The sequence below is a fragment of the Lacticaseibacillus daqingensis genome (assembly GCF_003946115.1).
Lineage (GTDB): Bacteria > Bacillota > Bacilli > Lactobacillales > Lactobacillaceae > Lacticaseibacillus > Lacticaseibacillus daqingensis.
The window spans coordinates 288357-346027 of sequence record NZ_RHOH01000001.1; the positions used below are offsets into that span (position 1 = coordinate 288357).

Below are 57671 nucleotides of genomic sequence, written 5' to 3' on the forward strand. Positions count from 1 at the left end.
TTGCATGGCCTCATTATACCATGCAGATTAGATTGTGCCAAACTCGTTTCTTACCTAATGTGCCCTACACCAGTGGCTGGGCCACCAGCTCGACCAGCCCCTTATGTAAGGCGAGGTTCACGCCCTGAATCGGTTGGTCGAGGATTTTTTGGTACTCTTCTAAAACATCGTATGGCAGCGGCGTCAGGAGGTGCAGGTCGTCGATGATGTCGTGCACCGTGGCGGCCTGGCTCAGGTCGGCGAAGATGTCGATTTTGCTCAGACAGTCCGCCAGCAGGTCGGTCAGCTGGGCATCGGGCTTGCCGGCACCATCGGTGATGACGACCTGCTGATGGTTGAGGGGTTGGTGCTCAAGCTGGATCAGTTTTAGCGCGCGGAAAACATTCACTTGGCTCACCTCAGTCTTTTTCTCGATTGTATGCCTTTGGGGGGCTAAAAGACAATGGTAAGCCGGCCACCTTGCGTTCTGCACGCGCTTCCATGATAATGAGGAAAAGAATCCAGCGGTGAAGTGCCGGATCGAAGGGCGGGGTATGATGGCAAAACGCGCACGCCGAACGCAGGCGAAGAAGGCAGACACGGGGAAGAAGTCAACGGCCGGGGTGGTCATTGTGGCGCTGGTGGCGATCGTCAAGCCGCTGTTCGAAATGTTTCGCTTTGCGGCCAATGCTGTGTTCGGTGATATGACCCACTTCAATCGGTATGCCGTGGGGAATCCACAGCTCATCGGGCTGGCCAGCGGCGTAGTCATCGCGTTGGTCGGCTGGCTGGTGATTCGCAAGATCCGACCCGGCAGTCGGTACACGCAGACCAATTACGCCCCCAAGGAAAGCGGCTATTCAACTGCGGCTCCGCGCGTCATGCGGGTGGAACGCCAGCCGATGCGGCACGTGCTGGTGCGGCCGGTGCTGTTCATGCTGGCGGGGTTGGCCGTGCTGTTACTGGTAGGCTTAGCGATTCTGACCATCATGATCTAAGCGGTGGCAGTCGCCCGGCCGTGAGCAGGCGGGACTGAAGATGAAACAAGTGTGCAGGCGGCAAGTCAGCGATGGCTTACCGCCTTTTTTGCTGTGCCAAAACGCGGCGAGCGACTGGTCCAAATAGGATGGAAAATGAATTTTAATGCGTTTGGGTGAATAGCGCGATGCGTCAATTAATATGAGAACTAAAACGAGATAATCCCAAAAAATCTAATAATGTTCTAATTTTTTGCGCTTTAAAGCTGGTCATTTGGCGCGTATACTTCAAACATCATTTCTAATTATTGTTTAATTTATATCTCATTTACGGAGGGGCGATTCAACCGGCAGGGGCCTGGGCAGATCCCAGCTGACGGTCATAGCGCAATGCGCGCAGAGACGATTAAGTGGAGGGCAAGAGATGCAAAAACCAGAGAGTAAAGAACACTATCGGATGTTCAAATCAGGCAAGCAGTGGTGCTTTGCCTTAGTTTATACCGCGGTCATGGGCATCGGGCTGGCACAAACCGGCGCGCTGCAAACGGTTCAGGCTGCAGAAGCCACCACCAGCGAGGTTCAACCTGCGGCGGCGACCACCGAAGAGACCCCAACAGCGGCCACCGATGAGGACCCAGTCACTGACCCACAAACCGGGGATGACACCGGGGATGACGCAGACACCGGTGATGAGACCGGTGACGACACTGGCGATGAGACCGGTGATGAGACCGGCGACGATACGGGAGATGACACCGGCGATGAAACGGGGACCGGTGACGGCACCGAAACCCCTGGCTCGGGTGATACAGAACATCACCAACGCGGCGGTGGCTATGACACGGGTGACCCGGACGCACAAACCGATGAGCAAAAGGCGAGTCTGTATAGAGATACGGAGTCTAGCGCACTGAACATGCTGATCAATGATGAGCTGTTCTTACCGTTGTACCAAAACCTTGATGATGACAGCTTTGTCTCAGGAATTCAAGGCGCGCGGGATGTCTTCGCGGGCTTTCGAATGGGCATTGATGACCTGATGGCGGGCAAGGCGCCGGAACTTAAGATTGAATGGGTTGAGCACCTCGGCATTCAGCCGGGCTACCTGCAGGCCTTTACTGATACAGAACGAATTAAGGCCGAAGTTCAGGAGGGGATTCAAGACGCGATTGCTAGCCTGAATGGCGACAAGAAGCCAGTGTCGGCGACGGAAGAGGAAGCCAAGCCGGCTTACCAGTTTGTTTACGATGACTTCCTGGCGGGTGCAACCGCAGCAAAGAACGGTGAAAGTGCGCCAGCTGATGCCAGCTACGGGTTCAAGCAAGGCTTCGATTATGTGACGCGAATTAACGCGGATACGGACACGCGCGATGCCGCAACGGCAGACTTACTGGCACGGGTCGGGCAGGCTAACAAGCCGCTGGAAAGCGATGCGTTTGCCACCCAGTTGGACGAGTACCTGACGAAGACCTTGAATGAGTCACATGGCACCGCGGAACAAGACGTGACTTACCGGATGCAGGCCAATCAGTTGATCAGCGTGGCCAATCAAGCGAAGGCCGATGCGATTGCCGGGAAGACGCCCACAACGGGGTTAACGGCGGCTGGGAGTCAGCAGATCTATGACTTGGCGTACGCGGCATATAATAAGAATTATGTGGCCGGTCAGGCGCAGGCACAGGCGGATGAGCTCAGCCACACCTTTGCCAACCTGCGTGTGCGGCCTGAAGGTTATACGCAAGGCTACACGGATTACCAAGCTGGCTTTGAAGCAGGGATTAAAGACGCGCACGATAATGCGCGGCCGGCCGATCAGACGACGCAGCCGAGCGGCTACCTTGAAGGGTATAAAGCGGGCCGAAGCACCGGCGAAAGCGATCCGGAGCTGGCAGGGGCCATTCAGGCACAGGCTGACTTTGACGATAAGATGCAGATGGATGCGAATATGGAAGAATTTAATCCTGAGCGCTTCATCATGCTTGTGACCGCGTTTGAAAAGGAGGTAGCACAGCAGGGCGATGACGACTACGGTAAGGGCTATAAAGAACGTGCCGCAGCTATCGTCGGCGAGGTGACGCCAAGTATCGACGCGATGAACGCGATCAACGATGCCAATAATGACGCAGCACTGGGACTCGATGTTACGGCTAAGGACCTGACAGGCAAGTCAGAAGCCTATAAGACGGTGTATACCAACGAAATGACGCTGGCTAAGCAGCTGTACGATTATGGCTACGATGCCGGATTCGAAGACGGCGGCAAGGAAAACGCCATGGTCGATGACGGCTTCCTGCAGCTGAATGATACCATCTCCAATGCGGGCTACGCCGCGGGGTATAAGGTGTCTCACGATCAGCTCGTTGCGGGCTATGCTGACGCAACGGCGGCAGCGGCGCCTTTGCTGCCAGATTTCGCGACCGCATCAGAGGATACGCTCAAGGCTGCCGCGGCAGCTGTGCAACAGTTGATCGATGATGCGACCGTGCCGACCACAGACCTTGAAGAGGCGTACGCGGTTGGGTACAACGGTTATCTGAAGAACGAACTTGAGACGATTCAGAAGAAAATTGAGGTCGCGGAAGGACAACTTGCTGGGGCTGCTGACAAACGCAATGGGCTCGACGAAGCGGTGACCGATGCCTTCTCTTCTGCTTACCGAATTGGTTACAAGGAAGGCTACGCGGCGGGCCATTACGTTGACACCACGGCGCTGAAGATCGCCATCATGACCGCCGATGTGGCTGAGCAAACGAATGTAACGCCGGCAAGTTTGGCGACATTCAAGGCCGCATACGATGCTGCCGTTGCCGGTTTGAACGGGGCCGACACCACTGATGATGCGAACGCGCTGGCAGCAACGCTTCAAGGCGCGATCAAGCAACTGACAGCCGCCTCTGCGGCAAATAAGAGTGCTTTGGCGATCGAGCTGGTCGCGGCGGAACCATACACCACCGATACCAGCCTGTACAGCGCAGAAGCATTTGCAGCGTTTGAAGCTAATTATGAAGCCGCTCAAGATGCATTTGGGGACAACAGCACCACAACTGAGGCGGCCAACGCTGCGGCACGGACCCTTGAAGCGGCAATCAACGCGCTTGAAGCAGGCAAGGTGCCAACCGCGCCAGCGGCCACGGATGAGGCGGAAACCCCAGACACTGAGGCGGCCGCAACAACACCAGCAACAACGATGACCGGTGATGATGCGCTCAAGAGCACGACAACGGCACCGGCAACGACCACAACGCCGGTGGCCACGACTGATCAGACGAGCGAACAGGTCACTTTCATTGTTCAACTGACAGGTGCGCCATTGCTCAATACGGGCGCTGCGGATGCGTACAGCGCTGACTACGACGAGGCGGCGGAAGCGGCGGCCCTTGCAACCATCCGGGCGCAACAAAGTGCCGTGGAAGGTCAGCTGCGGACTACCATTGACCGCGGTGCAACGATCTTGTACTCGTATACCTCCGTTTTCAACGGGTTTGCAGTCACGACCGCGGCCTCAAACCGCGCAGCCATCGCCGCGCTGGAAGGCGTTCAAGGCGTCTACCAGGGCGAAACTTACAGCGCGCCAGCTGAAGCTGAAACGACTGAAGATGGCAGCACCCTCAGCCCTGACTTGGATATGCTCAACACCGAAGCGGCGCGTGAAGCGGGTCTGACTGGGAAGGGCATCGTTGTTGCGGTTCTGGATACAGGGGTGGACTTAGATCACCCGGCCTTCCAAGCGGATCCTGCAGATCCAACGCTGACAGCGGCTGATATTGAGGCGAAACTCGCCAACCTGAGTGCTTCAGCACGGGTTTCCGGGTTGATCGCCAATGATAACCAACTGATCGGTAACAACGTTTACGCCGACGAGAAGATTCCGTTCCAGTTTGACTACGGGATGAGTGACACGGATGTTACGCCTGGGTCGCAGGACACCGCGGCGAACATTGATCACGGCACGCACGTCTCTGGGACCGTTGCGGGCTATCAAGTAGCTCAAGACGGCACGGTCATCTTCCAGGGGGTTGCACCAGATGCCCAACTGCTGGAAATGAAAGTGTTCGATGACACTGGGATCGGTGCAGCGGACTACGATATCCTGGCAGGGCTGGATGATGCCGCCAAGCTTGGCGCGAATGTCATCAACCTGTCACTGGGGTCCCCGGCCGGTTTCAGCAACACCGCGCTGAACATGTCGGAGATTTACGCCCTTCTGCGTGAAGAAGGCGTTAGCGTCATCATCGCGGCAGGGAACTCGACGGATGGGGCGGTTAACAACCTGACCGGCCAGAACCTGCCATATACCAGCAACCCAGATGATGGGATCGTTTCCTCACCAAGTACGTACGAAACCGTGACCTCAATTGCGAGTGCCGACAACACGGCCATTCAGCGGCCAATTTTCACTGCTAACGGCCAGGACTACAACTACATTGGGGGGCTTAAGACGCTCAGTGCCTTGGCCAACCCAACGCCGTACGAAATCGTTGCGGTGCCAGGGCTTGGCACGGCGGCAGATTACGACACGCTGGCCGCCAATGGCGAGAGTGTCAGCGGTAAGATCGCGCTGATCAGTCGTGGGGACATCACCTTCATCGAAAAGATCGCCAACGCGATGGCGAATGGCGCTATCGGGGTCATCTTGTATGACAACGTGGATGAAGCGATTTCCGCGTTCCAAACCGACGTGCCTTCCAAGACGGTTCCGGCTGGGATGATCAGTCTGAAGGACGGCGAACAGCTGCTGGAGAACCTGAAAAACGGGATCAACACCGTCACCATCGGCAACGAGACGGTGACGACGACCATTGATACGGCGTACCAGATCTCTGTCTTTAGCAGTATCGGCACTACGCCTGATCTGAAGCTCAAGCCAGAAATCACGGCGCCAGGGGGCAACATCTGGTCGACCCTGCCGACCCAACTGCTCGGTACCGAGAACCCATACGGTGAAATGAGTGGGACCTCCATGGCCTCCCCACACGTAGCCGGGGTGGCGGCGCTGATGCTGGAATACATCAACGAACACCCAGAGAAGTTTGGGAATGACCTGACGGCAGTGCAGAAGTCTGATTTGATCAATGACCTGCTGATGAGTACGGCAAAGCTGCTGAAAGACGGCGATGGCAACACCTCCGCGCCACGCGCGCAAGGGGCTGGGTTTGTTGACCTTCAAGCTGCTATCGACACCTTGGCTTACCTGACCGTTGACGGCGGCAAGCCGACCGCCAACATTGGCGATGATGCGGACAAGACCGGGACGTACACGGTTGAGTTCGATGTCAATAATATTGGGGCAGACATGCTGACCTACACGCTTGGTGGGGAAGTAATGGTGCCGGTTGCCACGACAATCGATGGCAAGGACTACATGACCCTGAAGGATCGGGCGCTGACGCCGACCGCCGAGCAGTGGACGGTTGATGGGGCGGTCATTGATGGCGCCGCCGGCACAGTGGTGGTTGCAGGCGGCAAGTCCGCTCATGTGACCTACACCTTCACGCTGAGTGACGCGGACAAGGCTGACCTGGATGCGGCTTACGCGAACGGGACCTTCGTTGAAGGCTTCGTGAAACTCGGTCAAGTGGGTGGCCAAGCCACCGACCTGAGCCTGCCATTCCTTGCCTTCTACGGTGATTGGACCGCGGCCCCAACGCTTGATGCGGGCATGTGGTTCGATGATGATGATGGCGATTCTCAGAACTACACCACTGAGGCCTTCACCGATTTCGTTGGCGGGTACATCGACCTTGGCGCGAATACCTTCGATGTTGATGAGGACGGGAACGCAACGCAAACTGAACTGACTGAGGCCGATCTGGTCATTTCACCAAACGGTGACGTCACGGCGGACGGTATCGATCATGTTTCCGTAGGTCTGCTGCGCAACACGCACAAGTTGAGCTACGCGGTGCTGAATCAAGCGGGCGATGTGGTTTGGGAGTCAGCGGATAACCCGGACGTCTTCAAGAACTATTTTGAAAGCGACCAGTGGGTCACCGCTTCGATGCCAGATGCGTTCAATGGTCTGGATTCCGAAGGGAATGCTCTGCCGGATGGCGAGTACACCTTCCGGATCACGGCATTGCCGATCACGGATGAAAACGAGTCTGGTGAGGCAAATGAGGGTGACGTTCAGTCCTTCACGTTCCGTATCGACACCCAGAAACCGGTACTGGTCAACGGGAACCTGCAACTGATCGAAAAGGACGGTAAGAAGTACCTGCGCGTTCACGTTACCGATGAATACACGCTGATGGCGGTCGGACTGATGGCCAACAGTGAGTTTACAGCGACGAAAGCGGATGGGACGACTTACACGACCAAGGTTGTGGCGCAAAAAACCTATGACAACATCGATGGCGACGAGTATGTCGACCTTGACTTGACCAGCTGGCTGAGCTCAACGGATGCCAAGCGCGATGGCTTCACGCTGGCGATCGTTGACCGCGGCTACAACGAAACCGATATCAGCATCGGAAACCTTGACGATGCCGCGGTTAACGGGACCGGAGAGCAGTTGACGCTCACTTCGGCGGTTGACCCTGATCAGGCATTTGGGTTTACGGAAGACTTTGTCACCGCAACGCCGGGCGATGTGCTGGAACCGGCTCTGTTTACCGCCGATCAAGGTGGCCTGACTTGGGCGAGTTCCGATGAGTCCGTGGCCACGGTCACGGCTGATGGGGTGGTGACGGTGCTCACAAACGGCACGGTCTTCATCACGGCCACCAACGCCGAGGGGCAGGTCGCATCACTTGGGGTTCATGCCTCAACGGTTGAGCTGACCCCAGAAGTGACAGGGATCGCGCTCGACTTTGATGAAATCACCATTGAGCAGGATGATAGCCTGGGGGTAACCGCTTCCGGCAACATGAATCCGAAGACGATGCTGTTCCCTGGTGTCGTTGATCAGGATGGGAACCACATTCTGCACGGGATTTCCTGGAGTCTGGTGTCAGGGGACGCCATTGAGTTGATCGATGACAACAATGACCCTCGCAACGGCTGTTACATGTTGGTCAAAGCGGGCGATGCGGTGATGGAAGCGAGCTACGATGGGTACACCACGCAGCTACTTGTCCACGTGGTGGATCAGGCGCAGGATATCTACCTGGCAGATAACCAGATCGATAACTTCATTCAGCTGATCAACCACCCGATCTCCCTGAACCCAAGCTTGATTGATGGTGAAACCGGCAACATCGATTGGCATGTCTTCAATGCGGACACCGGAGAAGAACTGAATTTCCTTGATGTCTTCGATGTCTTCAACACGGATGCCGATTACTCTGAAATGGATCCTACCACTGAGCTAACTGCGCCAGAAGGCACCCCTCGGCGGATCGTCCCGAAGCAAATGGGTCACTTCACCATTGAATTCCGGTCAGTGCAGTACCCTGGCCAGAAGTTCGATATCGATCTGCGCGTGACGCCAGAGGCTGCGGCGAACTTCCACTTTACGGATGGGACAATTGCCCTGAAGGAAGGTGAGTCAGTGGCTTCCGGGATCACCTTGGATAACCCGGATACGGCTTACGCGGACCGGATCGTTTACACCTCACTGACGCCGTGGATCGCCACGGTGGATGCAGATGGTAACGTCACCGGGGTGGCTGAAGGGCAAGGGCTGATCCAAGCCGTCATCCCAAGCTTCGATGATCATGGCGATAATCCGATCAACGTTGAGGCGCTGATGTACGTGAACGTCACCAGCAACCCAGCCGATGACGCCGACAAGGCCGCGCTGAGCGACGCCGTAGCCGCGGCAGCGGCCACGATCGCGGCCGCAACACCGTACACGGACGCGAGTGTGGCGCTGGTTCAGGACGCCATCACCGCGGCCCAGGACGGTTTGGCTAAGTCAGACCTGTCCAAGGACAGCGCCAAGAAGCTGGGTGCGGCTCTGACCGATGCCCTGACGTTCCTGATCACCAAGCCAAGTGCTCCGAAGGCGGACCTTTCCGCCCTTGAGGCGGCGCTGGACGCGGCATTACCGGAAACCGTTAAGGCGTACCAGTACACCGCCCAGAGCTTTGGCCTGTTCACTCAGGCCGTGAAGACGGCCGCGACGCAGTTCACCACCGGGGCTTTGACCACGGCTCAGGCGGATGACCTGGCCGCCGCGCTGACGATTCAGCAAAACGACCTGGAAGTCGTTCAGCCGCAGTTTGAAGCGACGAGTGCCCCAGCTGCTTCTGTGACCGCGGATGCTTACTACGACAACACAGTGCCGCAGGATTCGAGTGCGGAAGCCGTTTCGGTTACCGCCGCGGATTACTACGACAACACGGCGCCACAGCCAACCGTTGTCGCAGTCGCAGACCCGGCCACGGACGGGGATGCGGACACTACCGGCGCAACGCCAGCCGCTGATCCGGCGGCGAGTGACCTGCCGCAAACCGGCGAACAGGCTTCGGCCTGGGTCGGGCTGGTCGGCCTCGCGCTGAGCCTGCTGTCACTGGTCGGCCTCGGCGGTGCGGTGACGCGCAAGCAACGTCACTAAGCCTTAACCGACTGAGTCAGTTGCATCACTAAAATAGGACCTCGCGTCCCTCGATCCATTGCAATGGGTTGGGGGCCGAGGCCCTATTTTTGTTGGGGTGCGTTGGTATGCAAGTATCGTTAGTTGCGAAAATGCGTTTCGGGGTCAAAAGACGACGACCGGTCCACCTTGCGTTAGGCGCATGCTTCCACGATAATGAAGGCAGCAGGCGACGTGCGGTCGTCGGCACCACGGAGGGGTTTAGGATGGCAAAGCGCACACGGGTTCAGACCAAGCGAAAAAAAGATCAGGCAGACAAGGGCAAAAAGTCGGCCTCTGGCGTCATCATTGTGGCCTTGGTTGCCATCATCAAGCCCCTGTTCGAGGCGTTTCAACTTGGCACCAAGGTGATTTTTGGCGACATGGCCCACTTCGACCGGTTTGCGGTGGGGAACCCGCAGCTGATCGGGCTGGCCGTGGGCACCGTGATCGCGCTGGTCGGCTGGCTGGTGGTGCGCAAGGTGCGCCCCAACGACCGGTACAGCCAGACCAGCTTCGCGGCCAAAGAAGAAGGCTATTCCACTGCCGCCCCACGCCTGACGCGCGCGGTGCGTCAACCGATCCAAGGCGTGCTCGTTCGGCCGGTGTTGGTGCTGTTGCTGGTGCTCGCCGTGCTGGTGTTTGCCGGCCTGGCCATCATCACATTTCTCGCGTAGGGTAATGGACTTGGGGACGTGGTGGGCGCTGATCGCCGTGGCGCTGTTGCTGGCGGGGCTGGGTCTGACCCGTGCGGCGTTGCGCAGTCGCAGCGGGGTGGCACCGGTGGTGGGCCTGGCGCTGGTCGGGCTGCTGGTGGCCGGAATTGGCGCCGCGCTGCTCGTGTTTTTGTATGCGTTAGACAGGTGAACCAAAATCGATCAAGCCGCGGCGTCCGCGGCTTTTTTGCGTCACTTAGACTTTTATCCGCGGTTGCGCGGCCCCTGTGGCAGCGCGCCACTGGCCAATTTTCAAGGAAAAAGGTACCCGCACCATGCAAAAATTGGCGCGCCGCGGCTGCTACAGGGCCGGCTCGCCTGATCAAATGGCCGTCTACTGAATTTGTGCCTGCGTCCTATGCCAAATTTGGCGTGTGTCGTTTCACGTGAAACTCGGTCGGTCGTGCGCCCGCGCGAGCGCCCAGAATGCTGGCGCAATAAAGCCGGCCCAGATAAGTGTCCGCGCCATTGAAAAAATCGCCCGCCATTGGCGGGCGATTCAAGTCAGCGCAGGTGTGGGATCACTTGGCTGGTGGTGCGCGCCACCCCAGGCTCGTCTGCCGTTGCCTCGTTGGCAAGCGTGAGGCCGAGCAAAACCGCGGCGAGGATCAGCAGCGCCACCCCGAGGCGCCACCGCCACAAGCAGGCCCAAGGCGCCGAGCGTGAGCGCTAAATTGATGCTAAACAGCGCCAACCAAACGAGGAGCACGCCGCCGAGCCCCATCGTCCACGCTCCGGGCTGCCAGTTGCGATGGTGCACCACGGCCACGAGCAATAGGACGAGGCCGACAAGCGGTATCACGACCGCGGCGATGTTGATGAAGACGAACAGCCAGAACAGTAGGACCATGGGGTGCTCCTTTCGGGTGAGTGGGTGCGGCGGCTTTTGGTGGGCGTTGGTGAGGACGGCACAGCGACTTGGCGTACGATTATTGAACTGTCACGCTGTGCGCTGGGTGATCCGCCACCAAACCTCTTTAACCCCCGACAGCACAAACGTCGGGATGGCGGGCAGGAAGATCACGGCGAGGTACAGCGGGGCGGTCAGCGGGGCGGTGCCCATGACGGTGTTGAAGAACGGGAACAGGGTGACGAGCAGCGAGGCGATGGCGGCGAAGGCCACGGCCGCCAGGAGCTTGCCGTTTTCGAACGGGTTGCGGCGGAACAGGGTGCGGGTGCTGCGGGCGTCAAACACGTGCCACAGCTGGCCGAACACGAGGGTCAAAAAGCCCAAGGTCTGGGCCTCGGCCGCGGTCATGCCGGCGTGGGCGCCCCAGAGGAAGGCCACGTAGACGAGGCCCCCCATCACGATGCCACGGACGAAAATGCGGACGAGCATGCCGTCGAGGATGGAGGCGCGCACGTTGCGCGGTGGCTGCTTCATCAGGTCGGCTTCCGGCACGTCGTAGCCCAGCGCGAAGCTCGGCAGGGCGTCGGACACCATGTTCACCCACAGCACCATCAGCGCGGTCAGAGTCGGCACGGTGGCGGCGACCTGACCGACCTGGTGGGTCATCAGGAGGACGCCGAACAGGAGCGCGAGCACCTCGGCAACGTTGGTGGTCAGCTCGTGGCGCATGAAGTTCTTGATGTTGCCAAAAATGGTGCGGCCCGCCTTGACGGAGTTTTCGATCGTAGTGAACTTGTCGTCCAGCAGGATCAGATCCGCGGCGTCCTTGGTCACCTCGGTGCCGTTGATACCCATGGCGATGCCGATGTCGGCGGCGCGCAGGGCCGGGGCGTCGTTGATGCCGTCACCGGTCATGGCGACGATTTCCTCATGCTGCTGCAAGGCGTGCACGATGCGCTGCTTGTGCTCCGGCGACACACGCGCGTACACGCGGATGTCCGGCACCACGGCGAACAGCTCCTCGTCGCTCATGGCCTCGATCTGGCGGCCTTCGACTACCGGGGCGGTGTCGTCGGCAACGATGCCCAGCTTGATGGCGATCGCGCGGGCGGTGACGGCGTGGTCGCCGGTGATCATCACGACCTGAACGCCGGCTTCGTGCAGGGTGCGCACGGACTGGCGCACTTCCGGCCGCGGCGGGTCGATGATGCCGGCCACACCGAGCAGGGTTAGGTGGTGCTCCAAGTCTGCGGTGGTGCCGTGCAGCGCCAGGTCGCGGTCGATGTCGCGCACGGCCACGGCGATGGTGCGCAGGGCCTGGCTGGCAAAATCGAGCACCTGAGCCTCGACAGCACCCCGCGCATCTTCAATCGAATCCAGCTGGTTGTGGTTTTCCACCCAGTCGGTGTGGGTCAGGATCACGTCCGGGGCGCCCTTGGTCAGCACCTGGTACTGGTCGCGGTCCTTGATCACCACGCTCATCATCTTGCGGGTGGAGTCGAACGGCAGGACGCGGACGATCTCGATGTCCAACGCGTTGTTTTTGTCGAGCAGGGTGTCGCGTTCCATGTCGACCTTGTGGCCCATCACCACCAGCGCCACGTCGGTCGGGTTGCCGAACGGTGCGCTGTGGCCGTTGTCGTCCTCAACGATCGCGGCCTCGTTGTTCAGCACACTGGCGAGCATGAAGCGGTTGAACCCTGGGGTGTCGTTGTCGTCGTCCGGCAGGATCTCCCCGATCGGCTCGTAGCCGTTGCCTTCGACGGTGTAGGTGGCGCCGTTGGCATAAAAGCAGGTGACAGTCATCTGATTTTTGGTCAGCGTGCCGGTTTTATCCGACGCAATGAAGCTGGTGGACCCCAGCGTTTCCACGGAGTTCAGCGACTTGATCAGGCCGTTGTTCTTGGCCAGCATGGTCGCGCCGATGGTCAAAACGATCGACAGCACGGCCGGCAAAGCGTCCGGAATGGCGGCCACGGCCAGCGCGATCGCAGTGGACAGGGACTCAGCCACGGCGTCAAAGGACAGCGCGCCGGTGGTTTGGTAAGCCTTGAATAGTTCCAGCCCAAGCGTCAGGAACACGATGGCGATCGCGACCACCATCAGTTTCTTGGTCAGGTTGGCGATGGTGCGCTCGATCGGGGTTTTCTTGTCGGCAACCTGGTTGAGCAGCGTGGCGATTTTGCCCAGCTCGGTGTTCATGCCGGTGCCGACCACGACACCCAGCCCGTTGCCGTGCGTCACCATTGAGCCGGAGTAGCCCATGTTGGTGCGGTCGCCCAGCTCGACGTCACCGCTGAGTGCGTGGGTCTGCTTGGCCACGGGTTCCGCCTCGCCGGTCAGGTGCGCCTCGTTGACCTGCAGCTCGGCGCGGTGCAACCAGCGCACGTCGGCCTCGATGAAGTCACCGGTTTTGACCGAGATGATGTCGCCGGGCACCAGCGTCTCCGCCGGCACGGTCACCCACTCGCCGTCCCGCAACGCGTTGGCGTGGTGGTCGGCCATGGACTTCAAGGCGTCCAGCGACTTCTGCGCGTTTTGCGCCTGCCAGAAGCCCAGCCCCGAGTTGACGAAGATCAGCAGCAAAATCGCGATGCTTTCGTAGATCGCGGCCATGCCGTGGGCCTCGTTGCCGGTGACCAAGAAGTCGTAGGCCGCGCTGCCCCAGGCCAGAAAAACGGCGATGAACAGGATGATGACCAGCGGTTCCTTCAGCGTGTCGGCGAACTGGCGCCAGGCGCTCGGGCGCGGCGGGGTCGGCAGGGCGTTGGGGCCGTCTTGCGTGAGCCGCTGGGCCGCCGCGGCCGCGGTCAGGCCGTGGGTGCGGTCGGTGTTGAGGGCGGCCAGGACGTCGGCCTTGTGTTGACTATATGGGGGTTGTTGCATGAGGTGCCTCCTTTGAACTGACTCGGTGCAAATGAATGCAAAAAGGGCGCAAGTTTCAAGAACCTTCCTCCCCAGGAAAGTGATTCTTGAAGCTTGCGCCCAACCGATGTCTGTATTGATTTGTTATTAATAGCTTAACGTGATGCGAATAATCCTGTCAAGTTATTTGAACGGGTGAACGACTAGTCGCCTGCGGCCTGCGCCCAAATGGCGGTGGTCAGCTTGGCATCGTACCGGTACCCTTCGGCCTCGCTCGGTCCGATGGCATAGTCATACCACTCCCCTTCGCCGGTGGCCGCGTTGTAGCGCACCTGGGCGCCGTCCCCCAGCACGATCTGCAGCGCGATCGTGTCGCCGGTCACGGTGGCAGGCTGCGGGAATTCAAGCTGCGCCACTGCCAGGCCTTGCGCGGCAAAATCGGCGGTGATGGCCTGCTTGAACTGCGCCTCGGTCAGCTTGGGCGCCACGATTTTGGCCGGGTCACGGGTGAGCTTGGCCGTGTCGGCCGCGGTGAAGTCCTGCATCAGGTCACCGGTGGCAAGGGGTTGCCCACTGCGGGTGAGCGTGTAGGCCCCGGTCACGGTGGCGGTCAGCGTGATGGTGAAGTCGGCGGCCAGCGCGTCACCGGCGAGGTTCAGTGTCCCGATCTCGGCAGTGTAGGCCGTATCTGTGAGTTCTTCGCGGTTGACGAAGAACGCGCGCACCTGATCGAGGCGCGCCGGCGCGATGCTGGTGGCCTTGGCGTAGGCGAGCAGGACGCGCTTTTGCCGGTCGCTGGCACTGAGGGCCTTGAGGCTGTTGAGCGCGGCGGCGCGCTGCGCCACCGTGGTCAGCAGTGCTTCATACGGGGCCTTGAGCCCGGCGTACTTGAGCTGGGCCACGTGCGCCTGAAAGGTGGTGAGCTGCGGCAGCGTGACATCGGGCCGCAGCGTCCCCTCCGGCGCGATCAGGGCCACCTGTTCGACGAGCGCCGCCCGCTCAGCCAGCTGCGCCTTGGCCAGCGTGGTGGCCTGAAGCAGTGTTGCGGCCAGGGTCGTGTTGACGGTGGGGGTCTGCTTGGCCGCGGCCGCGACTTTGGCGGCCGTCAGCTTTTCCCGCACGAGGACTGCCGGGTGCGGGGTCGCATCGGTCAAAAACGGCGCCTGAAACAGTGCGTTGACGGCCGCCGTGGCGACTTGCGCGCGCTTCAGCCGCTGGAGCTGCTCGCCCAGCATGCGCTGCGCCTGCGTGAAGGTGTTGACTTTGCTCGCAGTCGCCGGATCGCGCACGGTCGCATACGGCTTGGCGGTGGCCGTCAGCTTGGTGGCGCGGGTTTGCAGCGCGGTGATGGCGGCGGGGGTCACCGTCGCCCGAACGTAGTGGTGCTGGTCATCGGTCCAGCCCTGCGCAACGGCTTGTGTGAGCGTTGCCTGGTCGGCCTTGAGCTGCTTGAAGACCCGGGTCGCTGCGGCGACGCGCTGCGCCGTTTGGTTGTGGCGCACGAGCAGGAACCCGCCGAGGGCGAGCAGCAGCAAGGCGCCCACGCCGACACAGGCGAAGACGATGCGGTGGCGCAAACTTAATCTTTTCATGTTTTCTCCTCAATAAATCGTCAACATCATATCATATCTGGCCGGAGTTGCGGCAAGGTGTCTGTTACCGCTGTCAAAAATGACCCCTTAAATGCGGCGGCCGTGGTAATGTAGTAGAAAAGGAGGCACATGCCATGCCCATTCAACTGATTGCCTTAGATATCGATGACACCCTGCTGACGTCCCAAAAGCAGCTGCTACCCACGACCATTGCGGCCGTGCAAGCCGCCTTGGCTCGTGGGATCAAGGTGGTGCTGTGCACCGGTCGGCCACTGGCGGGGGTCGCCCATTACCTGAAGGCGCTGGGGATCAGTGGCCCTGAGCAGTACGTGGTGACCGGCAACGGTGCTGTGAGTGAAACCGTCACCGGCACCGTGGTCGCCAAGCACCTGATCGACCGCGCCGGCTACGAGGCCATGACGGCCTACGCAATAGCGCACCACCTGCCGTTCAACGTGCTGGATGAAGCCGGCGTGATCTACACCGCCGACCACGACGTTGACGCGATGATCGTTGTGCAGGCGGCCGAAAACTTTGCGGGCCTCAAGATCCGCCAGCCGGCCGAGTTGCCAGCCGATTTTGCCATCGTGAAAGGCTTGTTCGTCGGCCCTGAGGCGCTGCTTGACGCCGCCGAAGCCGGGGTGCGCGCCCAGTTCGGGCAGACCCACTCCGTCTTGCGCGCCGGCCGCAACTTCCTGGAGGTGATGCACGAAGGCGTCACCAAGGGGCAAGCGCTGCGCGATCTGGGGGCGGTGCTGGGCATTCCCGCGGCCAACATGATGGCGGTGGGCGATGAAGGCAACGACATCGCCATGTTTGAGGCGGTCGGCTGTGCAGTGGCCATGGGTAACGGCACCGAAGCGGCCAAGGCAGCCGCCGACTTTGTCACGGCCACCAACGATGAGGACGGGTTGGCACTGGCGATCAAACGGTACGCGCTGCAGGACTAGGCAGCGGCTGAATCAATAGTCAACGGGCGACGATGAGACACCGGCTTGGGCCGGCGGCGATCGTCGCCTTTTTGGTGTGGCGCAGAATGCCTTCGCCCAAACCACGCCCGGTGATATTTCAAATCCGAGTGAAAAAACTTGCCTTATTTGATAATCCATCAGATACTGTCGGCGAACAGGAAGTGAATAATCAAAAACTATAACCTATAGTTATAATTTAAAGTCTGAATACATAATATTCGGGGTGGTGATCATATGTGTGAGCAGTGATTGAATCGTGTTGCTTTTATAAATCATTTAATCACAGGGGGAACATGATGAAAAAACAATTACGTCGCCGTCATGACGCAACGATGACGGCTAAATTACGACTCAAACTCTACAAAGCCGGCAAACGCTGGGTAGTTGCGGGCATGACCACGGTCGCATTCGCGGCGGGCCTATCACTGACCAGTGGCCGCTTCGTTCAGGCCGATGAAGGTACCGCCCCAGTCGCGGCTGAAACCGGCGGCACTGACCAGGATGCGGGCGCCGCAACGCTTGCCACCCCAGCCGCGGGGGATCCGACTGCGGCGTCTAGTGACACGGTGAGCAGCGCCGCCTCGGCAGCGGCGACCGAACCCCCGGCAAGCGATGGGCCGACGGTGCCGCAGCCGGCGGCGGACACCGAAACGCCGGTTGCGGCGGCTGTGACACTGACCAGTCGAATGGCAACGCCAACGGTGAACGTGGGCGCTACGGATGTTTTTGCCCTGAACTTCAATGTCACGGGGATCAAGACGAGTTACACGAACGCAACGCTCGTGATCCAGCTGTCATCGGGCGTTCGCTTGCAGGATGACCCCGGCACATTGACCCTGCGCGGCGTGACGCCGGTGTACGATGAAGCCGCGGGCACGCTGACGTACGATTTTGGTGCGCTCAGCAGTGGGCTGGCCACCCAGCTCGCGTTGCACCTGACGCCGGATAAGGCGCTGGTAGCTAACGGGGAAACGATCACCGCCAGCGCCCAGTTTAGCGCAGATGGGCTGAGCCCGCAGACCACGCAGGCGACCGCGACTGCGGTGGCGGCGGCCCGAGCGGCGGTGACAAACGCGATTCTGAACATTGCCGCGGCGGATCCGGCCGTGACGCACGACAACCCGGCGCAGGGCGACACCGTGACGCTGGGGGCCGGCTACACGGTCAGCACCGCTGACGCCGGGGCGGGGCTGGTGGCGGAGGGCACCCCCATCACCATGACCTACACGCTGGCCAAAGGGTTGACCTATGGCGGCATGGCCACGGTTGACGGGTACCTCACGGATGCGCCGGTGGTGACCACGAACGCGGCCGGTGCGACCGTGCTGACCTGGACGCAGCCCGCAGGCGCTCGCGCGGCGCAACTGGCGGCGTCCGCCACTTACAAGTACGCCTTCCTCGCCACGGTGGACGCGGATGTGGCGCTTTTTACCAGACTGGTGAACCCCGCGCAGCTGACGGCGCAGATGGCAGACGGGACCACGTTCACGGCCAACGCGGTGAACGCGACCGTGATGATTTCGCCGGCCAATCCGACGGCCCCGGTGACGGCGGTTGGGGGGACTTGGCCGCTCAGCAGCTACGGTCCGGCGAACGGTGAGATGACCCTTAACACAGGAACGGGGAATGCGGACCCAACGGTGTACGCTGAAAGAGCGCCATTGCTGGCGACGACGAGCGTCATTTCGACCAGTTACTTTGGCATCGGGGTGTCGGATGCGGCCTATATGGCGCAAACGCAGGGCATGATCGACTACGTGGCCATGCATCAGCGGCTCAGTGCCGGGGAGACCCTGCAGCGGCTGGTCATTGGCCAGGCATACTATAATCCATCTGTTTCTGAAGCGAATCCGTTGTTCAACGAGGCTTCGTTTGGGCGGCTGACCCCTACCGGATACGCGCCGTTAACGACCTATCCGTACCTGACGCTGGCGGTCAAGTACGCGGGCGAGACGACCTACACCGTGCTTGAGACCAGGCTGAGAACCGATCAGACGTACACACTGACGCGCCAGGCGTTACTGGCGATGGGGCTTGACCCCGCGAAGACGGTTGTCGATGTGTACGCGTATTACCATTTAGACGCCGATGGGCAGGCGCTCCCTGATAACCCGGATGCCGTGATCCAAAGCACGACGCCAGGACCCGGGCAGGCTCCGGTCAGCAACTTTGATGTGACGCAGGTGCCGGTCGACTCCGGTGCCCCTAATGGCCTGATGCAGACGTTCTCCTTTATCACATCGGTCGATCCCGGATTTGTGGGCACGATCACGCACCAATTCCTACCGCAGTTGGCGTCGCGTTACGGCATTATCGGCACGCCGAGCGAGACGGTGATGGATCAGGTGAACGCCAACAACCCGACGAAGTTGCTGGGCAGGACCGATGCCACTAGGCTGTATTTGGCGGAAAAAACGGTGGAGGTCGTGCAAGCTGCCACCGATGTCACCCGCACCGTGGCGAGCATGCTCACGTTGGCGGATGGCGCAGGGGTCATGACCGTAGGCGCGCACCAGTTAGCCATTCAGCTCACGCTGGCCGACACATCGCAAGCTAACCTCGGGTTGCCTGATGCTGGGGCGACGACGTATGTGTTTTTGCCGGCGGGCGTGCAGTACGACCCGGCGACCACGCGCGCCGCTGACGGAGCCGCGGTCACCGTTGTCGCAACAGACTACCAAGGTAGCGGCCAGCAGCTCCTCCGCATCGACTGGGGCAAATCCGCGCAGCCGAGCAACTTTTTGCGTCCGGGTGAGGGAAAAGGGCTCACTCTCGGGATTCAGGTGGCGGCCAATGCGGCCAGCGACCTGGTCTTTCAGTCGTACACGGACCTTGGCCCGGCCCCCTATACCGCGCCGGAGTCCGCCGACCCCGATGCCGCACAGGCCAATCGGCTCGTCGCAGACGCCGATGACCTGAACGGCAACGGGCAGACCACGGATTCGCTCCTTTACGCAACGGCGCGCATGCCGCTGCTCAAAACCAGCAAGCTCGACACCGTGGGCACGCCGTCCGAGACCCAAGTGGCGCCGGGCGCCACCGTGGTAATGGCGGTGGGCACGCGGGCCGAGACGGACGCGCAGCTCACGCAACTGGAGCTGATCGCCGCGCTGCCCAAGCCCGGCGACCTGGGGCTGACCACCAGTGACCCACGAGGCTCGGACTTCAGCCCAACACTGACAGGTCCCGTGGTGTTACCCGTCGATTGGCAGGGCAAGGTCACCGTGGCGTATACCACCAGCACGGTAGCTGATCTCAGTGCGGCGACCTGGCTTGATGAAGCCGCGGCAGCCGCTGATTGGGGCGCGGTGACCGCTTTCCGGATCAGCTACGCGAATGCGGCTGAGCCGATCGCCGGTGGAGCCCAAACCGTCCAGTACACGCTACAGGTCCCAATGCTTTACGCCGATGAAGCCGATGGCGGGGCGGCGCGATCGATGACCAGCACGTTCAGCGTCACGTCCAACGGGTTGGCCACCACCGAACCGCAGGCGGTGCCGGTCGTGCTCGACCGGGTGCTGCAGGGAACCGTCTCCGTGACCCGAACCATCACGTATACCGGTGCTGATGCGCAGACCCCGGCGGCCATCGAGCAGGTGGTGACGTACGATTTTGTCACCAACGAAACGACCGGCACCACGGTGTACACCCCAACGGGCGCGTACGCTGAAGTACAATCGCCCGTCATCCTGGGCTACACGGTGGACCGCGCCAGTATTGCGGCACTGACGCCGACTGCGGTCACTTTTGACCAAGCCGACGATCCAAGCGTGCTACTCAGCGGGATCCAGGAGCTTGTGACCTACACGCGCCAGCCGAACACGATCTTCACGCCGACCAAGCCAGGGGAAGACACCGGCACAACGGTGACTGATCTGACCCATGTGGTGACGATCACGGTGACCTATGGTGAGCCGGTTGGCGGCGACCCTGCGGTAAGCACTGTGACGTTCTACCGGACCGTTACGGTTGACCCGACGATTGCCGTCGGCACGGCGGGGCATCTGACCTACAGCGCTTGGACCACTGATCCGGAGGGGGATGCCGCCAATGGCACTGCCACCGTGGCAGTGCCTGCGCTGGCTGACCTGAAAACGCCACTGGGCTACACCGCCAGCGTGACTACCACGCTGGATGGCGCGGCCGCAGGTGCCAACGATGCGCTCACGGTCGACGCCAGCAACACCGCGGTCGTGCGGCAGGTCACGTATGAACGCCAACCGGACACCATTTATACGCCAACCAAGCCCGGCGAGGAAACCGGCACCACGCGGGATGACCTAGTGAAGGGGGTGGCGGTGACCGTCAACTACGGGGATCCCGTCAACCAAAGCGAGGACCAGTCGGTGACGTTCTACCGGACGGCCACGGTTGACCCAACCATTGCCGTCGGCGCGGCGGGGCATCTGACCTACGGTACCTGGACCACCGATCCGGCAGGCGATGCCACGAAGGGGACGGCCACGGCAACCGTGGCGGCGCTGGCTGACCTGAAAACGCCGCTGGGCTACACCGCCAGCGTGACTACCACGCTGGATGGCGCGGCCGCAGGTGCCAACGATGCGCTCACGGTGACGGCGGCCAATGATACGGTGATTCGAACCGTGAGCTACGCGAAGCAGGCGACCGAAACCTTCACGCCAGATCAGCCCGGTGAGGAAACCGGCACGCAAGTCACCGATCTGACACATGTGGTCACGGTCACCGTGACCTATGGCGAGCTGGTCGGCGGCGACCCTGCGGTAAGCACCGTCACCTTCTATCGGACCGTGACGGTTGACCCCGCGATCCCGGTGGGTGAGGCGGGTCACCTGACGTACAGTCCATGGACAACCGGGGCTAACGGTGATGCCGCGGCAGGCACCGCGACGGCGACGATCGAGGCACTGGCAGACCTGAGGACCCCACTGGGCTATGTCGAACGCGTGACCTCGGCCGTGGACGGGCAAGCGACGGATGATAACCTTGCGATCGTGGTGACGGCCGCCAACGCGACGGTGACGCGTGCAGTGAACTACACGCGGCAGCCGAACACGGTTTACACGCCGACCAAGCCGGGCGAGGAAGCGGGCACGACCGTGGCAGAGCTGACGCATGTGGTGACCATCACGGTCAACTACGGCGCGCCGGTGGGGAAAACCACAACGGCAACGCAGACGTTCTACCGGACGGCGACGATCGACACAACCATTCCGAGCGGTGAGGTGGGCCACCTGGTCTACGGTGCTTGGACCACCGATCCGGAGGGGGATGCGACGCGTGGGCCAGCGACGGCAACCGTTGACGCGCTGACCGACCTGAGAACGCCAGTGGGCTACACCGCCGTCGTTGCGTCAATGCTGGACGGCCAAGCCGCGGCGGCGAACGCGGCCATTACGGTTTCGGCCGCCAACAGTACGGTGGCGCGCACGGTCACCTACGCGCAGACACCGGCGCCGGCGCCAACTGAGCCGAGCCCGGCACCAAGCAAGCACGGGCAGGGCGACCAGTCGCCAACCGGCAAGCCAGCGTTGCCGCAAACGGGCAACCAAGCCAATGGCGCCCTTGCGCTGCTGGGGCTGGCGCTCACGTCGCTCCTTGGCGGACTGACCGTGCTTAAGCGGCGCCGCAAGGCCTAAGCACACACTTTTGACACAGACGGGTTTCTCTTCGGAGGGACCTGTTTTTTAGTGCGTCGTGGCGCCCATTAGCCGCAAATTTGACTGGTTTGCCTAAAATGTTTGTAAATGCTGTCAAAATTCCTTAAAATTAAGTCGTGATGCTTATCACGCATTAGACGGCAAATTGCCACAACTATATGGAGGAATACAAGTATGCGTAAGACGAAGATCGTCTCCACCTTGGGCCCTGCGTCCAACGATCTGGAAACGATTAAGGCGCTGATCGGCGCCGGTGCGAACATTTTCCGGTTCAACTTCTCTCATGGTGACCACGAAGAACAGCTTGGCCGCATGAACCTGGTGAAGCAGGCCATGAAAGAAACCGGCGTCAAGGTTGGTCTGATGCTCGACACGAAGGGTGCCGAGATCCGGACGACCGAAGTTGAAAACGACGGCAAGGTGGAATATGACAAGGGCGACATGATCACCCTGACCATGAACACCGGTGCCAAGACCTACAAGGGTCACGTGGACATCACTTACGGTGGCCTTTACGATGACGTGAGCGTGGGTCACCACGTGCTGTTCGATGATGGTCTTTTGGACACGGTCATTGTGGCGAAGGACGAAGAAGCCCACGCCCTTAAGCTCGAAGTCCAAAACCCAGCGATCCTGGGCTCCAAGAAGGGGGTCAACTCCCCAGGCGTTTCCCTTCAGCTGAAGGGGATCACCGAAAAGGATAAAGACGACATCCGCTTCGGGGTCAAGCAGGGCATCAACTTCATCGCAGCGTCCTTCGTGCGTAAGACCAGCGACGTGCAAGAAATTCGCGACGTGCTGTCCGAAGTCGGTGGCGAAGACGTGCTTGTGATCCCAAAGATCGAATCACAAGAAGGGATCGACAACACCGATGCCATCCTTGAGATGGCTGACGGGATCATGATTGCCCGTGGCGACATGGGGATCGAAATTCCTTACGAGGAAGTGCCTGCGGTTGAACAGATGCTCATCCACAAGTGCAACCTGGTCGGCAAGCCGGTCATCACCGCAACGCAGATGCTCGACTCCATGCAGGAAAACCCACGCCCAACGCGTGCTGAAGTGACCGACGTGGCCTTTGCCGTGCTGCAGGGGACCGACGCCACCATGCTGTCCGGTGAATCCGCGAACGGGGACTACCCGATCGAATCCGTCCACACCATGGCCGTGATCGACGAACGCGCCGACAAGATGCTGCCAAAGCACTCCCCAGTGCTGGAAGAGCTCAAGACGTCCGGTTCCATCACCACCACCACCGCGATCGCGGCGGTGACGGCGGCGGAACGCGTGAACGCCAAGGCCATCATTGCGCTGACTGCTAGCGGCTACACCGCCCGTCAGATTTCCCGCCTGAAGCCGGAAGCCCCGATCCTCGCCGTGACCTACGACGAACGCACTGCTTCTAGCCTGCTGCTTTCCTGGAACGTGACCCCAATGGTTCTGCCAAAGGGCGCCGACTACGAAAAGCTGGTTGCGGAAGCCGAAGCCAAGCTCGTTGAAGATGGCGCGCTGGCCAAGGGTGACGTAGTGGTCATCGTGGCCGGTCTGCCACTGTACGAACCAGGTTCCACCAACAACGTGACCGTGCGGCGCGTGGCGGAATAACCTAACTGAATGAATCTGAAGAGGCCAGTTCGGGTCCGCGATAAGCGGGCCGGGCTGGCCTTTTTGTACGCTAAAATTAAGATCACGTGAGAATTGATGGGGGCGACGTCACTTTTGCGTTGTTATCCTAATTATTCGCAAAAATTATCTGGTGATGACCAAAATGAGAGGGACTTCCTCACTTGATCGAATTTGAAACCGTGCAAACATGCGCGGACAAATAGAATATTTATATCGAAGTCTTGCGATGGCACGTGATAAGTCGCGCATTCGTGATAAAAAAGAATCACGCCAAGACACGCATGAGTCGTGATGTATCCGCTTTCTTGCTTCGATGCTATACTCCATGGTACCGTTTGACATTGTCATTTTAAACGGCTGTTAGACGCAGACCCCGTTGGGGAGGAGGAAACTTGTCGTGTTAGAAAAAATCAGTGAGCGGCACGACCGGATGCTGCGCGCCACAGCGGAGCGGCGTGTCCATTTTAAATTGTACAAGCGCGGCCGCAACTGGGTGGTGGCCGGTTTGATGACCGCCGTCTTCGGGCTGGGCATCGCGACCAGCCCGCGCACGGTTCGCGCAGATGAAAGCGGTGAGCCCCAGGTGGCGGCGGTGCAGGTAGCCGCCACGCCAAGCGAGGCGCCAGATGAACCGGGACAGGACCTGCCGCCCGCGGATGTGACCGCACCCGCGCCGAGTCCAGAAGGGGCTGAGGCCAGTGCGGCCACCGTGCCGGATACCGGGACGCCGGCCAGCGCGTCCCTTGAAGTGGCAAGCCCTCAGACCGCCAGCACCCCGCTGGCTACCACCTCGGCAGCTCCGGCACCAGCGCCGACCGCTGTCATGGGCGATTCGGCGTCTGAGGTGGCGGTGCCATCAGCACCGATCACAGACGAGACCCCGATCAGTGCCATTGCGCCACTGGCGGCGGCCCCTCAACTGCTGGCCGCTGCGGTGACCCCACCGGCTGGGGTCGTGATGACAGCCCCACAATTGCTCAACAACAGCGCGGCGGTGCGTGATCAGGGTAGGCTGGCAGCGTTGACCTTAACGACCACGATTGAAGGGGCGAGCAATTACGCGACCAGCACGAGCAACGCGTACCGGGTCATCACGCGCTGGATCGGCAACAGTAGCAACTTGACGCCGGACCAGATCAGCCTGTCCAACGCCGATTACCGCGCGCATCCGATCGTGCCGGGCTATCGGCTGGTTGTCACGAACGCCCGTAATGTGGGCGGTGTGTGGCAATTGACGCAAGCTTCCACCATTACGGTCACGATCTCGGCCGGAACAGTCGTCAATAACACGGCGCTACACAATTTTTCGTTCAATGTGGTGGGTTACCCGAGCCTGAATGTGGCGCCGATCGGGGCCGGTTTTACGGCTGATACCACTAAGACCCCACTTTTGAATTCCCTTGAAGGGGATATGTCGGTGTTCACTGCCCGCACCTTGACACTGTCCAGGGATGTCAGTGTCACGGCAACGGCGGCGAACATTGGGGCGCAAGGCGTGATGGTGTACTTCAAAACGCCATTGGCCCCGTGGAAAGCGACCCAGGATTTTCAACCGTCTGTCATCTTGGCCTACTTTGATGCGCCGGTCAGCTATCAGCTCGCGCCAAAGGTCACCTCGCCGCTGAGCAATTCCGCCACGCTGAGCGGCACCGGGACTGAGGTGGGCAATCTCATCACGGTACGCGCGATCAGCGGCGGGCCGACGGTCCAGACCACGGTTGGGACGGCTGGGACATGGTCCGTCAATCTAGACAGCATCGGCTTGACGACGAATCAGGATTTGTATGTTGTGGAGTCCAATAACCTCGGGGACGTGCCGGGGGGCTACATCATTCAGCACGCGACCGCGAGTCGGACGATCAATTACGTGGACGCGGCGGGCAACACCGTCAGCCCTTCGGTGACCCAGACGCTGGCCTACACGCGGCGAGGGACGGTGGATCCGGCCACCATGGTCGCTGACTATGGGGCATGGACCGCGGACGGCAGTAGTACGTTTGCCAGCGTGAACTCGCCGAATCTGAGCGATCAGTTCACGACGACTAAGACAGTGGGCGCCTTGACCGTGACCAACCCCACGCAACGGCTCGACCCGGTCAACGTTGTGTATAATCCACGCTTTGCAACGGTTGGCCCCGATGAGCCGAACACGACGGGGGTCGCGCTTGAAGCGCTCAGTCGAACGGTCACGCAGACGATCAATTACGAAAATGAAGACGGCACCCAGGCCGCACCAGCCGCGGTAACAACGTTGCGCTTTACGCGCACCGCCACCGTTAACCTGGAAACCAATCGCGTGGTCGGCTACACGGCCTGGCTACCGGCCACGGACGACACTTTTGCCGCAGTCGTTTCGCCGACCCTCGTGAACCAAGTGGCCAGTCGGTACGCCTCGCAGGTGCAGACCGTGACGGCGGCTGACCTCAATAATCCGACACTGGCGTACGCGGAGACCATCGTATACTTTCCCGACATGGTGCGACTCGATCCAGGCGTCGGCGTCAGCGCGGGCACGCCCGTCAGCGGTGCCGATGAAGACCCACGGCGTTATCCAAGCGGCGTTGATACCACTGATTTGACCCGCGTGATCCGCGAGATGATTCGCTACATTGACGCTAGCACGGGGGCTGCGGTATACGCCAATGATGAGTTTGACGTGACCTATACGCGCACCGGGATCGTGACGTTTGCGTACGATGCCGCGGGGACGCTGGTTACGACCCCAATATTGGAAGACTGGATCTCGCCGCAGCCAACGTTTCAGGAGGTGATCGCACCGGCTAAGGACGGCTATGTGAGCGCAGGAAATGTGGCGGCGGTCCCGACCGATGCGGCCACCCCCGATTTGACCCGAACCATCTGGTATTATCCAGAGGCTGAGCTGACGCACACTGTAACCGTGGTCACCACGTTTGACGCGCCGGTGGTGGTTGACGCGCAGCGGCAGACCCTCACGTTTTCACGTGAGCTGTTGCTGACCGTGGATGACGCGACCGGAGACACGACGGTCCGGTTGAGTGACTGGCGGCCTGACGTGGCCGGCACGGAACTGATCGCGGCGCTGGGGCCAACGATGCCGATGCCGGACAATGGCGATCCGGGCTGGGCGGCCGGCTGGCGCGCGGCGGTTTCGGTAGCGGTCAATTCGCTACCGGTCGGCGATGGCACGGATCGGGCGATTCAGCTTAACCGTCGGGTTGCGCCGGCCGGGGTCATTGCCGTTGAACTGAACGGCACCGCGACTGAGATCACCCGGCTTGTGACGTATACGGATACGCTGATCCACATTCAATATGTTGACTTGAGCGACGGCGGCCGCGTGATGGCAACCGTTCATACGACCACGCCGCAAACCGATCCAAGCCACTACGGCGACACGGTGATCACGACCGGGCCAGCCGCCGGGTCGTATCATCTGGAGGTGGACGCCGGGGCGGCTAGTCTGGCGCAGGAAAATGGCACGATCGTCGACGGCAATGAACACTTTACCGCTCAGCCGGGGCAAACGGTGACTATCGAACTGAGGCACCGGCGATTGGTTGAACCGCTGACTGTTTTGCGCGGGATCCGCTACGTGGTGCTGGACGGAGCGGTGGAACCGGCAGACCCATTCGTGATCCAAGAGGCCGCTTGGGAACAGGTCACGGACCTGTACGCGCAAGCATATGGGGATCAGCTGACCACGCCTGTCGATGCCGTCGTGTATCGGCAGCTGACTGGCTATCCGGTCGTGCCAACGCCAGTGATCCCAGAGTACCGCGCCAGTCAGGCTGAGATCGTGGCAGTGGCGCCAGCGCCAAGCCCGACACCATTGCGCCCGATGGATAACCTGACGTTTGAAGTGACTTATACGCGGAACGTTTTTACCCCGGAAAACCCGGGGAATGAAACGGTGACCACGGCGGTTGCCTGGACGATCGTGCACAAAGACGCGGTGACCGGCCAGACGCTGTCGTTGCCGGGTTACGTCCCGGCAACGCTGGGCTTTCACCGCAACGTGACGGTACTTGCGGATGACGTCAAAATGCCATCACCGTGGGCGCCGGACACAACGTGGGACTTTGCGACCTATCAGGTGCCAAGTATCGCGGGCTATGTAGCCGGCGTGACCACGCTGGCTGGACCAACTGTCACCGATCCCACCCGTGATATCCTAGGGGAGGTGCGGTACTACCCGGCCGTGGTCATCGTTCAGCCAGATGCGCCGAAGCAACCCGGTGAGGAATCCGTCACTGGCGACCCGCAAAGCCCGAAATTCCCGGCTGGGGTCACCCATGACGACCTGAACCGGACGATCACCCGCACCCTGGCGTACTGGGATGTCGCAGGCAATCAGCTGATTCGCGAAGTGCCGATCGGTGCGGTGACCTTCATGCGCACGGCCACGGTCACCTTTGATCAAGATGGCACCAGCAGTACGGTTTACGGGGCCTGGCAGCCAGCCGATGACACCTTTGCCGAGTATGCGCTGGACCCAGCGGACCGGGAGATCGGTGACCTGTTCACCACGGCAACCCATGTGGTGGCGCAACCGGTGACCGCGGACAGCGAGCCGGTGGTGCAACGGGTCAACTACTACCCGACAAGTGTCACGCTGCAGCCGGACGACTCCAAGGCGGTTGATACGCAATACGACCCGAATGATGCGCTGAGTCCCACGTATCCGGCCGGGCTGACGGCGACGGATCTGAACCAAACCGTCACGCAGACCATTCACTTTGTCGATCAGGTCAAGGCGACGACACTTCAACCGGAAGTGACCGCGGGCACGTTGCGCTTCACGCGCACGGCGACGGTCAACTTGCAGACGAAGGCGGTCACTTACGGCGACTGGCAGCCGGTCACGGATGCTGAGTTTCCAGCCTTTACCGCGATCCCGGCGATTTTGAACGAGCTGACGGCGGCGACTCAGGTGATCGAGCCGGTGTCCCCGGTGACGAACGGCGTGCTGGGCAATGTTGACCGCACCGTTTACTACGTCAGGAAGCCGGTGGCAGAGCTCACGGTGACCCCGGATCAGCCGAAAAATGCTGGGGATGAGGTATTCACCGAGTACCCCGGCATCCAGACCTACCCGAACGGGGTAACGGCGACGGACCTGCACCGAACGCTCACGCGGACGATCACGTACCTGAGCGGGATGGATTGGGCGACGCTTGCGCCAACGGTGACGCAGACGCTGGACTACGAACGGTCCGCGCGGGTCCAGTACACGCTGGACGCAGACGGGAACATTGATCCAACGGTTGAGCCAATTGTTGAATACGGCGATTGGGTGGCGGTTGGGGCCAGTGACTTTGCCGCGCTGACGTCCCCGACCGTCCCCGATCAGTTCACGACCCGGCCCACGGTCGAGGCCAAGACCCCGACGGCAGCTGAAATCAGTGCCGGGGTGGAGCTGGCGGAGAAGGTGTACTACTACCTAAACCAAATCACGGTGGGCCTTGACCGGCCGATGCGGCCAGGCATCAGCATCAATTCGTCCGATGAGTTGCTCAAGTCAGTGCCAAGTGGGTTGGAGGAGGAAGATTTCCAGACCACGGTAACGGAGTGGATCAGCTTTTTTGCCCGTCACGATGCCAGCATCCCACTGTACAGTGACGCGAATGGGACGACCCCACAAGTGGCCCAAACGGTCGCGCTGGACTTCACGCGCACGGCCACGCTGTATCTGGAGACGATGACCTATGTCTACAATGCTTGGCAAGGCGTGACGGCCGACGAATTCGCGGCGGTTGACTTGCCGGCCACCTTGTACGATGCGGACGGGGATGAATACGCGCCGCTGGATGCGGCCATTGCGCCGGTGACACTGGACCTGACTCAGGCGCAACTACCAGAGCGGATCTCGCGCGCGGCGCTGTACGGCATGCCGCCATACCAAAGCCTTGAGATTGGGCCAAAAGACCCCGTCAACGGCGACGATCCGACTGGGCCGAAGCCGGCCGACACGCTGACGACCCCGAAGGATCCGACTTCGAACCAGCGGTATCCAGCCGGGATCGAGGCCAGCAATCTGAACCACACGGTGACGCTGACCGTGCACTACGTGGTGAGTGACGGGCAGACGCCTGTACCGGCCCCGATGACCCTGACGCTGGCCTTCGAACGCGGCGCCACGGTCACCTGGCCAGGGGAGACGCCCGACGAATGGGCTGCGGCCACCGGGGTCGTGACCTACCACCCGTGGCGCGCCGTGACCACCGAGCAGTTTGCGGCGGTCCTGACGCCGGCGTTGGCAGCGTACTTTGCCGATCAGTTGTCGGTCACAGGTATCGATGCCCTGGCCTTGGTGAGTGCAGCTGAGAACGCAACCACGCCGGCGGTGGCGCACGACGTTACCGTGACCTACTACCCGACCACTGTGAGCGTCACACCGGAAAAGCCCGGCACGGAAGGCGCGCCGGTCATCACCGACCAGATCGACGGCCCGAAGTACCCGGCCGGCGTGACAGCTGAGGACTTGACCCAAACCATCACCCGCACGATCACGCGGTACAACGGGGTGACCGGGGCAGTGATCGAGGTGATCACCCAGACGCTGGACTTTACGCGTACAGCCACTCTGACGTACGCCAGCGTCGCCGATTTGCCGACCCCGCAGTACAGCGACTGGACCGCAGCGGCGGGGACGACCGGCGAGTTTGACCGGTACGTCCCGGCGGCGGAGCCAGACCTATTTGCCGACAAGGCTGAAGTGGCGGCGCACCAGCCGACCCAAGCCGAGATCGACACCGATGGCGTGGTGCCTGAGGCCGTGTGGTACTACCCGACAACCATCGTGGTCGAACCGGATCAGCCGGGCACGGCCGGAGACGCGCTTTTCCCAACCGAAAATAGCCCGAAGTACCCAGCCGGCGTGGCGGCTGACGATTTGACCAAAACGCTGACGCGGACGATCATCTACCGCGATGCCCAGACCGGGGCAGTGCTGGAGACGATCCTGCAACCCCTGACCTTCACCCGCACCGCCACGTTGGGCTACGGGACCGTGGCGGACACGCCAACCCCGAATTACAGTGAGTGGGGCGCAGCTGAGCCTGAATTCGCGCAGGTCACCGTTGCTGCGATCAACGGTAAGGTGGCCGAACGTAGTTCGGTTGCGGCCTACGCCCCGACGCAAGCAGAAATCGACGCGGGTAGCGTGCCGCCGGAAATCGTGCTGTTCTTCCCGACGACGCTCACGGTGACGCCGGATAAGCCGGGCCCCGAAGGTGAGTCGATCTTTGACGGGAGCGAAACGCCGAAGTACCCGGCCGGCACGGATGCCAACGACTTGACCAAGACCGTCACCCGCGAGATCTATGACGTGGACGCGGTCACTAAGGCCGAGACGCTGGTGAACACAGAGACGCTGACCTTTACGCGCAATGCGACGCTTGCCATTGACGGGGACGGCAACGTGACCCTGGTTGGCTATACCGACTGGACAGCTGCAGAGGGAATTTTCGCCAGCTTTGCCGTGGCCGCGCAGCCGGACCGGGTCGCGAGCCGTGACACGGTCGCCGAGCGCACGCCAACGACAGATGAAATCGAAGGCGCAACGCCAATTGTCGAACGCGTTTACTTCTACCCGACCAGCGTGACGGTTGACCCCGACAAGCCGGGAGTGGCTGGGGAGGATATCTATCCGGGCATCCCAGGGCCGGTCTACCCGGACAAGGTGAGCGCAACAGACCTGAACCGGACGGTGACGCGCACGATCACCTTCATCAATGCCGCGACCGGTGACACGTATGCGACAGAGACTCAGACGCTGACCTTCAAGCGTTCGGCGACCCTGACGCTGACGGCCACCGAGGCAACGGTCGCGACGTACGGCCCGTGGACCGCGGATGATGACACATTTGACGCGATGCCAGTCCCGGCACGCAATGGGCTGTTCGCAGACCGTGACACCGTTGCGGCCGCAGTGCCGACCGATGACGAAATTACCGCTGGTGAGGCGGCGCCGGTTGTGGTGGCTTACTACGCCACGGTCGTGACCGTGACCCCTGAAGCACCACACAAGGAAGGTGACTTGGTGGTCACGGATGAAGTGGATGGCCCGAAGTACCCGGCAGGCGTTGACACCGACGACCTGACCCGGACCCTGACGCGGACGATCACGTACGTCCACGCGCAGACCGGGGCAACGCTTGGGACCGCAACGCAGGCATTGCACTTCACGCGCACCGCCACGCTGCACTATGCGTCGGCGGCGGATCAGCCGGAACCGGTCTACAGTGACTGGACACCGGCAGAAGGAGAGGCCGGTGAGTTTGAGCTGCAGGTAGTGCCGAGCTTCGCCGGCGTCGTGACATTTGAATCGGCAGTGCCGACACATGCCGTGACGCAAGCGGAGATCGACGCGAACCAGCCATTGGCCGAGACGGTTTACTACTTCCCGACCACCTTCACCGTGACCCCGGACAAGCCGGGAGCGGAAGGTGAGGAACTCTTCCCGGGCACTGATGGCCCGACCTACCCAGACGGCGTGACGGTCGCGGATCTGACGAAAACCGTGACGCGCACCATCATCTACTACAACGCGGTCACCGGGACTGAGATCAGGCGCCAGACCCAAGCGCTGACCTTCACCCGCGAGGCCACGCTGACCTTGACGCCGGCCCGTGCGGTGGCGGCGCCAGAGTACAGCGCGTGGGTGGCGGCGCCCGACCAGTTTGCCGCGCATTCCGTTGAGGCCCAGCCAAACCTTGTGGCGGACCGCACAGTGGTCGAAGCGGCCACCCCGACAGCCGCCGAGATCGCGGCCGGCAGGGTCGCGGATGAGACGGTCACGTTCTACGGAGATACCGTCACAGTCACCCCGGATAAGCCGGGCACAGCCGGCGAACTCGTCGACCCAGACGAGACCGGCGGCCTGAAGTATCCTGACGGCGTCGATGAGGTCGCACTCAATCGCACCGTGACGCGCACGATCACCTACGTGAACGCGATGACGGGCGCAACGCTCGGACGCGCCGAGCCGCAGACGCTGCGCTTCACCCGCACGGCCCCCATCAAGTACGTGACCGGCGGCGCGCCAGTGGTCACGTATGGGGCCTGGCAGCCGGTGGCCGAGGCCGACCGGACGTTTGCGGCACTGCCGGCGCCAGCCTTTGACGACTTGCGCCCGGTAACGGTTGCCACGGCGGCGCGGCTGGTGACGGATGCGGCGCTCGCGACCGCCACCGGGTTTGATGAGCAGCTGAAGTATTACGCCACCATGATCACGGTCACCCCGGACCAGCCAGGGGAGGGCGGCACGGCCATCGTGCCTGGCGACCCCGATAGCCCACTGTACCCGGCTGGTGTGGGGGCGGCGGATCTGAAGCGTTCGGCGACGCGCACCATCCACTATCGCGATGCCGCCGGCAACCCGCTGGCGCCGAGTGTGACGGCCGTGCTTGGGTTCCACCGCACCGCTACACTGGTGTACGATCTCCTTGGGGCGGTGACGGTCCTGTATGGGCCGTGGCTGCCGGATGCCGGCAACGTGTTTGCCACCGTCGCAAGCCCAACGGTGGTCGGCATGGTCGCGGACCGGGGGCTCGTGGACGCGGCAACGGTCACCGGCCCAGAGTCGGTGACGGAAGTGGTCACTTACGCGGCCGCCCTGGAACCGCGCCCGGCCCCGCCGCCGAGTCCAACCCCGACCCCGCAGCCGAGCACGACCACGCCACCGAAGCGGGCTGACTTGCCACAAACCGGCGAGCCATCAAGCGTGACCACCACAGCCTGGGGCCTGGCCCTGCTGAGCCTGGTGGGGTTGCTCGGGGTGGTCGCCAAGAAGCGCCGGAGAAACGACTAGGACCGACTGAATTAATGAGCCGTCAGCCGAGGGTTGACGGCTCTTTGTGTGCGTTAAAAACCGAACGATAAGGGCGGCGGCCACGACTGGTTCGGTTGATGTTTACTTCCGGAGCCGATAACGGTAAGATGAAAGGTGCGTTTTGGAAATAATGTTCGTGTTTCGGAGGAAAAGTGCATATGAAAGAGAAGTTACTGGCCTATTTTGAGCTGGACCAGCTGAACACCACGGTACGCCGTGAAGTGCTCGCCGGGTTCACGACGTTCATCTCAATGGCCTATATTTTGTTCGTTAATCCATCCGTACTGGGGGCTTCGGGGATGGATAAGGGCGCGGTGTTCACCGCGACCGCCTTGGCGAGTGCGCTGGGGTGCCTGCTGATGGGGATCCTGGCGAAGTACCCGATCGCCACCGCCCCGGCCTTGGGCATCAACGCCTTTTTTGCCTACTCGGTCTGCATCGGGATGAAAATTCCGTGGGAAACCGCGCTGGCGGGCGTCTTCGTGGCGTCTTTGATCTTCATTCTGATCACCATCTTCAAGCTGCGTGAGCTGATTATCGACGCGATCCCGGCCGACCTGAAGTTCGCGATTTCCGGCGGGATCGGTCTGTTCATCGCCTTCCTCGGGCTGAGCGATGGCGGGCTGATCGTCGCCAACAAGTCCACGCTGGTGGGCCTGGGGTCCCTGTCGGTCGGCACGACCTGGCTGACGATTTTTGGCCTGGTGGTCACCGCGATCTTGATGGTGCGGCGCGTGCCTGGGGCAATTTTCATCGGTATGGTCGCGACCACCGGGCTGGGGCTGGTCACGGGGCTGATCCATGCGCCGAGTGCCATCGTCTCCGCCGCCCCGTCGCTGCGCCCGACCTTCTTGGTGGCGCTACGCCACGTGGGCGACATCAACTCGCTGCAGCTGGTGGTGGTCGTCTTGACGTTTCTGCTGGTCACGTTCTTTGACACGGCCGGCACGCTGGTGGGGTTGGCCAATCAGGCTGGCTTTATGAAGGACAACAAGATGCCGCGCGTCGGCAAGGCGCTGGCGTCCGACTCCACCGCGATGCTCGCCGGGTCACTGCTGGGCACCAGCCCGGTGGGCGCGTTCGTGGAAAGCTCCGCCGGCATCGCCGTGGGCGGCCGCTCCGGGTTGACCGCCGTGACCACCGGGGTCCTGTTTTTGCTCGGGCTGTTCTTTTCGCCGCTGTTGGCGGTGGTGACGACCCAAGTGACGGCGCCGGCGTTGATCATCGTCGGGGTGCTGATGGCGCAGTCGCTGCGCCAGATCAACTGGACGCAGCTGGAGATCGCGATCCCATCCTTCCTGATCCTGCTGGGCATGCCGCTGACGTACAGCATCTCCGATGGTATCGCGCTCGGGTTCATTTTTTACCCGATCACGATGATCGCGGCCAAGCGCGGCAAGGAAGTCTCGCCGATCATGTACGGCCTGTTCTTCGTCTTCATCGGCTTCATGTGGATCTTGAACGTTTAAGCCCTAAAGGCGCAGCGCTTGCTGGGCCTTTTTGCGTGGGGCAAAATCGGCCGGGGGACTGACGCCTCGGCCGCCATTACGGGTGATAATCAAACCGTAATGGAGGGATTCAAATGAGAAAAATCTGGAGTGGGGTACTCCTGATCGGGTTGCTGCTGCTGGCGGGGTGCGCCAATGTGCAGGCGGCAACCACGCGGCGAGAGGCGGTCACGGTGGCGGCATCGGCGCTCAAGGCGCGCTACAAGCAGTCGTTCACGCTGATCGCGGTGCAGCACTACCGCCGCGGCGGTGCGTTGCAGGCGACCTTTGCCGGGCCGACTGGCAAGGCGCAGCCGGTGGCGGTGACGCTAACGGCAAGCGGTCAGCTGCGCGATGACTACCGCAAGTATCAGGTGCTGCCACTGCTGTGCCAGGAGCTGACCCGGCGGCTGGCAGCCTATCCGGCAGCGCGCGGGGCAGAATTCGATCTGGCGGGGGAGACGCACCTGACGCTACCCAAAACGATCAGCTTGGATGACTACCTCGACAACGTGGCGCCCCTGCCGGTGGTGACGCTGCACTGTGACCCGGGCACAAGGCCGGTGTTGGCAGGGGCAGTGTGGCCCGTTTATCAGTCGCTGGCAGCGCGATTCCCACAGTTTCGACTGGTGGTGTGGACCGGGGCGCATGAGCGGCTGACCGTGCGCGCCCCATTGCACCACCACTGGCTGACGCAGGCCGAGCTGGCGCGGGCGATCAACAGCTGATAAAGACAACAAAAGCTTCCGACTCAGCGGCCGGAAGCTTTTTTGCGTCAGCATAGATGGTCAGGTTTAATCTGGTCGCCGGTGGTTGGCGCGAAACCCGCGCACCATCATGACGAACATCCAGCCGAATGGAATGATGTAAAGCGGCACGAGGCAGGCCACCAGGAACCAGGCGATCCGATCGCCCTGCTTCAGCCACGCGGCGGCCGCAGGCACACGCATCGCCAGCGCCAGCACACAGACGCTCAGCTCGACGAACAGGAAGGTGAGCGCGATCGGCAGGAAGCGGAATTTCTTGCGGTCGTGGTTGAACTGCAAGACGGCGATCAGACCGAACAGCACGATCAGCGCGATGCTCAGCGGCCCGGTGAGGGTGACTTTGAGCGGCGTGTGCACCCACAGATAAGCCGTAACCACGCCGTAGCAAAGTCCGCCGCAAAGTAGCATGACGAGCACCATGCGCACCCACGGCCGGCGCTTGAACGACAGGCTGCTCAGACCCCAGGAGAAGGCGACCATGAAGCCGCCGAGCATGGCGAGGCCGATCAGGATTTGACCGAGGTCCACGGGCTCATCTGGCACCATCAGGCCGGGTAGCAGCATCAAGATCAGGTAGCCGACCAGCCCCACGGTGGCCGCGTAGCGCATGGCCTTGAAGTTCCAGGGCAGCGCCTGCGCCATTTCGCGCGCGACGGCTTTGGGGTCAGTGCCAAAGTAATCGGCGGCGGTGACGCCGTCTTGTTGCGCGTCGATCAGGTCGTTCATCAGTGCCAGCAGGTTTTGCGCCAGCTGGAGCTTGTCTTTGAACGGGGTACGCAAGTTGAGATAAACCTGGATCTGGCCGAAAAACTCGGCGTTGGTCTTGGTCAAAAGCCGGCTGCGGGTTTCCATTTCACGTTGCAGGGTGACTTCATTCATGGTGGTTGGCCTCCAATTGAACGATGCGAGCCACGTTGGTCGAAAGAATCTGCCAGTCCAGCAAGAAGTCTTGCTTGGCGGCCAACCCGGCGGGGGTGGGGTGATAGTATTTGCGCTCGGGACCATCCGGCGAGGCGCGCATGGTGCTGGCCAGCAAGCCCTTTTTCTCCATGGTCATGAGCAGCGGGTAGATGGTGCCCTTGGGGACGGTGTCGAAGCCGAATTCGTTGAGCCGCTGCGTGATGGCGTAGCCGTACGACGGCTCGTCGGCCAAAAGCATCAGCAGGCAACCCTGCAGCACGCCCTTGAGCATCTGACTGGTGTTTGCTTGGGCCATGATGCGCCTCCTCTAGTTTGCTTTACCTCCTAGAGGATACCACCATCGTCACTAGTATGCAATCTATATTAGTGACGAACTTCGCAGGGCACACTTGTGCAAACAAAAAAACGCCGCCATCGCTGGCGGCGCAAGGGGTTTAGGCCCGGTTCAGGTACCGCTTCAGGAACTCCTGTGTGCGGGCCTCGGCGGGGTGGTCGAAGATCTGTTCTGGGGTGCCGATCTCGGCGATGACGCCTTGGTCCATGAAGACCACGCGGTCGGAAACATCGCGGGCGAAGGCCATTTCGTGGGTGACGACGATCATCGTCAGCCCGGTGGTGGCGAGCTGCTTCATGGCGTTGAGCACGTCATCGACCATTTCAGGATCCAAGGCGCTGGTCGGTTCATCGAACAGCAGGACTTCGGGGTCCATGGCGACGGCGCGGGCGATGGCGACGCGCTGCTTTTGGCCGCCGGACAGCTGGGCTGGCTTGGCGTTGACGTACGGGTCCATGCCGACTTGGGCGAGCAGCTCAAGCGCGTGCGCCTTGGCTTCTGCGGCGTCGCGGTGCAGGACGGTTTGCTGCGGGGTCATCACGTTTTGCAACACGGTCAGGTTGTTGAAAAGGTTAAAGCTCTGGAACACCATGCCGACATGCGCGCGGTACTGCGCCAGGTCAAAGGAGCTTTCGAGAATGCTGGCGCCGTGAAACAGGATGTCGCCGGCGGTCGGCTGTTCCAGCAGGTTGATGTTGCGCAGGAGGGTCGACTTCCCGGAGCCGGAGCGGCCGATGATGGAGACGACTTCGCCGGGGTTGACGGCAAAGTTGATGTCAGAAAGAACTTCGTGGTCGCCAAAGACCTTCTTGAGGTTTTGGACTTCAATGATTGCTTCTGTCATGTGTTGTGCCTGCCTTTCTACTTGATCGTCGGCGTTTCGACTTGCATCTGATTGGTCATCACGTTGTAGTTCTTCGGGCCATCGACGTGCTTTTCAATGAGCCGGAAGAGGCGACTGATGGAGAAGGTCAGGATCAGGTAGATGGCGCTGACGACCAGATAGGTGTGGAAGAACTGGAAGTTTTGCCCGGCCACGGTTTCGGCGGCAAAAAACAGTTCGGAAACGGAGATGACAGACAGCACGGAGGTGTCCTTGATGTTGACGATGAATTCGTTGGTGACTGCGGGCAGCGAGTTGCGCACGGCCTGCGGGAGCACGACCTTCAGCATCGTCTGCAGGTGGGTGAACCCGAGCGCGTGGGCGGCCTCGAACTGGCCTTCGTCCACGGAGATGATACCGCCGCGGATGATTTCGGAAATGTAGGCCCCCGTGTTAATGGAAACGATCAAGAGGGCGGCCAGGGTCTTGTTCATGTTGATCCCAAAGGCCAGCGCGACGCCGTAGTACAGCACGGCGGCCTGGACGATCATTGGGGTGCCCCGGAACACTTCGATGTAGACGGACAAGAGCCAGTTGACGAACCACTGCAGGCCGCGCTTGCCACGGGTGCTAGGCTTGGGCATGGTGCGGATGACGCCGACCAGCAGGCCGATGATGAAGCCAACGATGGTGCCGATCAAAGAGATCAGCAGGGTCATGCCGGTGCCGCGAAGCAACATCGGGCCGTACTGCTTGAGCAGGCTGATCAGCCAGTTGCCTTCGCTTTCGGTGGCGGGTTGAACGGCCACGGCGGTGTTCATCATCTTGTTGCGCTCGGCAGTCGAGATCTTGGCTAAGGCTGCATTGATCTTCGCTTTGTCCGGGTCGCCTTTGCGTAGCCCGATGGCCAAGTCAACGTCTTCTGGGCTGGTCTTGAAGCCGTTTGCCTTGGAAAACTTGAGGTAAGTCAGGTTGGGGTTGGCGTTTTGCGCCGTGATGCCTTCTGGGACTTCAGAGACGTAGCCGTCGATCGCGCCGGATTCCAGCGCCACGCGCATGGCAGGGAAGTTGTTCATCGCTTCTTCTTTGATGACGCCCTTGAGCTGGCTGATCGCCTCATAGTGGAAGGTACTCAGCTGCGCGGTGATCTTGGCGCCCTTGAAGTCCTTGATGCTGGTGGCTTTGGCGTACTTGCTGTCGCGGCGGACCACAACGGTCAGCTTGGAGGCGTAGTACGTGCTGGTGAAGTCCACCGTTTTGCGGCGATCAGGGGTCGGGGACATCCCGGCGATGATCGCATCGATCTTGCCTGACTGCAGTGCAGGCGGCAGGCCGTCCCAGCTGGTCTTGACGACCACGACCTTTTTGCCCAAGGCCTTGGCGATCTTCTTGGCCATCTGGACATCGTACCCGTTGGCGTAGTCGCTGGAGCCCTGGATCTTGACGGCCCCGTTGGCGCTGGTGGTCTGCGTCCAGTTGAACGGCGCGTAGCCGGCTTCCATGCCGACCTTGAGCGTGCCGCTCGCTTGCACGGGCTGGCTGGCCAGCCCCAGTGTGAGTGCCAAGGCGAACCCGGCACCGAATAATGTCGCCCAAAACTTCTTCATATCAGACATTCTCCCTTCGTGTTTGTTCAACCGTTGGGAAATAGAGAACTAAAAACGCCGACCTTTGTTTGGGAAATACAAACAAAGGTCAGCGTGGATTGTCACATCCAGAATCATAGCGCTCCGAAGCAATCGCTTCGACAGTCCAGCAGCTTTCGCCCACTGGCCCAACTCGCGCGCCCCTAATGGCAACGTGGGTTTCGGCGGGGATGCTTACGGCTGAATCAAAGTGGTTAGGCACTCATCAGCTTTCGTCACCGCCCGCGACCTCTATTTCTTGGTGGTGTATTTAAATGTCTGACCACGAGTCTACCGACCCGGTAAGCGAAAGTCAAGGGTTTCCTGAAAGATTTCGCTTCTGCGCGCTGGAGGTGCAAAACAGCACGACCAAAGTTGCCCAAAATGAGTCAAGCCACGCTCTTGTGCGGGCATGCGAAGAAAGCGTTATCTCAGCCCCTGGCACTCACCGAGGATAGGCTAGCCGGGTCGGTTTAGGCGTCATTGCGGGGTCAATCACCGGGCAATCGATGCCCCAAGGCGCAGATGATGGGGCGCGATCACGAGCAATGTCGGGGGCTTGCCCTGCCGGTGCCGGTGCTGGCGATGGCGGTAGCGCCGAACTGACGGCGGCGCTGATCGAGGCGCCGCGCCCGTACGTGAGCGGGTCCCACGGCGCTTGCGTCAGCGGCCGACAGGCCCACCGCTGAGCGGGGTGGGTGGGTAAGTGGTTGAGCCACGCAACCAAAAACCAATTTGTTTTTTTCTTGTGAATTTTCACGACTTTTTGTTCGGGAAAGCGCTTCTATATCGGGCGAGAGGGAGACAATCCTTGTCGGGCAACAAGACAGCTTGTAAAAATATCAAAAAAATTGGTGCCGACAATTCCCACTGGTATAGCCCTTTCATGAAAACGCTAAATTTTCTTGGCAAAAGTGATTGCAATCGCTGAAAATCATTGTCATACTAGCTTCTGGGAGTTTCGAGTGACCAATTTCACAGCGCGTTGGACTGCGGATTGAGAGCGCTTTTATGAAATTCACCAAAATATTATTAGGAGGCGACAAACAATGGTCGGAATCATTCTTGCCAGTCACGGGCAATTCGCCGCTGGCATTAAGCAATCTGGTCAGATGATCTTCGGTGAACAAGAAAAAGTCGAAGTTGTGACTTTTATGCCGAACGAAGGTCCTGACGACCTGAAAGCACACCTTGAAGAAGCCATTGCAAAGTTCGATCCGGAAGACGAAGTACTGTTCCTTGTGGACCTTTGGGGCGGCTCACCATTCAACCAGGCTAATGGGTTGTTTGAAGCGCACAAAGACAAGTGGGCAATCGTAACCGGGTTGAACCTGCCAATGTTGATCGAGGCTTACGGGTCTCGTCTATCCATGACTTCTGCGCACGACATCGCGGCACACCTGGTTGAAGCTGGGCGTGACGGGGTGAAGATCAAGCCAGAAGCCCTCGAACCAAAACCGGCAGCCGCTGCGGCTGCCCCTGCAGCAAGCAACGGTGGCAAGCCAGGCAAGCTCACCTATGGGCTGGCCCGCATCGACTCCCGTCTGCTGCACGGCCAAGTGGCCACGGCATGGTCCAAAGAGATCAAGCCGACCCGGATCATCGTTGTTTCCGACAACGTTGCGAAGGACAAGCTGCGGAAGCAATTGATCACCGATGCCGCACCTGCTGGCGTCAAGGCGCACGTGATCCCTGTTGATCAGATGATCAAGATCGCGCAAGACGATAAGCACTTCGGCGGTGAGAAAGCCCTGCTCTTATTCGAAACCCCGCAGGATGCCCTTCGTGCAGTTGAAGGCGGCGTACCGCTGACCTCCATCAACGTTGGCTCCATGGCCCACTCCGCTGGGAAGGTTCAGCCGAACAAAGTGCTGGCATTTGACCAGAACGACATCGACACCTTCGCCAAGCTGAAGGCCGATGGGATCACCTTCGATGTCCGCAAAGTCCCAACCGACTCCAAGGACAACATGGATGCGATCCTCAAGAAGGCGCAAGACGCCCTCAACGCTGCGAAATAATCATTCTTTTTTAACCGGAAAAAGGAGGACACTAAAATGTCTTTGAACTTTATTCAAATCATCCTAGTCCTCATCGTGTCATTCTTAGCTGGGATGGAAGGGATCCTCGATGAATTCGAATTCCACCAGCCAGTTATTGCGTGCACGTTGATCGGCTTAGTGACCGGCCAGCTCGTTCCTTGCCTGATCTTGGGCGGGAGCTTGCAGATGATCGCCCTGGGTTGGGCGAACATCGGCGCTGCGGTCGCACCAGATGCTGCTTTGGCATCCGTTGCATCAGCTATTATTCTCGTTCTTGGGGGCCAAGGCAAAGCGGGTGTGAACTCCGCGATCGCGCTGGCCGTTCCGCTGGCTGTTGCCGGCCTGCTGCTGACCACCCTGGTCCGCACCCTGGCAACCGCTGTTGTCCACATCATGGATAAGGCCGCTGAAGAGGGCTCCTTCGGGAAGATCGACTTCTGGCAAATCGTTGCGATCTGCATGCAAGGTGTGCGTATCGCGATCCCTGCCGGCTTCATCCTCGCCGTGGGTTCCGGCCCTGTGAAGGCATTGCTTGACGCAATGCCGACCTGGCTGGTTGATGGCCTGGGCATCGGTGGTGGCATGGTCGTGGCCGTTGGTTACGCCATGGTTATCAACATGATGGCAACTGCTGAAGTATGGCCATTCTTCGCCATCGGGTTCGTTTTGGCAACAGTTTCCCAGATCACCCTGATCGGCCTTGGGGCCATCGGTGTTGGCCTGGCGCTGATCTACCTGAACCTGTCCAAGATGGGCGGCTCCGGCAATGGTTCCAGCACGAATAGTGGCTCCGGCGATCCTGTCGGCGACATTATCGACACATACTAAGAAGGAGGTTGGCGAAAATGGCAGATAAGATTACTTTAACCAAAAAAGACCGTTGGGCCGTTTGCTGGCGTTCGACCTTCCTGCAAGGTTCATGGAACTACGAACGGATGCAAAACGGGGGCTGGACTTACGCCCTGATCCCGGCTTTGAAGAAGCTTTACACCACCAAAGAAGACCGCGTGCTCGCCTTGAAGCGTCACATGGAATTCTTTAACACCCACCCATACCTGGCTTCGCCTGTTATCGGCGTAACCCTGGCACTGGAAGAAGAACGCGCCAATGGTGCCCCAATCGATGACGTCACGATCCAAGGGGTCAAGGTCGGCATGATGGGCCCTCTGGCCGGTGTCGGCGACCCAGTCTTCTGGTTCACCGTTCGTCCGATCCTTGGTGCCTTGGGTGCTTCGCTGGCCATGGCCGGCAACATCATGGGCCCGATCATCTTCTTCGTGGCCTGGAACATCATTCGTGTGGCGTTCATGTGGTACACGCAGGAATTCGGCTACAAAGCCGGTTCCCGTATCGCCGATGACATGTCTGGCAGCTTGCTGCAGGATGTGACCAAGGGTGCTTCCATCCTCGGGATGTTCATCCTGGGTTCCCTGGTTAACCGTTGGGTGTCCGTCAAGTTCACCCCAACTGTTTCTGACGTGAAGCTCGCTGACGGCGCCTTCATCGACTGGGACAAGTTGCCTTCTGGGGCAAAAGGGATCCACGAAGCACTGACGCAGCAAGCAAATGGCCTGTCCCTTGAAAACCACAAGGTGACGACCCTGCAAGCGAACTTGGACAGCCTGATCCCAGGTCTGGCAGCGCTGCTGCTGACCCTGGCCTGCATGTGGTTGCTCAAGAAGAAGGTTTCCCCAATCGTCATCATCCTCGGCCTCTTCGTCGTCGGGATCCTGGCTCACCTGGCAAACCTGATGTAATTCTGGCCTAACCGCCACTTTGGGCGCCGTGACAACCGTCGCGGCGCCCTTTTGTGACCCAGAGCGAAGCGGGATGGGCTTAGCGGAACGGGTAGCCTAGGTTTGGTGCTTGAACCCGTACTTTGGGTTCGAGTACCAAGCCGTAGCTATCTGCTTCCGCGTTGTCCCGCGTAGCTCGACGAAACCCAGAGCAGAGCAAAGCGTACTTAGCAGATCAGTTAGCCTTCCTAACGTATGTCTGCCTGTAACTCACTGCGTTCGAACAGGCAGAGCAAGCCGAGGCGCTTGGGGCGTACTTGGCCCCGAGTGACTTGGCGTAGCTAGATGCATCTGCGTTGCTTTGCGGCGCTCGACGAAGATCGGAAAGTAGTCAGCAAGCCGGAAAGTCCGTGGCCGGGACTACACAGAGAAAAGCCCCCACAGACAGCTTGGGGCGTACTTGGCCCCGAGTGATTTGGCGTAGCTAGATGCATCTGCGTTGCTTTGCGGCGCTCGACGACGACCGGACGGCAGCAAGCAAGCCGGTAAGTCCATGGTCGGAACTACACAGAAATAAGCTCCCGCAACTCGCACGATTAACTGCTGGCGGAATCACCTAACGCCGTTGCGGTTGGGGTATAATAACAGTAATTGAAAGACACAAGAATAGGGGATCACGATGGTTGAATCACTGAATACGAAAGTCGAACTGGTAACCGAAGCGACAAGCTTTCTGGGTATGCCGGATTATGGCAAGATCATGATCGGCGACAAGGGGTTCGAGTTTTATAACGAGAAAAAGCCGAACAGCTACATCCAGATTCCGTGGACGGAGGTCGACCATCTGGACGTATCCGTGATGTTTGGTGGCAAGTGGATCCCGCGCTATGCGGTCGCCACGCGCCGTAATGGCACGTACACGTTCGCGTCCAAGGACCCCAAGGCGGTGCTGCGCGCGGTGCGCGAGCATATTCCCGCGGACAAGATCCTGAAGTCCCTGACCTTTTGGCAAGTGTTCAAGTCAGGTGGCAAGAATCTGTTCAAAAAGGAGTCCTGGGAGAACCTCTACCTGAGTCTGTTCCATCGAACGAAGAAGTAACCTGAGTCGACTCGCCGCGCTGACGCTAAAAAGTCGGGCGTACTGATTCGCCAGTAATGTACCACATGAATTATGACGAAACGCGAAAACGCCGCGGGGCCTTTGTGAAGCCCCACGGCGTTTTTGACTACTATCGTTCCCAGTCTGCCAGCCATTCGGCCAGGGCAGGGGTGACTTCGGCGAGGTGCTTGTCATTGCCCCCTGGGACTTTGAAGAACAGGATCTCGGTGTCCCCGAGCGCTTTTTGGGCGTAAGCGGTATTCGGGAGGATGCGGTAAAAATCGCCGGCGCCAAGCGTGAGCACCTCGCCGGTCGCAACGGTCATGATCTTGGTGCAACCGCGCAGGACGTACTCGTACTCGGTGTTGTCGGTGTGGTAGTGCGGCTTCTCGGCGGTGAACTGCTGGTACTGAGAGAGGCCGACTTCGACGGGGTCATCGAGGTGAGGCAGCGCCTGCGGACTGGCCAGGTGGCCGGTCAGGTACTGGCGCTGGTGGGTGGCCATGACGGCCGCGATGGTTTTGGCGTCGAGGTGCTCGATCTTAGGCATGGGGAGCTCCTTTCTGGTAGGGGTGAGCGGCCGCGGCATATTTGTCCCACTGTCGGTCATAAAATTTGTAAAGAGGGTCAGCATCGTCTAGCACGACGAAGAAGCTACGGCGATCGGCGTCATCTGTGAGGTAATCGTATAGGTCGATTTTGAGCAGTTTGCTCCCGTCCTTTTTGTCGACAATCATTAACGCATAGGGTAGGTTAATATCGAAGACGTTATAGGTAACCTTTGCCGCGAATTCAGGGCTTTTTTCGCAGGCCCGGCGGTATTGTTCCAGCGGCCGGCTCATCAGGGTCAGGTCGTCGTCGGTGATCTTGTTGGCCATGACTTCATCAACCGTGGCAGACTGCGGGTCAACGCTCAGAAAGTCAAAGCGGGTGTGTTCCTGTTCGACGGCTTTTTTGATCACGTTGAAGGGCGTGCCGGTCCACAGGCCGACGCTGGCAAGCGCGGCGATGCGCACCCGGTCAGCCTTGCCAAAACGATCGTCCAGCGAGTACTTTCCTTCGACTTCTCCGCGTGAGCTCAGCAAGACGTTGGTATCCTTGAGATGCTTGATGCTGTTTTTGATATCTTGCAACACGCCGTATTTCTCGACGAGCTGCATGCTGGCCATGACCCCGAGGATCACCAGGATCGCGGCCAGTGACTGCGCATTGGACAGGCTGAACCAGCCGAAGTCGGTGAAGGTGAACACGGCGGTGAAAAGCGCCAGGCCGATCGTCAGCAGCAGGGTGATCAGGTTGAACTTCTCGTCACGGTCGAGCGACCAGAAGCGTTGCCAGTATTTTTTCATCGGATTGCCTCAATTTTTAGGATATGCTCAGTGTAGCGCGAACGCTGCCCAAATGCACGGGTGACAGAACTGTTACTGGGCGCGCGAGGATGCGCGTGGTATGCTCAGCGGATATAGTGGAGGGATTAGATGACGCAAACGATCTTACTTGTGGAAGATGAGCGCAGCCTCAGTACGTATCTGACAACGGAGCTGCAGTTTGAAGGCTATCAAGTACGCCTGGCTGAAGACGGCTTGGCCGCGTGGCAACAGTGGCAAGCGGCGCCGACCGCGATCGATCTGATTTTGCTGGATTGGATGCTGCCAGGGCTGGACGGGCTTGAGGTGATGCGGCGCATTCGCAAGACGTCCGCAGTGCCGATCATGATGATGACTGCGCGCGACTATGTGGGCGACAAGGTAGCCGGACTGGATAACGGCGCAGACGACTACTTGACGAAGCCGTTTGAAATCGAGGAGCTGCTGGCGCGGTTGCGGGTGTTGATCCGCCGCAACCAGGCGCCGATGGCCACGGTGTATCGCGTGGGGGATTTGACGCTGGACACGAAGGCGCGCCAGGTGCACCGCGGTGCCGAGCTCGCACAGCTGACGCAGCGGGAGTACGATCTGCTGCTGGCGCTGGTGCAGCACGTTGGCGCGGCGCTGACGCGGGATGAGCTACTGGATGCGGTGTGGGGCACCGAGTTTGACGGGCAGACCAACATCGTGGATGTTTACGTGCGCTATTTGCGCCAAAAACTCGACCTGCCGGGCCTGCCACCGCTGATTCACACGGTGCGCGGGGTCGGCTACATGCTGCAGGAGCCGACCCATGCGTGAGCGGCCGAACCGGCATTCTTATGCGGGGCGTATCACGCGCGCCTATGTGCTGCTGCTGTGCGCGGTGGTGACGTTCATCAGCATGGCCATTGTCGGCATCGTGGGCGTGTACTTGGTCAAAAGCAAACAGGACGATTCGGCGCAGCTGATGGCCGCGCTGAAGGAATCGTTTGTGGATGGCAAGCCAGACTGGGACGCTTGGCTGCAAACAGGCGGGCGGGCGCGCCACGCCTATGTGCGGGTCAGCGTGATCGGGGCGGAGACGGATCAAACCTATTACTCGCGCAACACTCGGCGCTTTTTGAGCGACACGCTGACCACGACGCCGCTGTTTTCGCATGTGCAATACCAGGAAAACCAAGGCGTGTACTACTACCGCGAAAGCATCGTGCACAAGGACGGGCAAGTGTTCGACTACGAGATCTGGATGAGCCTGAACAACATGATCGAGCTGCTTCAGGTGATCATCTCGGCCATTATCGGCATTACCCTGGTTGGCACGGTGCTGGGGGCGTGGGCGATTTCGCTGCTGGCCCGGCGCCTCAACCGTCCGCTGGCCACGCTGACGCAGGCGGCCAGCGGCATCGTGGCGAAGGACAATGTGACGTATCACGAACGCCTGCCGGAGCCGGCAGGGCCCGCCGAGGTGCACGCGTTGGCGGTCGAGTTCAACCGGCTGCTGCACTCGCTGAACGCGCAGGTGATCCGTGACAACCAGTTCGTGTCGGACGCGTCCCACGAGTTGCGCACGCCGCTGACCGCGATCCGCGGCCACGTGACGCTGATGCGCCGCCACGGCAACGCACACCCTGAGCTGGTGCCGGAGTCGCTGGCCATCATCGAGGCGGAGTCGCAGAAGATGCAGCGCCTGATCGAGAGTCTGCTGGCGCTGTCGCGCATGGACCACGCCCAGCTCGACCGGGTGCCGCTGGACTTGGCGGCGCTGGTGCCGCGGGTGGTCGCGCGTTACCAGAGCACCCAACCGATTCAGGTGCAGCTGCCAGCCTCCCTGATCGTTTTGGCCAATGCCGAAAGCCTTGAGCAGATCCTACTGGGCTTGCTCAACAACGCCCACAAGTACACGCCGCACGACACGCCGATCACCATCAGTGCGGCGCAAGTGGGCCAGCAGGTGGCGCTGAGCGTGGCTGACCTGGGGCCAGGGATCCCCGATGACGCGAAGTCAAAAGTGTTCGATCGCTTCTACCGGGTCGACCGCTCGCGCACCAAACACATCCCCGGCACAGGGCTGGGCCTAGCCATTGCGGCGCGGCTGGCCGCACTGAACGGCGGCACGATCACAGTCGTTGACAATCAGCCGCGCGGCAGCTGCTTCATTGTAACGCTGCCGCTGGCCAATTCTGAAAATCTTTAATCTGTTGCTTAAAAACCGTTGAATGCACATTTGGCCAACCCCCACTAAACTGTGGAGGTTGGTTTTTTTATGACCAGAGCGCAGTGGCGCGCACTTAGCGGAACGGGTAGCATAGCCAAGGCGCTTGGGGCGTCCTTGGCCCCGAGTGACTGGGCGTAGCTAGCCGCTTCCGCGTTGCGCCACGCAGCTCGACGAAACCAGAGCGCAGTGACGCGATCGGCACGGCGGTGGGCCAGTCCGCCAGCGGGCGCCGCCGGGGGCTGGAACGCTGCGGGCACGACTTGAAGCCAATGCCCAACCCGCATTGTCTTCAAGCTCGGCCTTCTTGTAAGCGGCAAGCCGCTAACAAGAATTTCGCGGCTGAGCCCCCGGCGGCGCCCGCTTCTGGCCGGGCCCAGCGCCTGGCGTGTGGCTTAAATGTAGCTGTGCAGTGCGAATCTCAATCACTATGAACGCGCGCAGAGCACGATGTCTCTGGGTGGCCGAGTTGTTTACGATCCGAGAACGGAGGTCCAGCCCGTGACGCCGGAGCTGGAAGTGTCACGGGCTGGACCGGAGCCGGCCAGCAAAATACGTCCGAGTCGCTTCGCTGGGCGCTTGGGGGCTGGCGTGCGATAATGCCGGTGAAATCATGAGCAATTGGAGGTAATCATGACACGATTACAAACTTGGTGGGCCGCCCACCCGTGGGTCCAGTTCGGGCTCAAAACGCTGGTGTATGCCGCGATCCTGCTGGCGCTGGTGTACCTGTACAGCTACCGGGGCGTGGGTGGTGGCCACTTTATCTATAACGAGTTCTAGCGACAGGAGGTCAATCATGCAATCTATTCTTGAACAATTCGATCAGATCGCGACGGCGCACCCGGACCGGCCGGCCATTGATGAGCTGGGCCAAGTGATCACATATGGCACGCTTCAAGCCAAAGCCAACGCGATCGCGGCAGAGCTGGCCGCGCGCAACTTGCCGGCCAAGGCGCCGATCATGGTGTACTGTGACCAAAGCAGCCTGGCGGTCGCAGCCTTTCTCGGCTGCGTCAAGGCCGGTCACGCGTACATTCCGGTCGACACGCACGCGCCGAACGACCGCCTGCTGGCCATTGCCACCATCGCGGCGCCGGCGCTGGTGCTGGCCACGGTGCCTCTGCCCGTTGAACTGCCGGTCGCAACGGTCACGCCTGGGGAGCTGGCGGCGATCGCCGTCAGCAAGCAACCGGCCCCAGCGCCGAGTTTGGCACCGGAAGACAACTTCTATATCATTTTCACCTCCGGGACGACCGGGGAGCCGAAGGGCGTGCAGATCAGCCACGCAAACCTGAGTAGCTTTGTCGCCTGGATGGCGAGCTTCAAGCTGCCGGCGCAGGCGCGCATTCTCGGACAGGCACCATTTTCCTTTGACCTGTCGGTGATGTCGTTGTACCCGGCGCTGACGTCGGGGGGCTGTCTGACGATTTTGCCTAAAACCGTTACCGATGACCTCAAGGCGCTGGTCACCACGCTTGAAACGCTGCCGCTGAACGTGTGGGTGTCCACGCCGAGCTTCGTGGAGCTATGCCTGCTGGCGCCGACCTTTGACGGCGCGCACCACCCGGAGCTGACGCAGTTCTTCTTCTGCGGCGAGGAGCTGACGCATGCCACGGCGGCGAAGCTGTTGACCCGCTTCCCGCAGGCGCAGGTGTTCAACACGTACGGGCCGACCGAGGCGACAGTGGCGGTGACCGCCATTGCCATCACGAAAGCGGTGCTGGATCAGTACGACCGGCTGCCGATCGGCTACGCGAAGCCGGACACGGGGCTCACGCTGGTGCCTGATACCACGCACGAGGATATGGGCCAGACGGTCGGGGAGCTCTTGATCGAGGGGCCGAGCGTGTCGAAAGGCTACCTGAACCGACCGGCCAAAACCGCTGCGGCGTTTGGCCAGAACCACGGGGTGCAGACCTATCGCACCGGGGACCTGGGCGTGATCGCGGCCGACGGACTGATCTTTTACCGCGGCCGGACCGATTTTCAGATCAAACTCAACGGCTACCGTATCGAGCTGGAGGAAGTGAACCACTACCTGAACGGCGCGCCGATGGTGCATCAGGCGGTCGCGGTGCCGCGCTACAACGCGCAGCACAAGGTCGCCCAGCTGCTGGCGTATGTGGTACCGGCAGCGGGGCCGGGCTCACGCGAGCTGACGCAGGCGCTACACGATTACCTCGCCACGGTGATGATGCCGTACATGATCCCCAACCGGATCGTGTACCGGGACAGCCTGCCGATCACGGCCAACGGTAAGGTGGCGATCAAGGCGCTGATCGAAGAGGTTAACGCCTCATGATCGACTGGCAGCCTTACGCAAATCCGCAGTACTTCGTTGTCCTACTGGCGGCACTGGTGCCACTCATCATCGGGCTTTACCACGGGCGCCGCCTGCACATCTACGAAACGCTGGCGTCGCTGTTGTTCATCGTGATGATGTTCACCGGCACCAAGTGGCACGAGGGGTTCGCGCTGATCGGCTACGTGGTGTTCCAGGTGGCCTTGGTGCAGGGCTATGCGCGCTACCGCCAGACCCACAACGGCACCGCCGTGTTCGTGCTGGCGGTGCTCGCCAGCATCGCACCGCTGGCCGTGGTCAAGCTGACCCCGGCGATCGCGGTGCACCCGTCAATACTTGGGTTCTTGGGCATCTCGTATCTGACCTTCAAGTCGGTGCAGTGCGTGATGGAGCTGCGCGATGGCACCATCAAGCGCTTGCCTGCGCTTAGCTTCCTGCGCTTCTTGCTGTTCATGCCGACCATCTCCAGCGGCCCCATCGACCGCTACCGGCGCTTTGAAGCGGATTACGCCCAGGTGCCGACGCAGGCGGCTTACGTCGAGATGCTGGGCCGGGCACTGCGCTACTTGTTCACCGGTTTCGTCTACAAGTACCTGCTCGGCTACGTTTTTGGGACGCTGCTCCTACCGCAGGTGGCCCACGCCGCGCTGGTGCGCGGGGGGCTGTCGTGGCCGCTGGTGGGGTACATGTACACCTACTCAATGTACCTGTTCTTCGACTTTGCCGGCTACAGCCTGTTTGCCGTCGCCATCAGTTTGGTGATGGGCATTGACACCCCGATGAACTTCAACCGCCCGTTTTTGGCCGGCAACATCAAGGACTTCTGGAATCGCTGGCACATGAGCCTGAGCTTTTGGTTCCGCGATTTTGTCTTCATGCGCGTGACCTTCTTCATCATGAAGCACAAGCTGATCAAAAACCGCATCCGCGTCTCCCAGGTGGCGTATCTCATCAACTTCCTGGTGATGGGCTTTTGGCACGGGGTGACCTGGTATTACATCGTCTACGGGCTGTTTCACGCTGGGGCGATCATCATCAATGATCTCTGGTTGCGCTACAAGAAGCGGCACAAGGCGCAGCTGCCGCACAACCGGTGGACGCAGGCCTTAGCCATCTTCATCACGTTCAATGTCGTCTGCTTCTCGTTTCTGATTTTCTCGGGCTTCTTGGACCAGCTATGGTTCAGTCCCATGCATCACTAAACAATAGGAGGATCATCATGGCTATCGATACGACTGTTCTAAACATTTTGCAAGACTTGACCGGGGAGGACTTCAGCGCCCGCGGCGACGAAAACCTCTTTGATGCCGGGCTGCTCGACTCCATGGACACGGTGCAGCTGCTGCTGGCACTGCAAGATGAGCTGAGCATCAATGTGCCGGTGTCGGAGTTTGACCGTAGCGAGTGGGAGACGCCGAACAAGATCATCGCGAAAGTGGCTAGCCTCTCATGAAACGGCGGCTGTGGCAGCTTTTTGGCCCGCTGGTATGCGCCGGGGTGCTCGTCTTGGGCGTGCTCCTCGCGCCGCTGCCGCTGGGGCGCCTGAGCGACTCGGCGGTGGCGTCTGCGGCGCTGTCAATGTCGCCCAACGTGCTGGCCGGCGCGCGCGCCAAGAACCAGGCGCTGAGCCGCGACTATGTGCCGTTTTTTGGCTCCAGTGAGCTTTCGCGGCTGGACCCGTTTCACCCGGCGGTGCTGGCGGCGAAGTATCACCGCAGCTACCGGCCGTTTTTGGTGGGGGCCGCGGGCACGCAGTCGCTCACGCATTTTTTGACCGATCAAAGCATGCTCAAGCAGCTGCGCCACAAGAAGGCGGTTTTCATCGTCTCCATGCAGTGGTTCACGCGGCGCGGCCAAGACCCGCGGGCGTTCGACTTCTTCTACTCCCCGCTTGAGACTGTGACGTGGCTGCTGGCCGCCAAGAACACCGTGGCGGACCGCTACGCCGCGCGGCGGCTTTTGACGATGCGCGCCCCGAGCAAGGACGCGCAGTTGCACGGCGCCCTTTTGACCGTGGCGGCGGGTCAGCCGCTGGGGGACACCGCGCGGCAACTGCTGCGCACGCGCCTGCAGATGCTCAAGAATGAGGACGAGCTGTTTTCCCGCTTCGGCGTCAACGCGCACGAGCGCGAGGTGGCGGCTGGTGAGAAGCTGTTGCCAAATCAGGCGACCAACAGCCAGCTGGACGCGCTGGCCGAACAGGCCGGGGTGACCCACACGCGCTCCAACCAGCTCGGCATCGATGACACGTTCTATCGCACGCGGCTGGCGAATGGGCGCATGGCCAAGTTGGCGGGAAGCCAGAAGCATTTTGACTACCGCTTCGGGCCGGAGTACAGCGATTTTCAGCTGCTGCTCAGCCAGTTTGCCAAGCACGACATCGACGTGCAGTTCATCATCCCACCGATCAACGCGAAATGGGCCGCCTACACCGGGCTGTCTCAGGCCAAGTACGCCCAGGCGGTGGAAAAGCTCAAGACACAGCTCAAGGGGCAGGGCTTCAAGCGCGTGCTGGACCTCAGCCAAGACGGCGGTCAGCCGTACTTCATGCAGGATACGATCCACATCGGCTGGCGCGGATGGGTCAAGGTCGACAAGGTGGTCGCGCCGTTTCTTGATGGCAAGCGGCAGCCGGTGCACTACATGCTCAACGACCACTTCTTCACCAAGAGCTGGCGGCAGGCCGTTGTAGGAGGCTGATGATGCGCAAACTATGGCTCGTTTTGACTGCCGCCGTTGTGGGCGGCATGCTGGCGGGCGGCGGTTGGTGGTTGGGTCGCGTGACGGCGCCAGAACCGGCACCGATGCGCCCGCTCCCGCGGCCCAAGGCCAAGCGCACGGTGGCCGCACCACCGGCTACGGCCATTGACCAACCCCTGCAGCGCGCCCTGACCCACCAGCTGGCAGCGCTTGATGTCAGCGGCACCGCGGTGCTGATCCGTAAGAGCCGCGTGGTGGCCACATACACCCATGGCTGGGCCGATGCAGCGCGCCGCGTGCCCAACGGGTTAAACACGATGTACGAGATCGACTCGGTTCAAAAAAGCCTGACCGCCGGCCTGTTCATGCAGCAGGTGGCGGCCGGCAAGGTCAGCCTGACCACGCCGCTTGGACATTTTTACCCGCGCTTCGCCCAGTCGCCCATCACCATGGCGCACCTGCTGCACATGAACTCCGGGTTGCGCATGAAAGGGGTGCTGACCCCGCCCCTCACCACCGATGCGGCGCTGGTGGCGGCCAATGTGGCCAAGCTGATCGACGAACCGAGTCACTTCGGCCAGTACCAGTACACGCCGATCAACTACCTGCTCTTGGCCGGCATCACCGAGCAGCTGACGGGGATGACCTACGAGCAACTGGTGCAGGAACACTACATCGATGCGTTGCACCTGACGCACACCCGCATGGCGTACGCGCTGCGGACCAGTGATCCAGCGGCGTTGGGCTACGCGGCCGGCGCTTCCGCAACACCGGTTCGGCCGAGTCTGGCCAGCCTGCACGCGGAGCTTGGCACCGGTCAGCTGTACATGTCTGCGCTGGACTATTACCAGGCGGCGCGCGCCTTAGTCAATGGGCAGTTGCTGGGAACCGCGCGCCAGGCGCTGTACGCGCCGGGGCCGCATTACGGTGGCGGGTTTTACCTGACACCGACGCAGTTTGCGGCGAACGGCACTGGCTACGGCTTCTTTGGCACCGTCAACCTCAGTACCGACGGGCAAACCGCGGCGATTTTGTTCAGCAATGTGCAGGTCAAAGACCGCGCGCCGGCCAATGCCGCGATGGACGCCTTAATGACGCGTCTGATGACGCCCGGCAAGTAATCGTTTACAATGAAGCCAACAAGGCAGGAGGTGGCGAGATGCCCACGATCAGCCGCAAAGATGCCCAAGCGCTAGCCGCGGCCTACGTTAAGCAGCACCACTACGTCGGCGCCCGTTTGCTCGCTGGCCTGCACCAAGGCCCGTACCAAAACGCGAGTTACGTGTTCGTGCTGACCAAGCGCACCGCGCAGACCCAAGCCGAGCGCGAGCAGCAGGGCCAATGGCCGTATTACCTGTATGTCGACAGCGAAACCGGCGCGCTTTTGACGCGGCAGGGGCCGTGGTCGTAGGGGCGGGGAAACAGTCAGTGAATTGAAAGACCTCGCGTTGCACCCGAAGCTAGGGCGTCACGCGGGGTCTTTTGGGGTCAGCTGAGGCGGTGGGTGGTGAGGCGGGTGCCTGCGTGCTATACTGGCGATATTTGCAACCGAGGAGGCACCTATGACCATCAACTTTCGGCCCGCGCGGCCAAGTGATCTCACCGCGATCATGGCGATTGAACAGGCGGGCTTCACACCGCAGGAAGCGGCCACTTCGGCCAGCATGCAGGCGCGCATCGCGGCCTATCCCGACACGTTCATCGTGGCCGTTGCGGCCGACCAAGTGCTGGGCTAAATTGTCGGTCCGGCCATTCGCCAGCGTTACCTCGCGGATGATCTGTTTGAAACGGCGCAGCCCAACGCACATGATGCGGCGTATCAGGCCGTGTTGAGCCTGGCTGTGGCACCGACCGCGCAAGGCGTGGGGCTTGGCGGCCAGCTGCTGGCCCAGCTCGACGTCGTGGCCACGGCGCAGCACCGGCAGGCCATCACACTGACCTGCCTGCGTCGGCTGGTCGGCTTCTATGAGGCGCACGGCTACGTCAACGAAGGCGAATCCGCCTCGGCGCACGCGGGGGAAGTTTGGTACAACTTGGTGAAGCCGCTCGGGCCGGCTGCGCGCAACCCGGTGGGGGTGCCAGTATCTCCGGTGCCAGTGCGATGAACCGCGTGATAGACCACATTAAAGGGGCGTCCCTCAAGTCGAGGAGCGCCCCTTTAATGTGGTCGTGTTCGCCTTACCGGTCCGCAATGATCGCCTTGGCGCGGCTCACTTCTCGCTGCACGTTGGCGACGGCGGTGCCGCCGAGACTGGTGCGGCGGTTGACGGCGGCCTCAGGGGCCAGCTCGGCGTAGACATCCGCCTCGATCTGAGGGGCGGCGGCCTGCAGGTCTGCCAGCGGCATGTCCTGCAAGGCGGTGTGCGTCTGGAGACCCTTGAGCACCAGCTCGCCGACGATGGCGTGGGCCTGGCGGAACGGCACGCCCTTGGTGGCGAGGTAGTCCGCCAACTCGGTGGCGTTGCTGAAGTCGTTGACCGTTGCATCGTGCATTTTCTGCGCGTGCACGGTCAGGCTTTCCAGCATGCCGGTGAAGATGTGCACGGACCCGAGCACGGTGGTGTAGGCGTCGAACACGGGCTCCTTGTCCTCCTGCATGTCCTTGTTGTAGGCCAGCGGGAGGCTCTTCATGGTCGTCAAAAGGCCCATCAAGGCGCCGTACACGCGGCCGGTTTTGCCTCGGGTCAGCTCGGCGAAGTCCGCGTTCTTCTTCTGCGGCATGATCGACGAGCCGGTCGCGAAGCTGTCGGCCATCTCGATGTAGTTGAACTCGTAGGTGCACCAGAGGATCAGCTCCTCGGCCAGCCGCGAGAGATGCTGCATCAAGATGGCGGCGTTGCTCAGGAACTCGAGGGCAAAATCGCGGTCGGACACGGCGTCCAGCGAGTTGTGGTAGAGGCTGTCAAAACCGAGCTGCGCGGCCACGAATTCGCGGTCGATCGGAAACGTTGTGCCAGCCAGCGCCGCCGCACCCAGCGGCAGCATGTCGGTGTGGCGCTGATTGAAGCTGAAGCGCTCGTAGTCGCGCTGGAACATCTCGAAGTACGCCATCAGGTAGTGGCCGTAGGTGATCGGCTGCGCGTGCTGCAGGTGCGTGTAGCCGGGCATCAGGGTGCCGGCGTGGGCTTCGGCCTTTTCCACCAGCACGGTTTGCAGGTCGGTGAGCGCGGTCAGAAGCTCGGGCAGGCGGTGTTTGAGCCACAGGTGAAAATCGGTGGCGACCTGGTCGTTGCGCGAGCGTGCGGTGTGCAGCTTGCCGGCGACCGGCCCGATCAGGTCCGTCAACAGCTTCTCCATGTTGAGGTGGATGTCCTCGTTGGCGACGGTGAAGTGCAGCTCACCGGCGGCCAGTTTGGTCTGTAGCTGGTGCAGGCCGGCCGTGATCGTCGCCGCATCGGCTGCGGGGATGATGCCCTGTTGGCCCAGCATCGCGACATGCGCTAGGGAGCCTTCCAGGTCCTCTTGGGCCATCTGCTGGTCAAACCCGATGGACGCGCCAAACTGGTCGACCCACTGCGCCGCTTTTTGGGTGAAGCGGCCGCCCCAGAGTTTGTCCGTCATCACTTGGCCTCCGGCGCTTCGGAGTGCACGTGGTTGACCTGCTCGTACACGGTGCCCGGCAGCGTCCACAGCTTGATGAAGCCGGCTGCGGCCTCTTGGTCGAAGGAATCGGCGCTGGTGTAGGTCGCGAGGTTCTCATCGTACAGGGAGTTCTCGGACTTGCGGGCCACCGCCTGTGCGTTGCCCTTGTACAGCTTCATTTTGATGGTGCCGTTGACCACCTCTTGGGTCTCATCGACAAAAGCCATCAGCGCGTCGAACAGCGGGGTGATCCACTTGGCCTCGTAGATCATCTTGGTCAACTGTTGCTCGATCAGCGGCTTGTAGTGCGCCACGTCGCGCTCCAGCGTCAGGTTTTCCAGCTCGTGGTGGGCGGTCATGATGACCGTGGCGCCCGGCGCCTCGTAAACCTCGCGGGACTTGATACCGACCATGCGATTTTCGATTTTGTCGATGCGGCCGATGCCGTTGTCACCGGCGATTTGGTTGAGCTTTTTGATGAGGTCGGCCAGCGGCAGCTTTTGCCCGTCGATCGCGACCGGAATGCCGGCCTCAAAGGTCAGGTCGAGGAAGGTTGGCTGGTCCGGTGCGGCTTCAGGGGCAACGGTCATGCCCCAGGCGTCATCCGGGGCTTGGTTCCACGGGTTTTCGAGGATGCCGGCTTCGTTGGCGCGGCCCCAGAGGTTGGCATCGATGGAGTAAGGGGACTTCTTGCCGATCGGCACCGGCACGTTGTGATCCTTGGCGTAGTCGATCTCTTCTTCACGGGACCAGTGGAAGTCGCGGATCGGCGCTTCGATCTTCAGCTCAGGGTCCAGTGCATGGATGGCGGCCTCGAAGCGCACCTGGTCGTTGCCCTTACCGGTGGAGCCGTGGGCGATCGCACTGGCGCCGTGTTCGTGGGCGATGGTCACCAAGTGCTTGATGATCAGCGGCCGCGACAAGGCGGAAACCAGCGGGTAGTCGCCTTCATACAGGGCATTAGCCTTGATGACCGGGGTGACGTACTCGTTGGCAAACTCATCCTGCGCGTCGATCGCGTAGCTTTCGATGGCGCCGATGCTCAGCGCTTTTTGCTGGATGAAGGTCATGTCCGCGCCGGGTTGACCCACGTTCAGGCACACGGCGATCACATCATAGCCCTTGTCCTGCAGCCACGGGATGGC

General features: G+C 60.9%; 35 protein-coding genes, 1 pseudogene and 1 riboswitch (1 of these 37 only partly in view). Of the genes and pseudogenes, 24 read left to right on the top strand and 12 right to left on the bottom strand.

Annotated features, from left to right (window positions below):
* Positions 1–64: 64 nt before the first annotated feature.
* Entirely contained in the window at positions 65–388 is a 324-nt protein-coding gene (locus EKM88_RS01145) for a hypothetical protein (protein ID WP_125702637.1), read from the bottom strand.
* 148 nt (positions 389–536) lie between these two features.
* Here EKM88_RS01145 and EKM88_RS01150 point away from each other — a divergent pair, with 148 nt between their 5' ends.
* The 4 genes from EKM88_RS01150 (at position 537) to EKM88_RS01165 (ending at position 10338) form a co-directional block, all read left to right on the top strand.
* Complete coding sequence (locus EKM88_RS01150) at positions 537–977, top strand: hypothetical protein (RefSeq protein WP_125702347.1); 441 nt, start codon at positions 537–539, stop codon at positions 975–977.
* Positions 978–1380: 403 nt separating this feature from the next.
* Entirely contained in the window at positions 1381–9453 is an 8073-nt protein-coding gene (locus EKM88_RS13615; protein ID WP_125702348.1) for a S8 family serine peptidase, read from the top strand.
* 245 nt (positions 9454–9698) lie between these two features.
* Positions 9699–10148, top strand: coding sequence for a hypothetical protein (locus EKM88_RS01160; RefSeq protein WP_125702349.1), 450 nt, complete (start codon positions 9699–9701; stop codon positions 10146–10148).
* Positions 10149–10152: 4 nt separating this feature from the next.
* A complete protein-coding gene (locus EKM88_RS01165) occupies positions 10153–10338 on the top strand; it encodes a hypothetical protein (protein WP_164511955.1) in 186 nt (61 codons plus the stop codon).
* Positions 10339–10686: 348 nt separating this feature from the next.
* Here the strand turns inward: EKM88_RS01165 and EKM88_RS01170 are convergent, their stop codons facing one another.
* The 3 genes from EKM88_RS01170 to EKM88_RS01180 form a co-directional block, all read right to left on the bottom strand.
* Positions 10687–11037: a hypothetical protein gene (locus EKM88_RS01170; protein WP_125702351.1), complete on the bottom strand. Its 351-nt coding sequence runs from the start codon at positions 11035–11037 to the stop codon at positions 10687–10689.
* 90 nt (positions 11038–11127) lie between these two features.
* Positions 11128–13923 (bottom strand): cation-translocating P-type ATPase, encoded by a 2796-nt coding sequence (locus EKM88_RS01175; RefSeq protein WP_125702352.1) that lies wholly within the window; start codon positions 13921–13923, stop codon positions 11128–11130.
* Positions 13924–14105: 182 nt separating this feature from the next.
* Positions 14106–15494, bottom strand: a complete 1389-nt coding sequence (locus EKM88_RS01180) for a hypothetical protein (protein ID WP_125702353.1) — start codon at positions 15492–15494, stop codon at positions 14106–14108.
* A 134-nt stretch (positions 15495–15628) separates the two neighbouring features.
* Between EKM88_RS01180 and EKM88_RS01185 the strand changes: the two genes are divergently transcribed.
* The 6 genes from EKM88_RS01185 (at position 15629) to EKM88_RS01210 (ending at position 35759) form a co-directional block, all read left to right on the top strand.
* The gene (locus tag EKM88_RS01185) at positions 15629–16444 is read left to right on the top strand and encodes a Cof-type HAD-IIB family hydrolase (RefSeq protein ID WP_125702354.1); all 816 of its coding nucleotides are present in this window, start codon (positions 15629–15631) and stop codon (positions 16442–16444) included.
* Positions 16445–16761: 317 nt separating this feature from the next.
* On the top strand, positions 16762–22083 hold the full coding sequence (locus EKM88_RS01190) for a mucin-binding protein (protein ID WP_164511956.1): 5322 nt from the start codon (positions 16762–16764) through the stop codon (positions 22081–22083).
* Between the two features lie 195 nt (positions 22084–22278).
* On the top strand, positions 22279–23709 hold the full coding sequence (pyk, locus tag EKM88_RS01195) for a pyruvate kinase (RefSeq protein ID WP_125702356.1): 1431 nt from the start codon (positions 22279–22281) through the stop codon (positions 23707–23709).
* A gap of 418 nt (positions 23710–24127) precedes the next feature.
* Positions 24128–33523: a mucin-binding protein gene (locus EKM88_RS01200; protein WP_125702357.1), complete on the top strand. Its 9396-nt coding sequence runs from the start codon at positions 24128–24130 to the stop codon at positions 33521–33523.
* 179 nt (positions 33524–33702) lie between these two features.
* The gene (locus EKM88_RS01205; protein WP_125702358.1) at positions 33703–35013 is read left to right on the top strand and encodes an NCS2 family permease; all 1311 of its coding nucleotides are present in this window, start codon (positions 33703–33705) and stop codon (positions 35011–35013) included.
* A 113-nt stretch (positions 35014–35126) separates the two neighbouring features.
* Entirely contained in the window at positions 35127–35759 is a 633-nt protein-coding gene (locus EKM88_RS01210; RefSeq protein ID WP_125702359.1) for a hypothetical protein, read from the top strand.
* A gap of 66 nt (positions 35760–35825) precedes the next feature.
* On the opposite strand, the gene EKM88_RS01215 is transcribed toward EKM88_RS01210, so the two are convergent.
* The 4 genes from EKM88_RS01215 to EKM88_RS01230 all read right to left on the bottom strand — a co-directional run bounded on the left by EKM88_RS01215 (position 35826) and on the right by EKM88_RS01230 (position 39492).
* Positions 35826–36677, bottom strand: coding sequence for a hypothetical protein (locus EKM88_RS01215; RefSeq protein ID WP_125702360.1), 852 nt, complete (start codon positions 36675–36677; stop codon positions 35826–35828).
* Positions 36670–37014, bottom strand: coding sequence for a PadR family transcriptional regulator (locus tag EKM88_RS01220; protein ID WP_125702361.1), 345 nt, complete (start codon positions 37012–37014; stop codon positions 36670–36672). The genes EKM88_RS01215 and EKM88_RS01220 overlap by 8 nt, the downstream gene beginning before the upstream one ends.
* A gap of 139 nt (positions 37015–37153) precedes the next feature.
* Positions 37154–37897, bottom strand: coding sequence for an amino acid ABC transporter ATP-binding protein (locus tag EKM88_RS01225; protein ID WP_125702362.1), 744 nt, complete (start codon positions 37895–37897; stop codon positions 37154–37156).
* A gap of 17 nt (positions 37898–37914) precedes the next feature.
* On the bottom strand, positions 37915–39492 hold the full coding sequence (locus EKM88_RS01230) for an ABC transporter permease subunit (protein ID WP_164511957.1): 1578 nt from the start codon (positions 39490–39492) through the stop codon (positions 37915–37917).
* 99 nt (positions 39493–39591) lie between these two features.
* Positions 39592–39764, bottom strand: a riboswitch (Lysine riboswitch).
* 786 nt (positions 39765–40550) lie between these two features.
* Between EKM88_RS01230 and EKM88_RS01240 the strand changes: the two genes are divergently transcribed.
* The 4 genes from EKM88_RS01240 to EKM88_RS01255 all read left to right on the top strand — a co-directional run bounded on the left by EKM88_RS01240 (position 40551) and on the right by EKM88_RS01255 (position 44378).
* Positions 40551–41522: a mannose/fructose/sorbose PTS transporter subunit IIA gene (locus tag EKM88_RS01240; protein ID WP_125702364.1), complete on the top strand. Its 972-nt coding sequence runs from the start codon at positions 40551–40553 to the stop codon at positions 41520–41522.
* Positions 41523–41558: 36 nt separating this feature from the next.
* Complete coding sequence (locus tag EKM88_RS01245) at positions 41559–42371, top strand: PTS mannose/fructose/sorbose transporter subunit IIC (protein ID WP_125702365.1); 813 nt, start codon at positions 41559–41561, stop codon at positions 42369–42371.
* Between the two features lie 17 nt (positions 42372–42388).
* Entirely contained in the window at positions 42389–43300 is a 912-nt protein-coding gene (locus EKM88_RS01250; RefSeq protein WP_125702366.1) for a PTS system mannose/fructose/sorbose family transporter subunit IID, read from the top strand.
* Positions 43301–43958: 658 nt separating this feature from the next.
* Positions 43959–44378, top strand: coding sequence for a DUF956 family protein (locus EKM88_RS01255; protein ID WP_125702367.1), 420 nt, complete (start codon positions 43959–43961; stop codon positions 44376–44378).
* A 130-nt stretch (positions 44379–44508) separates the two neighbouring features.
* Here EKM88_RS01255 and EKM88_RS01260 read toward each other — a convergent pair whose 3' ends face one another.
* Together EKM88_RS01260 and EKM88_RS01265 are read right to left on the bottom strand one after the other, a co-directional pair.
* Positions 44509–44928: a cupin domain-containing protein gene (locus tag EKM88_RS01260; RefSeq protein ID WP_164511958.1), complete on the bottom strand. Its 420-nt coding sequence runs from the start codon at positions 44926–44928 to the stop codon at positions 44509–44511.
* A complete protein-coding gene (locus EKM88_RS01265; RefSeq protein WP_125702369.1) occupies positions 44921–45727 on the bottom strand; it encodes a hypothetical protein in 807 nt (268 codons plus the stop codon). The genes EKM88_RS01260 and EKM88_RS01265 overlap by 8 nt, the downstream gene beginning before the upstream one ends.
* 129 nt (positions 45728–45856) lie before the next feature.
* Between EKM88_RS01265 and EKM88_RS01270 the strand changes: the two genes are divergently transcribed.
* The 10 genes and pseudogenes from EKM88_RS01270 to EKM88_RS01315 all read left to right on the top strand — a co-directional run bounded on the left by EKM88_RS01270 (position 45857) and on the right by EKM88_RS01315 (position 55049).
* On the top strand, positions 45857–46546 hold the full coding sequence (locus EKM88_RS01270) for a response regulator transcription factor (RefSeq protein ID WP_125702370.1): 690 nt from the start codon (positions 45857–45859) through the stop codon (positions 46544–46546).
* Complete coding sequence (locus EKM88_RS01275) at positions 46539–47921, top strand: sensor histidine kinase (protein WP_125702371.1); 1383 nt, start codon at positions 46539–46541, stop codon at positions 47919–47921. The genes EKM88_RS01270 and EKM88_RS01275 overlap by 8 nt, the downstream gene beginning before the upstream one ends.
* A gap of 651 nt (positions 47922–48572) precedes the next feature.
* Positions 48573–48722: a teichoic acid D-Ala incorporation-associated protein DltX gene (locus EKM88_RS01280; RefSeq protein ID WP_125702372.1), complete on the top strand. Its 150-nt coding sequence runs from the start codon at positions 48573–48575 to the stop codon at positions 48720–48722.
* Between the two features lie 13 nt (positions 48723–48735).
* Positions 48736–50244, top strand: a complete 1509-nt coding sequence (gene dltA, locus EKM88_RS01285) for a D-alanine--poly(phosphoribitol) ligase subunit DltA (RefSeq protein WP_191988704.1) — start codon at positions 48736–48738, stop codon at positions 50242–50244.
* Positions 50241–51446, top strand: coding sequence for a D-alanyl-lipoteichoic acid biosynthesis protein DltB (gene dltB / locus EKM88_RS01290; RefSeq protein ID WP_125702374.1), 1206 nt, complete (start codon positions 50241–50243; stop codon positions 51444–51446). The genes dltA and dltB overlap by 4 nt, the downstream gene beginning before the upstream one ends.
* A gap of 17 nt (positions 51447–51463) precedes the next feature.
* On the top strand, positions 51464–51697 hold the full coding sequence (dltC, locus tag EKM88_RS01295; protein ID WP_125702375.1) for a D-alanine--poly(phosphoribitol) ligase subunit DltC: 234 nt from the start codon (positions 51464–51466) through the stop codon (positions 51695–51697).
* The gene (gene dltD, locus EKM88_RS01300; protein WP_125702376.1) at positions 51694–52944 is read left to right on the top strand and encodes a D-alanyl-lipoteichoic acid biosynthesis protein DltD; all 1251 of its coding nucleotides are present in this window, start codon (positions 51694–51696) and stop codon (positions 52942–52944) included. The genes dltC and dltD overlap by 4 nt, the downstream gene beginning before the upstream one ends.
* Positions 52945–52946: 2 nt before the next feature.
* Positions 52947–54065, top strand: a complete 1119-nt coding sequence (locus EKM88_RS01305) for a serine hydrolase domain-containing protein (RefSeq protein WP_164511959.1) — start codon at positions 52947–52949, stop codon at positions 54063–54065.
* Positions 54066–54103: 38 nt separating this feature from the next.
* Positions 54104–54355 carry a hypothetical protein gene (locus tag EKM88_RS01310; protein WP_125702378.1) on the top strand — a complete coding sequence of 84 codons (252 nt, stop codon included), beginning with the start codon at positions 54104–54106 and terminating at the stop codon, positions 54353–54355.
* Between the two features lie 151 nt (positions 54356–54506).
* A pseudogene (locus EKM88_RS01315) lies at positions 54507–55049 on the top strand (GNAT family N-acetyltransferase).
* Between the two features lie 73 nt (positions 55050–55122).
* Here EKM88_RS01315 and argH read toward each other — a convergent pair.
* Both argH and EKM88_RS01325 read right to left on the bottom strand, forming a co-directional pair.
* Entirely contained in the window at positions 55123–56505 is a 1383-nt protein-coding gene (argH, locus tag EKM88_RS01320; RefSeq protein ID WP_125702379.1) for an argininosuccinate lyase, read from the bottom strand.
* Positions 56505–57671 carry the 3' portion of an argininosuccinate synthase gene (locus EKM88_RS01325; RefSeq protein ID WP_125702380.1) on the bottom strand. The gene runs 51 nt beyond the window's last position, so only the last 1167 of its 1218 coding nucleotides appear in the window; the start codon falls outside the window, past its right edge — the gene reads right to left on this strand; the stop codon is at positions 56505–56507. The genes argH and EKM88_RS01325 overlap by 1 nt, the downstream gene beginning before the upstream one ends.

What these genes read in the sequence shown, in the direction of transcription:
- EKM88_RS01170 (WP_125702351.1), bottom strand. Translation starts at nt 11,037, where the DNA reads ATGGTCCTACTGTTCTGGCTGTTCGTCTTCATCAACATCGCCGCGGTC.
- pyk (WP_125702356.1), top strand. Translation starts at nt 22,279, where the DNA reads ATGCGTAAGACGAAGATCGTCTCCACCTTGGGCCCTGCGTCCAACGAT.
- EKM88_RS01240 (WP_125702364.1), top strand. Translation starts at nt 40,551, where the DNA reads ATGGTCGGAATCATTCTTGCCAGTCACGGGCAATTCGCCGCTGGCATT.
- EKM88_RS01305 (WP_164511959.1), top strand. Translation starts at nt 52,947, where the DNA reads ATGCGCAAACTATGGCTCGTTTTGACTGCCGCCGTTGTGGGCGGCATG.
- EKM88_RS01160 (WP_125702349.1), top strand. Translation starts at nt 9,699, where the DNA reads ATGGCAAAGCGCACACGGGTTCAGACCAAGCGAAAAAAAGATCAGGCA.
- EKM88_RS01260 (WP_164511958.1), bottom strand. Translation starts at nt 44,928, where the DNA reads ATGCCTAAGATCGAGCACCTCGACGCCAAAACCATCGCGGCCGTCATG.
- EKM88_RS01275 (WP_125702371.1), top strand. Translation starts at nt 46,539, where the DNA reads ATGCGTGAGCGGCCGAACCGGCATTCTTATGCGGGGCGTATCACGCGC.
- EKM88_RS01205 (WP_125702358.1), top strand. Translation starts at nt 33,703, where the DNA reads ATGAAAGAGAAGTTACTGGCCTATTTTGAGCTGGACCAGCTGAACACC.
- EKM88_RS01310 (WP_125702378.1), top strand. Translation starts at nt 54,104, where the DNA reads ATGCCCACGATCAGCCGCAAAGATGCCCAAGCGCTAGCCGCGGCCTAC.
- EKM88_RS01245 (WP_125702365.1), top strand. Translation starts at nt 41,559, where the DNA reads ATGTCTTTGAACTTTATTCAAATCATCCTAGTCCTCATCGTGTCATTC.
- argH (WP_125702379.1), bottom strand. Translation starts at nt 56,505, where the DNA reads ATGACGGACAAACTCTGGGGCGGCCGCTTCACCCAAAAAGCGGCGCAG.
- EKM88_RS01180 (WP_125702353.1), bottom strand. Translation starts at nt 15,494, where the DNA reads ATGAAAAGATTAAGTTTGCGCCACCGCATCGTCTTCGCCTGTGTCGGC.
- EKM88_RS01255 (WP_125702367.1), top strand. Translation starts at nt 43,959, where the DNA reads ATGGTTGAATCACTGAATACGAAAGTCGAACTGGTAACCGAAGCGACA.
- EKM88_RS01220 (WP_125702361.1), bottom strand. Translation starts at nt 37,014, where the DNA reads ATGGCCCAAGCAAACACCAGTCAGATGCTCAAGGGCGTGCTGCAGGGT.
- EKM88_RS01165 (WP_164511955.1), top strand. Translation starts at nt 10,153, where the DNA reads ATGGACTTGGGGACGTGGTGGGCGCTGATCGCCGTGGCGCTGTTGCTG.
- EKM88_RS01175 (WP_125702352.1), bottom strand. Translation starts at nt 13,923, where the DNA reads ATGCAACAACCCCCATATAGTCAACACAAGGCCGACGTCCTGGCCGCC.
- EKM88_RS01215 (WP_125702360.1), bottom strand. Translation starts at nt 36,677, where the DNA reads ATGAATGAAGTCACCCTGCAACGTGAAATGGAAACCCGCAGCCGGCTT.
- EKM88_RS01210 (WP_125702359.1), top strand. Translation starts at nt 35,127, where the DNA reads ATGAGAAAAATCTGGAGTGGGGTACTCCTGATCGGGTTGCTGCTGCTG.
- EKM88_RS01190 (WP_164511956.1), top strand. Translation starts at nt 16,762, where the DNA reads ATGAAAAAACAATTACGTCGCCGTCATGACGCAACGATGACGGCTAAA.
- dltB (WP_125702374.1), top strand. Translation starts at nt 50,241, where the DNA reads ATGATCGACTGGCAGCCTTACGCAAATCCGCAGTACTTCGTTGTCCTA.
- dltD (WP_125702376.1), top strand. Translation starts at nt 51,694, where the DNA reads ATGAAACGGCGGCTGTGGCAGCTTTTTGGCCCGCTGGTATGCGCCGGG.
- EKM88_RS01265 (WP_125702369.1), bottom strand. Translation starts at nt 45,727, where the DNA reads ATGAAAAAATACTGGCAACGCTTCTGGTCGCTCGACCGTGACGAGAAG.
- EKM88_RS01230 (WP_164511957.1), bottom strand. Translation starts at nt 39,492, where the DNA reads ATGTCTGATATGAAGAAGTTTTGGGCGACATTATTCGGTGCCGGGTTC.
- EKM88_RS01185 (WP_125702354.1), top strand. Translation starts at nt 15,629, where the DNA reads ATGCCCATTCAACTGATTGCCTTAGATATCGATGACACCCTGCTGACG.
- EKM88_RS01250 (WP_125702366.1), top strand. Translation starts at nt 42,389, where the DNA reads ATGGCAGATAAGATTACTTTAACCAAAAAAGACCGTTGGGCCGTTTGC.
- EKM88_RS01270 (WP_125702370.1), top strand. Translation starts at nt 45,857, where the DNA reads ATGACGCAAACGATCTTACTTGTGGAAGATGAGCGCAGCCTCAGTACG.
- dltC (WP_125702375.1), top strand. Translation starts at nt 51,464, where the DNA reads ATGGCTATCGATACGACTGTTCTAAACATTTTGCAAGACTTGACCGGG.
- EKM88_RS01225 (WP_125702362.1), bottom strand. Translation starts at nt 37,897, where the DNA reads ATGACAGAAGCAATCATTGAAGTCCAAAACCTCAAGAAGGTCTTTGGC.
- EKM88_RS01150 (WP_125702347.1), top strand. Translation starts at nt 537, where the DNA reads ATGGCAAAACGCGCACGCCGAACGCAGGCGAAGAAGGCAGACACGGGG.
- EKM88_RS01280 (WP_125702372.1), top strand. Translation starts at nt 48,573, where the DNA reads ATGACACGATTACAAACTTGGTGGGCCGCCCACCCGTGGGTCCAGTTC.
- EKM88_RS13615 (WP_125702348.1), top strand. Translation starts at nt 1,381, where the DNA reads ATGCAAAAACCAGAGAGTAAAGAACACTATCGGATGTTCAAATCAGGC.